Below are 57,671 nucleotides of genomic sequence, written 5' to 3' on the forward strand. Positions count from 1 at the left end.
GAATTTATTTAACAAGTTAGGGCGCATCCAATCCGGATGCGCCCTTTTTCTTTGTCGTCATATTTCTTTCATTCAACATTCAACACTCAACACTCAACATTCAACTATCCCAATACAACATTGGCAGGAACGCCGAGGTTGTGGTATATGTTTCTTGCAACATCAAAATTAATTGCTCGACGTCCATGAAGAATATCACTTAATGCGGTTGTTGACACGCCTATAGCTTTTGCAGCCTCCTTTTGCTTGTAGCCTTTTTGGCGAAAAGCAACTTTGATGGCAGCTATGAGTGAAGGCTTAACTCGCCATGGATGGGGATCAACTTCGCATTCCCAATCGTAAGCAGCTTCGCTGAGGACCTTTAATTCTTCCTTTTCTACTTCGCTGAGAAAGTCCATGCCGCCCAATTGGGTGCCCTTTGCAAGCAGAGCCTCCATTCGCTCTTCAATTTCATTATATGTTTTTTCGTCTTTAATAGTCATAATTATATATTTTTGATATCCTTAATCTTGTCATATTCAGCATGAGTTCCAACAAATCTAATATGTAGAAATCCTTGAAAGAACACAACGATAGTTACAAGCCTAAATTTATTGCCTGATATGTTGAAGACATATCTGTCATTCCCGACATAATCTGCCGAAGGAAATGCTTGCTTTAATTCTGCATGGCTTTTCCATTCTGTCTTTTCAACAAACTCTGCCCAGCGCATGAGCGAATCTGCTGCATCAGGATGTTTCCTTGCAAAATCTTTCAGCAATTTGAACTTTAATATCTTCATAATCGTTTATTTTTGCTGCAAAAATAGCGAAAAGTTCTCAATACAGAGAACTTTTCGCAAGAAAAGAAATAAATGTTAGCAATATTTAACTTATACGTACAGAAATCTCTTGCGGGTTTGAAAATAAAGTCGTAACTTTGCGCTATAGAATTTTAAAACAGATGGTTATGAAGTACTTAGATCCTAAGGCAGACCTCACGTTCAAGAAGATATTCGGCAATCATCCCGATCGATTGAAAAACCTTCTGAATAGCCTTCAGTCACTCAATGAAGATGAACTGATACAACAGAATTTCTGCCGAACAGGTTTCCAAAGCTACTCAGCTACCTTTGGAAATCATTAAGAATCTGAGCAATTCCTAAAAAATATAATAGCGGAGATGTAGATTACGAATATCACCATATAATCAAGGGTCTATACGCCACCTGTTCATCGTGGCATATAGATCCTTGTCGTTTTTTATTCATTTTATCCATCGTATTGAATAAAATCAGTACTTTTTTATTCAATACGAATGATATATTGAATATTTTTTGTATCTTTGCCCCGGTTTAATCAATTCATCTGAAGAGAAATGAGAACAATTATCAATAACCAGAAAAAGGAACGGGATATTCTGCTTTCCCGTCCTTATCTTACACGTCATACCCAATATGATGTGGATGAACTGTTGGCAAGCAAGCAAATCAAGTTGATAACGGGGCCTAGAAGAACCGGCAAATCGACAGAGGCTTTGCTGATGCTGAAAGGCAGGAACTTTGCCTATCTGAATTTTGATGACGGCAAACTCCTGAGTGCATGGGACGATGATCTGGTTTGGGAAACGCTACGTGCCGTTTATCCCGACTTCGAGTATCTTCTGCTCGATGAGGTTCAAAATCTGGATGGTTGGGATTTGTGGGTCTCCAAGCTTTACCGCATGGGAATCAACATGGTCATTACGGGAAGCAACGCCAAATTGCTGAGTAGCGAAATGGCAACATTGCTTACAGGCAGATATATACAGATAGAGATGCTGCCTTTCAGTCTTTCTGAATTCTTTATCTGGAACCACAGGAATCTTTCGGAAGTATCAGAGATGAAAGATAGCGTATCCGACCTCTCGCTTATAGCTGACTATCTGCACCATGGTGGTTATCCTGAGACTGTAGCAGCAAGAAGCCTGACCCAAAACTATCTCTCCACACTCTTCGATTCCATCATTTGGAAAGACATTGCCAAGCGCCATAAAGTACGCAATGTGGAGGATTTGAACAACCTGGCCATGTATCTGGTTTCTAACTTCTGCAATCCTTTCAGTGCCAACGAACTGGCAGAAGCGCTGGGATTTTCGAGCGTAGCAACCACCAAGAAGTTCATGGGATTTTTAAGAGAACCCTATCTCCTGTATTATCTGCCACGTTACAACAACAAGTTGAAAATGATGAAGAAAGCTCCACAGAAAGTATATGTGGTTGACAATGGTTTTGTAGAAGCCAAGGCTTTTAGTGTGAGTGAGAACTTAGGCAGGTTATTGGAGAATCAGGTTTTTATAGAGTTGGTTCGCAGGGGATATCATGCAGAAACATCGCTTTTCTATTATCGCTCCCGTAATGACAAGGAGACTGATTTTGTTACAAGGCAGGGTGCTCATGTAGAAAGTCTTATACAAGTATGTTATGACCTCTCTTCCGAACGAACGCTCAAGCGGGAAGTAGATAGCATCATAGAATGTGCGGGAGAACTCAAATGCTCCAATCTGATCATTGTCACGATGAATGAGGAAAGGGTAATTGAGAAAAATGGATATAAGGTCAAGGTTTTGCCTATATATAAGTTTTAAGGAGCGTCTGATCTTTGTATATATGCAACAAGGCGCAACCTTCTCACGAAGACTGCGCCTCTAATAGTTTTCTTTTTTTGTTTAATTTTTAAGAGAGTATTAACATATATATTCTTTGTAAGTGTAAGTTTCTTACTTCTTTATTTCTTTTGCTCTGAACTTTATGGCTCGAAGAACTTAATCTGTGTTCCATTTGACAACTGGGTTCCTGCCATATTAAAGTTGAATGCAGTAGGATTTGGTTTCTTCTCATCCTTTGGATCAACTTCGTAACCATAAACAACCAAATAAGCTTCAACCTTGCTGGTAGTTTGGGTAACTTGTCCGAAAGTATATCGGCTGTTTCCGCTAGAATAGCAATAGAACTTAACCTTATGTGTAGCACCACCATACTCCAGATTTACAGAAATAGCATCTGGGAAGAGCATGAACTGGATAACTGGTGTAACTGAATAGTAGTATACAATACTCTTGAAGTTTACCGGCAGCACATATTTCTTCAATGCTTCCTTCAGGTCTTTCGTTTCAGCAGTTTCAGGAATGTAACGTGCGAAGATCTTTACAGGGAAGTTGTTAACAGTCATTACAGTATCTTTGCCTTCTCCGTGGATAGATGTAACGACATCTAATGTGTCGTAATATTCCTTTTTTCCGTCTTTTGCTGTAACATGTTCATCGCTCATATAAGCGAGTTGGCGCATGCGGCTACCTGCTGTCTTGGAATAGCAGTTCTGCTTTTCTGCTTTTGTGAGCGGCTGATAATTGCTGTTGTTATCATCGCCTGTATTACAAGAAGTGAATGCGAAAGCTGCAACGAAGGCAGCTACAATTGAGAATAATTTGATTTTTTTCATTTTGCTATTATGTTTTGATTCTTATTTTCTCATATTTCTCAGCCTAAATGTACCCCGATATGGTTGCCCGAGGCTCTTCAGTCCTTGTATAAAACAAGAAAAGGCGGAAAACTTGCATCACTTTTTGTTAATCTCTGTTAATGCTCTTCACTTGTCCATTTCATAGAGCACTTTTGCCAATGTATTGTAACCTTTGACTTTCAGTTCTTAGACGTTTGAGCTTTTTACTGTGTTAAGTCTTAAGTTTGTCCTACATAGCGATGCAAAGTTAGTGTTTTATTTTGAAATGCGCAAGAAATTTATGATTTTCTTTCTCTTTTTCGCATAAAAATACTACTTTTGTGGAGATTTTAGGGATTATTCACCTAAAAGCTGAATGAATAGTGTAGACTCTGAGTCTCATGGAAAATGAATTAATGATGAATCTGATATGAAAAAGAAAGTAGGTACATTTAAGATTTGGCTGTTGGCGATAGCCGCAGTAGTGGCGTTTTCTGTCTTGCCGAAGGTTTCTTCGCTGGCAACAGAAGATCAGGCACTTGTTGTAAAGGAGAATATACAGGAGGCTGCTGATGCTGCGGGCGATGAACCGTCTGCAGAGAATAAGCTGGAAACAGCTGGAGAGAACAAGCAGGAAACTGCTGGAGAGGGTGCGAATCTGGAGGCGCAGGGGCTGGAGATTCCAGTATCTAAGGTTAAGGTATCTGAGACCATCAAGCATCGGTTGGCTTATACGGTATCTTATAATCATGATACGCGACAGCCGAATTGGGTAGCCTGGGTGCTGACGGGGGAGCATGCATCTGGTAAGTTGCCGCGCGGTAAGTTTGCTGATGATGAGGAGATGCCGGCACCCGTGGGTACTTTGGCGGATTATTACAACAGTGGATTGGACAGGGGACACATGTGTCCGGCTGGTGACAACAAATGGAGTCAGCAGGCGATGGATGAATGTTTCCTGATGACCAATATGTGTCCGCAGAACCATAGTCTGAATGCGGGTGTATGGAACACGATAGAGCAGCAGTGCCGCAATTGGGCGAAGCAGTATGGCAAGGTTTATATTGTCTGCGGACCGATATTTCTGAATAAGGAGCATCGCAAGTTGGGTAAGAACAAGGTGGTAGTGCCTGATGCCTTTTTCAAGGTGGTTCTTCATACGGGCAAGAATCCGCAAGCCATCGGCTTTATCTGCCGTAACCAGTCGCAGAAAGGCAGAAAGAAGACGGAATTCGTAAATTCAGTAGATGAAGTGGAGCGTATCACCGGCTATGATTTCTTCCCTCAGCTTCCGGATGATGTAGAGAAGAGGGTAGAGGCTAAGGCTGAAATGTTTTAGAAACGAAAAAAGGCTTTCCATTACGGAAAGCCTTTTTCTTGAAGATCTGTGACTCGCATGGGGCTCGAACCCATGACCCCAACATTAAAAGTGTTGTGCTCTACCAGCTGAGCTAGCGAGTCAATCTTCTGCTTTATGTTTCAAAAGCGAGTGCAAAGGTACGGCAAAAATCTGAAATAACCAAATATTTTGCCATATTTTTACTGATTTTCTTCATTTTTATCCGAAATCGGGACATTTTTGCCCATTTCTTCATGATATTGCGGCTTCTCTTTCGTTACATACCGCTGCCAGTAGGCTATGATGAGCGTTGTGAGCGGAAGGGCTACAATCAATCCCAGGAAGCCCAGAAGTGCACCCCAAACCGAGAGACTCAAGAGAAGAATGGCTGGGTTCAATCCCATCGCCTTACCCATAATCTTCGGGGTAACTACCATGTCGGTGATGACCTGCACCACACAGAACACCAGAACAGCCAGACCGAATACCAGCCAGAAGTTCTGACCTGTGTCGGCAGCCTTCAGCATGGCAAGGAATGCGGTAGGGATGAGGGCGAAGGTATGGAGATACGGAACCAGGTCCATGATGCCGATGAGAATGCCCAGACCTATCGCCATCGGGAAACCGATGATGGTAAAACCGATGCAGAACATGATGCCCATGCAGAGCGCTACCAGTCCCTGACCACGGATATAGTTGTTGAGCTCGCGCTCCACATCCTTCATCAGCGCACTCCAGAACGGACGGTTCTTCTTCGGGAAGATTCTCACCCAGTTGGCTGTCAGCGTCTCATAATCGAGCAGGATAAAGAACATATATAATAAGGTAATCATCGATGCCACGATACTCATCAGTACCGTTGCCGTCTGGCTGACTACCGAGAAGACCTTAGGCATGGTGGTCTTGATGGCATCGCTGAAGTCCTTGCTTTTCAGGAAATGCTCTATCTGCTCCTGGTTCGCCTGCAGCCAGTCTTTGATCAGCGCCGTCAGGTTGTTGGTATGAGTCGTCTGATGCAGCCATCGTGTCAACACCTCACCGAGTTTGTCAAACTGGTCAATCATCGGAGGGATGATGAGCCACAGCACGCCTCCTATAACAGCGATAGCCGTTCCCATGGCGATGAGGATAGACAGCGCACGGATTCTGACGTGGAGTTTGTTTTCGATAAACTTCACGACCGGATAGAGCAGGTAAGCGAAAAACCATGCAATGAAGAATGGCAGCAGCACACTGCTCAGATAATTGGTCATGTAGAGCACGGCCAGAACGATGAGGGTAACACCCGCCCATCTTATAAATTTATCAAATGTAATCTCCTTTCCCATAACTAATCCTTTTGTTATAATTTTTCGTTAAGAATAGCCTTCTGGTAGCATTCTCTGCAGAGCGGTTCGTATTCATCTTTTTCGCCCAGGAGCACCCGCTTGTCGTTATTGACCAACCGGTGGCTCACGTAGGCAACCGAACCGCACTTCACGCAGATGGCATGAACCTTGGTCACCTCGTCGGCGATGGCACAGAGGGCAGGAATCGGACCGAAGGGAACTCCCTTGTAGTCCATATCCAGTCCAGCCACGATAACTCTCACGCCACGGTTGGCAAGTTCGTTGCATACCTCCACAAGACCATTGTCCAGGAACTGGGCTTCATCGATACCCACCACGTCGATATCAGAAGCCAATAGCAGTATCGATCCAGAGGACTCAATAGGAGTAGACCGGATAGAGTTCTGATCATGGCTCACTACATCTTCCTCGGAGTAACGGGTGTCAAGCGCAGGCTTAAAGATTTCCACCTTCTGCCTGGCGAACTTCGCACGCTTCATTCTTCGGATCAATTCCTCGGTTTTTCCAGAGAACATCGATCCGCACACCACTTCAATTCTTCCGGGACGGTGTGCCTCCCCAATTAGATTTTCTGTCATTTCGGGGGCAAAATTAATAATAAGGTTTTAAAAAATGCAAAGAAACGCAGTTTTTTTTTGCTATGAAAGATTAATTAACTACATTTGCGGTCAGTATGGGCACATTATACATCGTTCCGACTCCAGTTGGTAACATGGAGGACATGACAATGCGAGCCATTCGCATACTGAAAGAAGCGGATTTGGTACTCGCTGAGGACACTCGAACATCGAGTGTCCTGCTGAAGCATTTCGATATCAGAAATCGATTAGTGGCTCACCATAAGTTTAACGAACATGGCACATCATCTGCCATCGTAGAGCGACTGAAGGGTGGCGAAACCATCGCCTTGATCAGCGATGCCGGAACACCGGGTATCAGCGATCCCGGTTTTTACCTCGCCCGCGAGGCAGCCAAGGCAGGCATCACGGTGCAGACTTTGCCTGGACCTACGGCATGCATTCCGGCCATCGTTTCATCGGGCTTGCCATGCGACCGTTTCTGTTTCGAAGGATTCATTCCGCAGAAAAAGGGCAGACAGACCTATCTTGAATCATTGAAGGATGAGGTGCGCACCATGATTTTCTATGAGTCACCTTATCGCGTGGTGAAAACCTTGCAGCAGTTTGCCGAGGTTTTCGGGGATGACAGACAGGTGAGCTGTTGTCGTGAAATATCCAAACTCCACGAGGAGAGTGTGAGGGGTACGCTTGCCGAGGTTATCGCTCATTTTGAGGAGACAGAACCAAGGGGCGAATTTGTCATCGTATTGGCAGGAAAAGATCCCAAACAGCTCAAGGAGGAGATGAAGGAAAAGAAGCGTGAAGAGCGCCGGCAGAAGAAAAACGGGGCTCGCAGGGATGAAGACAGTAATGAATAAAATATTGGAAGCGACGCGTTTTACGCGAAAAGATAATTTTTTAAATCAAACATTAAAAAGGAAAATGATTATGAAAAAGCTATTATTTGCGGCATGTTTAGCTGCTTTTTGCTTGACCAGTTGCAACAACGGCAAGAACAACACCCAGGATTTGGCAAATCAGCAGAATGATTCGCTAAACAGTATCATCGCTCAGAAAGATAGCGAAATTAACGATATGATGGGTACATTGAATGAAATCCAGGATGGTCTGAACCAGATCAGTGAGGCTGAACACAGAGTAACTCTCCTGAAGAACGGTGAGGGTGCCAGCAAGAGACAGCAGCTCAAGGAGAACGTGCAGTTCATCGCTACCCGTATGCAGCAGAACCGCGAACTCCTGGCTAAACTGCAGAAGCAGTTGGCTAACAGCTCTTTGCAGGCTGACCAGTTGAAGAAGACTATCGCAAACCTTCAGGAGCAGATTGCACAGAAGGATAAGGAACTCCAGGTGCTTCGCGAGGAGTTGGATAAGAAGGATATTCATATTGCAGCGCTCGACGAGACTATCAACAATCTGAATACAAAGACCTCTCGTCTTACTACTGAAAGCAACCAGAAGACAGAGACTATCAATGCACAGGACAAGCAGATCAACACTGCCTGGTATGTATTCGGTACCAAGAAGGAGTTGAAGGAGCAGCATATCATGGAAAATGGTAAGGTAATGACCGGCAATTTCAACAAGAGTTATTTCACCAAGGTTGATATCCGCAACATTTCTGAAATCAAGTTGATGTCAAAGTCGGCTAAGTTGCTCACTACCCACCCATCAAGCTCTTATGCATTGGTACGTGATGCTAACAAGCAGTATACACTCCGCATCACCAATCCACAGATCTTCTGGAGCACCAGCAAGTATCTTGTAGTGCTCGTTAAGTAATTATCTCTTTCTCTGAAAGAAATCCTGCATGAGTGCGCGGCACTCATCTTCCAATACGCCCGATGTAACTGTCGTCTTAGGATGCAGTGCATCGGGCGCATATTTTGTATACCCCCTTTTCTCGTCGCTGGCACCATATACCACGCGGCTGATCTGTGCCCATCCCAGTGCTCCGGCGCACATCACACAGGGTTCTACCGTAACGTAGAGGGTACAGTCTTTCAGGTATTTTCCTCCCAGCATGTTGGCTCCCGAAGTGATGGCCTGCATTTCGGCATGAGCCGTAACATCGGTCAGCATCTCCGTAAGATTGTGGGCACGCGATATGATCCGGTCTTTACAAACGATGACGGCGCCTACCGGAATCTCGTCTTCATCGAATGCAGCCTGAGCCTCCATCAGGGCACGGCGCATGTATACTTCGTCTTTATTCTTAATATCTTCCATTGTTTTTCGTGCAAAATTACATAAAAAAGTTTGAAGTGTGGACTTTTTTTGTTATTTTTGCAAGGTAAAAGCATCTTTTGGTGCAAAATAAAGGAAATAGACTATGGCAGAGCATAATGAATTAGGCAAATGGGGAGAAGACGAGGCTACGCTCTATCTCGAAAATGAAGGCTATGTCGTCATCGACAGAGACTGGAGAGACGGCAAGCGCGATCTGGATATCCTTGCCGTTTCGCCGGATGGAAAGACTTTGGTTGTGGTAGAGGTAAAGACCCGCTCGGGTGAAGAATACCAGCAGCCCGAGGAAGCCGTTGATGCCAGGAAGATGCGTAATCTGGCATTGGCCGCCAATACTTATGTCAAGGAGAAGCAGGTGGACAGGGAGCTTCGCTTTGATATTATTACCGTGGTAGGGGTAGGCCATCAGGTGAAACGCATCGAACATCTTGTGGATGCCTTCAATCCGTTGCTGATTTGATAATCCGTTGTGTATCGCTATACATTATTATATAGACATGGAAAAGAAGATTATACGATTAAAGGAAGTGGATTCCACGAATGCCTTCCTGAAGAATTTGGGAACTTACGATGAAGATGCGCTGACCATTGCTGTTGCTGACTATCAGACGGCGGGCAGGGGACAGGGCGTGCATACCTGGGAAAGTGAGCCGGGCAAGAACCTCCTCTTCAGTATGATGATGTGTCCTAAGTGGGTGCCTTTGCGCCAGCAGTTCCTCCTTTCTGAGGCTGGTGCGCTCGCCGTGAAGGATGCTCTTGATTTCTATACGGACGGCATTACGCTGAAATGGCCGAATGATGTGTACTGGTATGACAAGAAAATCAGTGGCACGCTGATAGAGACTGCCATCGACTCCAAGGGCATCAAGCGCTGCATCTTCGGCATCGGCATTGATGTCAATCAGACTGAGTTCCACAGCGATGCGCCCAACCCTGTATCTCTGGCTCAGATTCTGGGTCATGAGGTGGATAGGGAAGAGGTGCTGCAGAAGGTGATTGAGGCTTTCTGCAAATACTACGAACTTCTGCGTCGTGCCGACTATATGGATGTGTCGGGCATCTATCATCTTTCTCTCTACCGTCGCAAGGGCTATCACTGGTATGAGGATAAGGACGGTAAGTTCGAGGGTGCCTTCGTAGAGGTGGAGGACGATGGTCATCTCATCCTTCATGACAAGAAGGGAGTAATACGCTCGTATGCGTTCGGAGAAATCAAGTTTCTAATCCCTTCAGTAAACATTAAACAATAAACATTAAACACTATATTATGGCAAAGTTTAAAAGAATTCTTTTGAAATTGAGCGGCGAGAGTCTGATGGGCAAGCAGAGCTTCGGCATCGACCCAGAGCGCCTGAGTGATTATGCTAAGCAGATAAAGGAGGTCCATGAGATGGGCGTTCAGATAGGCATTGTGATTGGTGGTGGTAACATCTTCCGCGGTTTGAGTGGAAGCCAGAAGGGTTTCGACCGTGTCAAGGGCGACCAGATGGGTATGTGTGCTACCGTTATCAATTCCCTGGCATTGAGCAGCGCACTCGGAGCCTTGGGCGTTAAGAACAAGGTGCTTACTGCCATCCGCATGGAGCCTATCGGCGAATTCTACACCAAGTGGAAGGCGATTGAGGCGATGGAGGCAGGCTATATCTGCATCTTCTCTGCAGGTACAGGCAGTCCATACTTCACTACCGATACCGGTTCTTCTCTCCGCGGTATCGAAATCGAGGCTGACGTGATGCTCAAGGGTACCCGTGTAGACGGCATCTATACCGCCGACCCAGAGAAGGATCCTACAGCTACCAAGTTCAAGGACATCACCTATGATGAGATTTATACCAAGGGCTTGAAGGTAATGGATTTGACTGCTACCACCATGTGTAAGGAAAACAACCTTCCTATCTACGTGTTCAATATGGATGTTGTAGGTAACCTCAAGAAGGTGATGGATGGTGAGGAGATTGGTACGCTCGTACACAACTAAACTTCTCTCAACAGGAAGAAAAAACAAATGCGACTGGATTCACATCTAGCCGCATTTTTCAGTTATAATCTACCTAAATACCTAAATATCCCAATAAAGGGGATTTCTTCTATTTCGTCTTCTTCAGAATAATCGCCGAGATGATGACGTATGCCACGATGACAAGCCACCAGCCGGTGAGGAAACCGGTCAGACCATCGAGTGCTACCGAAGTAGCGAGGATGATGAGGGTGAGCGCGGCAAAGCCATATTTCACCTCATTGCCCTTGAAACTCCACTGTTTGAACTTCAAGGCGAAAAGAGGCATCTCGCAAACCAGCAGATAGCTGGTGATGAGAATCAGAGCCAGAATGATGAATACCGACCAGGCGTTACCTTCGAGCCAGCTTGGATTGAACACAATCAGCGAACCCCAGAACAGGGCGTTGGCTGGTGTAGGAACACCGATGAAAGAGGTAGTCTGGCGCTCATCAAGATTAAACTTAGCCAGGCGCAATGCCGAGAAGGCTGCGATGATGAAGGCTGCGTAAGGCAGCCATGGGCGCAAAGGCTCCAGAAACCCCGGATATTCCATCACAAAGAGTTGTGAGAATACGATGGTGGCAGGAGCCACACCGAAGGTTACGTCATCAGCCAGCGAATCCAGCTCCTTGCCTATTGGCGATGAAACGTGCAGCAGGCGGGCGCTCATGCCGTCAAAGAAGTCGAATACGGCTCCGATGATAATCCATAACAATGCCATCTTTGGGTTCCCGCCGAAGGCAAACGATGTTGCGATGCAGCCCGAAACCAGGTTGCAGCAGGTTATCGTGTTTGGAATATGTTTCTTGATACTCATTTCTTTACAGTATATTATGATAGAGTGAAAGCCGGAAGTATGTTCCGGCTTGCCCTCTATCTGTCAATATGTTATTTCAATTTAGCGATGACGGTCTGGTCGCCAGTAGTTGACTGTCCCATCTTTACGCATACTTCTGTACCTACAGGCAGGTAGACATCCACGCGTGAACCCAGCTTGATGAATCCCAGGTGCTCGTCGATGAAGCATTCTTCCCCTTCCTTGGCATAGGTTACGATGCGGCGTGCCACTGCACCGGCAATCTGGCGGCAGAGTACATCCACTCCCTCAGGTGTGGTAATCATCACGTCGGCATGCTCGTTTTCCTCGCTAGCCTTAGGCAGCCATGCCTTGTGGTAGTTGCCGTCCACATGCTTCACGAATTTCACCTTACCATCCACCGGGAACCAGTTGGCATGAACATTCCAGAGGCTCATGAAGATGGAAATCATCAGGCGGCGGTCACCGAAGTAGGGAGCATTCTCCACCTCTTCTATCACCACAATCTTTCCGTCGGCTGGTGCTACTACCAGTTTCGAAGTATCCTCAACGTTGAGGTATCTGACAGGACAACGGTAGAAGTTGAGCACGATACCATATACCGTACCGAACACAACAACAAAAGCCCAGAACGGAATCTTGTTGTCTAAGGTTGTCCACAATATAGCCGCAATGGCTACTAACGCTATCGCTCCGGTTACCAGCTGATCGGTACCTTCGCGGTGCAATCTTATCTTCTTTAATTTCTTTATTTTCTGTCCCATACAGTAGGATTAAGTTTTTATTGGTGCAAAGGTACGTCATTTTTATCACTTTTGCAAATTTTTTGGGGGTTTCTTTTACCTTTTTCAATATTTTCGCATATTTCTTTTGGCTTTTTCAATATTTCGCCGTAACTTTGTTGTCAAAATTCGAATTTTAAACAGATAATGGAAGATTTTGTTCATTTGCATGTACACACCCAATACTCCATCCTCGACGGCCAGTCGAAGATACCGCATCTGGTAGATAAGGCCATCAAGGACGGCATGAAGGGTATGGCGGTAACCGACCACGGTGTGATGTTCGGTATCAAGGAACTCACCGACTATTGCGGCAAGGTTAATAAAGACCGCAAGAAGGAGGGACTCGAACCTTTCAAGCCTATCATAGGCTGCGAGATGTATGTGGCACGCCGAACCAAAGCCGACCGAGAGAAGGATAAGGGCGATATGAGCGGTTATCACCTCATTGTACTTGCCAAGAATTATAATGGATACAAGAACCTCATCAAGCTGGTGAGCAATTCGTGGGTGGATGGTTACTACATGCGCCCACGAACCGACCGTGCCGATCTGGAGAAGTATCACGAAGACCTCATCGTCTGTTCGGCATGTATTGCAGGCGAGGTGCCATCCAAGATTCTGCATGGTGACCTGGAAGGAGCCCGCGAGGCTTGCCAGTGGTACCACAACCTCTTTGGCGATGATTACTATCTCGAGCTCCAGCGACATAAAGTGCCCGATGATCCAAGTCTGCTTGCCAACCGCGAGGCTTACGAGTTGCAGCAGCGTGCCAACAAGGAACTTATCAAGATGGCAAGGGAGTTTAACATCAAACTGGTGTGCACCAACGACTGCCACTTCGAGGATAAGGAAACTGCCGAGGCCCACGACCATCTGCTCTGTATCGCTACCGGAAAGGATCTCGACGACCCTAACCGTATGCGCTATTCCAAGCAGGAGTGGTTCAAGACCCGCCAGGAGATGAACGATGTGTTCTCGGATATTCCCGAAGCACTTTCCAATACCCTCGAAGTATTAGATAAGGTGGAGATTTACAGCATCGACCATGGTCCTATCATGCCTTTCTTCCCGATTCCAGAGAGTTTCGGTACCGAGGAGCAGTTGCGCCAGAAGGTATCAGAAGAAGACCTCTACAAGGAATTTACCTCTGATGAGAACGGCAAGAACCCGCTGCCACCAGAGGAAGGACAGAAGGTTGTCGACCGATTGGGCGGCTACGACAAGATATACCGTATCAAGTTTGAGGCAGAATATCTGCGCCACCTTGCCTACGAGGGAGCCAAAAAGCTTTATGGCGACCCGCTGCCCGAGAATGTAGACGAGCATGTAAACTTTGAGCTCCACGTGATGAAGACCATGGGTTTCCCGGGCTACTTCCTTATCGTGTCTGACTTCATCAGGGCGGCGCGCGAGGAACTCGGCGTGATGGTGGGCCCGGGACGTGGATCTGCGGCAGGTTCGGTGGTGGCATACTGTCTGGGCATTACCAAGATTGACCCGTTGAAGTACGACCTCCTGTTTGAGCGTTTCCTGAACCCAGACCGTGTGAACCTTCCGGATATTGATACCGACTTTGATGATGACGGCCGAGGCAAGGTGCTGAGATGGGTAATGGATAAGTACGGTCATGAGAACTGTGCCCATATCATTACCTACGGTTCCATGGCAACGAAGAACTCCATCAAGGACGTGGCGCGAGTAGAGAAGTTGCCGTTGGATAAGGCGAATGCACTCTGCAAGGCTATCCCAGACCGTTTGCCTGACGGTGCCAAGATGAACCTGACCAATGCCATCAAATATACCCCAGAGCTGCGCGAGGCTGAGTTCTCCAACGATCCCCGCGAGAGCAATACCATCAAGTATGCCAAGATGCTCGAAGGAACCATCCGAGGCACGGGTATCCATGCCTGCGGATTCATCATCTGCCGCGACCCTATCAGCAACTGGGTGCCTGTATCTACTGCCGATGACCCTGATTTCCCGGGACTGAAGACGGCGGTAACGCAGTACGACGGCCATGTCATCGAGACCACCGGTCTGATCAAGATGGACTTCCTGGGCTTGAAGACCCTCTCCGAGATGAAGGAGGCATGCAAGGTTATCAAGCAGACTACGGGCGATGTCGTTGACCTCGATACCATCCCTATCGATGACGAGCTGACCTATCAGCTCTATCAGCGCGGTCAGACCATCGGAACCTTCCAGTTCGAGTCACCGGGTATGCAGAAGTATCTCCGTGAGCTGAAGCCTACGGTATTCGAGGACCTCATCGCCATGAACGCCCTCTACCGTCCGGGACCTATGGATTACATCCCTGACTTCATTGCCCGCAAGAACGGCAAGCAGGCGATTACCTACGATATTCCGTGTATGGAGAAGTATCTGAAGGATACCTACGGCATCACGGTCTATCAGGAGCAGGTGATGCTTCTTTCCCGTCAGCTGGCAAGCTTCACCCGAGGCGAGTCAGATGCCCTGCGTAAGGCGATGGGTAAGAAGAAAAAGGCAATCGTAGATGCGATGAAGCCTAAGTTTATCAAGCAGGGACAGGAGAACGGCCACGACCCGAAGGTGCTGGAGAAGATTTGGGGCGACTGGGAGAAGTTTGCTTCCTACGCCTTCAACAAGTCTCATGCCACCTGTTATTCGTGGGTAGCCTATCAGACCGCCTATCTCAAGGCGCACTATCCTGCCGAATACATGGCGGCGCTGATGACCCGACGCTTTGCACAGATTACCGAAATCACCAAGCTGATGGAGGAGTGCCAGTCGATGGGCATCAAGACCTTGGGACCGGATGTGAACGAGAGTTACCGCGTGTTCGGTGTGAACGAGCATGGAGAGATACGTTTCGGTCTTTCAGCCATCAAGGGTATGGGTGCTCCGGCAGCCGATGCCATCGTGGCAGAGCGACTGAAGAACGGACCTTATAAGAGCATCTTCGATTTTGCCGAGCGTGTAGATTACTCCAGCGTGAACCGCAAGGCTTTCGAAACCTTGGCGCTGAGTGGCGGTTTCGACAGCTTCGGCATCCGCCGCGAGCAGTTCTTCGGCAAGAACAACAAGGGCGAAACCTTCCTCGATACGCTGGTGCGCTACGGTCAGCTCTTCCAGCAGGAACAGCACGAGGCAGCCAACTCACTCTTTGGCGGTACCGAGGCGATAGAGATAGCTACGCCGCCTATTCCTGATGCAGAGAGCTGGAGCACCATCGAACGTCTGAACCGTGAGCGCGAGCTTGTGGGCATCTATCTTTCTGCCCATCCGCTCGATGAGTACAGCATCATCCTCAACTCCCTCTGCAATACCCATTGCTCTGAACTGGGCGACAAGCAGGAGCTGGCAAAGAAGGAAGATGTGGTGCTGGGCGGCATCATCACGGGTGTGAAGTCGAAGTTTACCAAGACGGGCAAGCCGTGCGGTTTCGTTACGCTCGAAGACTTTGAGGGCTCAGGCGAGCTGGCTCTCTTCGGCGAAGACTGGGGCAAGTGGCGCGGCATCATGGTTGAAGGCAGCACCATCTACATCACAGCCAAGTGCGTTTCCCGTTACGGCAATGCCAACTATCTCGATTTCCAGATAGGCAATGTAGAGTATCTGCAGACGGTCAAGGAGAACCGCATCGACCGCTTTACCATCAATGTGGAGAGCGATGCGATAGACGAAACGATGGTTAGCGACCTGCAGACTATTCTGGAGAATGACGAGGGCAAGGCGCAGCTCTTTTTCCAGATACATGATGTTGACAGCAATACCTATCTGCTGATGCGTGCCCGTGAGCATACGGTAGGCGTGGGCCATGCCCTCATCCAGTATATCGAGCAGCATCCTAAGATGAGCTATCAGATCAATTAGAGATAATTTTAGTTTTAATATATAAAAGTATAGAAAAATGGAAGTAACAATTACAACCGAGAATTTCGAGAGCTACAAGAATGGCGAACTGCCATTGGTAGTAGATTTGTGGGCAACATGGTGCGGTCCTTGCCGCGTGGTTGCTCCTATCGTATCACAGCTTGCTGAGGAGTTTGACGGCAAGGTGGTAGTAGGTAAGTGTGATGTAGAGGAGAACGACGACATCGCTATGGAGTTTGGTGTTCGTAATATCCCTACCATCCTCTTCTTCAAGGGTGGCCAGCTGGTAGACAAGTTTGTTGGCGCAGCCTCTAAGGCAACCCTTACCGAGAAGATCCAGGCCCTCCTGTAATCAGCCCGGATAGGAAATGATAAAAGCATCTGGCTTGAGAAAACATGTTCTCAGCCAGATGCTTTTTTTGTTCGGGGCTGTCGGTGACTTACCATTCTACGCTTCTTGTTCCGTCTTCTTCTACGGTGATAGTCACTTTGGTGCAGTCTTCCGGCAGCAGTTCTTCTATCAGTTCCGGCCACTCCAGGAAGCAGAGGTTGCCGCTGTAGAAATAATCTTCGTAGCCCATATCGTATACCTCATCGAGCTTCTTGATGCGGTAGAAATCGAAGTGGTAGACAGGAGAGCCGTCGCCCGCTGTATATTCGTTTACGAGGGCGAAGGTAGGAGATGTGATGACATCTTCTACGCCCAGTTCTTCGCAAATAGCTTTTACAAATGTTGTCTTTCCGGCTCCCATCTTGCCATAGAAGGCAAAGACCTTGCCGTCGCCCATGTTCTGCAGAAATTCCTTGGCTGCTTCATGGATCGTGTCTAATGAGTCAATTTTTATCTTCATATATTTATTTTGAATTATTTTATTCTAGCTAGGAGTTAAGGAGTTAACTCCTTTAATTCCTTTTTCTCGCTGTCAGCGTGATGAGCGGTATGAGCATTTCTTCCATCGAGATGCCGCCGTGCTGGAAGGTATCCTTGTAGTATTGCACATAATAGTTGTAATTATTCGGATAGGCGAAGAAACTGTCGCCCGTGGCAAATACATACGAGGTACTCAGGTTAGGTGCCGGCAACTGGGCACGGTGAGGCTCCTTGATGGTGAAAACTTCCTTGCTCTGGTAAGCCAGATTCTTGCCCAGCTTGTAGCGCAGGTTGGTGTTCGTATTGCGGTCGCCTACAATCTTGATTGGTTTCGATGCCCTGATGCTGCCGTGGTCGGTGGTGAGCACTACCTGGTAATCGCTCTGCGAAAGGAGCTTGAAGAGCTCGGAGAGAACCGAATGGCGGAGCCAGCTCTGCGTGATGCTGCGGTAGGCACTCTCGTTGTTGGCAAGCTCGCGCACCATCTTAGATTCGGTACGCGCGTGAGAGAGCATGTCGATGAAGTTAATCACCAGCACGTTCAAGTCGTAGTTGCGGCACTCGTTGTAGTGCTCCAGGAAACGGTCGGCACCCTGCGAATCGTTCACCTTGTGATAACTGAAGGTATAGTGCTTTCTGAATCGCTCTATCTGGGTCTGTATCAGCGGCGCCTCGTTCAGGTTCTTGCCTTCCTCCTCGTCCTCATCTACCCAGAGGTCTGGAAACATTTCGGCTATCTTGTTCGGCATCAGACCGCTGAAGATGGCGTTGCGCGCATATTGCGTGGCGGTAGGAAGGATGCTCATGTAGAGCTGCTCATCGATGTCGAACAGGTCGCCGATGTCTTCAGCCAGCATGCGCCACTGGTCATAGCGGAAGTTATCTATCACAATCAGGAACACCTTCTTGCCCTCATCGAGCAGCGGGAATATCTTGCGCTTGAAGATGTCGGGACTCATCAGATGGCGGTCTCTGTTGTCGGGACTCACCCAGTCGAGATAGTTCTTGGCTATGTATTTGGCGAAACCCTGGTTAGCCTCTTCCTTCTGCATGCCCAGCATCTCAGCCATCGGACTAGCCGTATCGCTCAGCTTCAGTTCCCAGCTTACCAGTCGCTTGTAAATCTCCATCCAGTCTTCCGCCGTTCTGCATTCCATCATCTGCATGGCTATCTGCTGGTAGTCCTGCTGGTATCCGCTCTGCGTCACCTCCGCCACGATGTCTTTGCGGTGGATGTTCTTCTTGAGCGAGAGCAGAATCTGGTTCGGGTTTACGGGTTTGATCAGATAGTCGGCTATCTTTGAACCTATTGCCTGGTCCATGATGTTTTCTTCTTCGCTCTTGGTACACATCACTACCGGTGTGGCAGGTTGGATGTCCTTGATGTGTAGCAGGGTTTCCAGTCCGCTGAGTCCCGGCATCATCTCATCTAGCAGGATGAGGTCGAAGGTCTGCTGGCGGCAAAGTTCAATGGCATCAGGGCCGTTGCTTACCGTCTGCACCTCGTATCCTTTCTTTTCCAGAAAGATGATGTGCGCCTTGAGAAGTTCTATCTCGTCGTCTATCCAAAGTAATAATCCGTTGCTCATATTTTATATCCTTTTTCTTTTCGGGGTGCTAAAGTACAAAGAAAAATGGAATGAGGAATACGACTTCGTGTTAAAGAGAGTTAATGATGAAGATTCTTTGGTACTTTTTATGAAAACGTTTGTATTACCTTGTGACAAAACCTGAAAACATAGGTTATTTGAAACTTATTTGTATAACTAAACGTAAGCATTATGATCAGACGCAATTACTTGAAAAGTTTGATGATCTTCATCCTGACGTGCCTTCCTCTCTTGGGAGCATCGGCACAGCAGAAAGTAACAGTCAATGTTGTGAATGCCTCCTTGAAGCAGGTGTTCAGTACAATCGAAAACCAGACATCTTACAGGTTTTCTTACAAGAGTGATATCATTGACCATCGCAAGGATATCACTATCAGGAAGAGTGGCGTTCCTGTAACAGCTGTACTCGATGCGGCTTTTGTGGGACGCAACTTGAAATACTCTGTGGTTTCGCAGAAATCTATCGTTGTTTCTGAGAAGCATGCAAATGTTGCCGCTCCTCAGCTGAACAACAAGCGCAAGATGCAGGGTGTTGTGAAGGACGACAACGGTGAGCCTGTGATTGGTGCTACTGTTTCTGTTGTTGGTACCGACGAACTCGCAGTAACCGATATGGACGGCCGATTCACCATCAATGCAGCCAAGGGCGCTAAGGTGAAGGTTTCTTATCTCGGTTTCGTAGACCGCGAGGTGAAGGCTTCAGAAAACATGAACATCGCCATGAGCGAGGACACACAGGCTTTGAGCGAAGTGGTTGTAGTAGGTTATGGTACCATGAAGCGTAGCGATATGACCGGAGCTCTTTCTTCTGTCAATACCAAGGAGATGGCTAAGCGCACTACTACCAACCCAGCTGAGGCTTTGCAGGGTAAGGTTGCCGGTGTGAACATCCTGAAGAGTGGTGGTAACGCCGGTGCCGGTGTGAGCATCAAGATCCGTGGTATCAAGACCTTCGGCGACAACGAACCTCTTTATATCGTGGATGGTTTCCCTGGCGATATCAACAGCATAAACCCTCAGGACATCGAGTCTATGGAGATACTGAAGGATGGTGCTGCCGCTGCCATCTACGGTTCTGTAGCTGCCAACGGTGTGGTTCTGATTACAACCAAGAACGGTAAGAAGGGCGATGTAAAGGTGGATTTCAGTACCTATTTGAGCTTCACTCACGTTGCTAAGGACCTCGATATGCTTGATGCTGATGGCTATAAGGCTGTACATAAGATGATGTATGAGAACTATAAGACCCAGTATGGTGAATATCCTGGTGCCGGCTTACCTGCCTATATTACCCATGAAACTGGTGTGAATACCGATTGGCAGGATGCTATCCAGCGCAACGGATTGGCACAGAACTATATGGTCAGCCTCCGCGGAGGTGGTGATAAGGCACAGTATTCTGTATCTTATAACCATGCCGACGAGAAGGGTATCTTTATCGGCAACGAGCATCGTCATGATATCGCACGTATGAAACTCCATGCAACCAAGGGCATCATAGATCTGGATGCCAATATGGATTTCAAATATACCAACAGCCGTCAGCCTCAGTATTCTCTCAAGGAAACTTATATGATTTCTCCTCTCGTACCTATTTATAATGAGAATGAAAAGTATGGTTTCGGTTTGACTAACTTTGATGGTCTGCCAAACAACCGTAACGTTGTTGCAGATAACTACTATAAGAACGAAGTAGATAAGAAGTATCATACTTCTGCCAATGTAGCATTAACCTTCAAGTTCTTCCCTTGGCTCAACTTCAAGACCAGCTATGGTTATCGTGGTGAGCATGAGATAGATTCTTATCATGCACCTGATTATATAGCAGATACTAAGAGTCCTAACAATTATCCGAATAGCAGTGAGACCCGTGCCTACTGGGAAGAGCAGGTGTTCGAGAATGTGCTCTCCTTCAACAAGGAAATCAAGAAGCACAGCATCAATGCCATGCTCGGTACTTCGCTCACCAGCCGCAAGTATAACTGGAGTTCGGTAGGCGTAGAAGGTAAGACCATCGTCTATAAGGTAGAAAACGGACAGCTGCAGCAGAGTGAGAAGGCTGCAGGATTTCTGGATTCCAGCTTTGCTATCATCGGTGCCGGAGCAGGTGGTACCTTCAGTGGTGACGGTTCCTGCTGGAAGTATAACCGTGCTTCTTTCTTCGGCCGTCTGAATTATAATTTCAACGACCGCTATCTCTTCCAGTTCACCTTCCGTGAGGATGGATCTTCTAAGTTCGGTGCCGATAGCCGTTGGGGTTTCTTCCCATCTGTTGCTGTAGGTTGGAGAATCAGCGAGGAACCATTCTTCCCTAAGAATACAGTAATCAGCAACTTGAAGTTCCGTGCCAGCTGGGGACAGCTCGGTAACGAGAATGCTTTGGGCTACTACGATTTCCTGGCGCTCATTTCTACATACAATGACCTCTATCAGGGTTATGTTCAGGGTTCTGGCTCTTCTGCATGGCCAGGCAGTATTGCCCGTGGATTGGAAAACCGCTCTTTGAAATGGGAAACTACTGATACCAAGAACATCGGTTTCGATTTCGGCTTCTTCAATAACCATCTGAGTGGTAATGTAAACTATTATATCAACGAGACACGCGACCTGCTGATTACCCGTAAGCTGGCTCCATCTGCCGGTCTTGCCAACCCAACGCTGAACGTAGGTAAGATGCGCAACCAGGGTTTTGAGCTGGAGTTGAACTGGAACGACAAGGTAAGTGATTTCGAGTATAATGTAGGTTTCAACCTCAGTACGGTATCTAATAAGGTGGTTTCTCTTGCTAATGAAGATCAGACCATTTACGGTATGGGTTTGAAGTATGGCTCAGAGCACTTCCCTACCCAGACCAAGGTAGGCAAGCCAATCGGTGCTTTCTACCTCTATCAGGCAGACGGTATCTTCCAGAATATGGATGAGGTAAATGCTTATAAAAACAAGGATGGCAAACTCCTTCAGCCAAATGCTCAGCCTGGTGATGTACGTTTCAAGGATATGAATGGTGATGGTGTGATTGACGAGGATGATAAGACCTATTCTGGTACAGGTATCGCTAAGGTTGAGGCTAACCTTAACTTGAGCGCCAGTTACAAGGGTTTCGACTTCTCTGCAGTCATCGGTAGTGCATTCGGCAACAAGATTTACAATGGTATCCGCTACTACTATGAGGGAATGAACTCAGCTTCCAACTTCCTCAGCAGCACTCTGGATGCCTGGACTCCTACCCATACCAATACCAGCGTACCACGTGCCATCTATGGTGACCCTAACGACAATACTCGCGAGTCAACCCGCTTCCTGGAGAATGGAGATTTCGTACGCTTGCGTCAGGTGCAGTTGGGTTATACCTTGCCAACATCGCTGGTTAAGAAGATTTATTGCGACCGCATCCGTTTCTACGTGAGTGCAGAAAACGTGTTCACCATCACAGGCTATTCTGGTGCTAACCCAGAATTCTCTATGGGCGTATTGAATAGTGGTATCGACCGCTTTACCTATCCGTTCTCTCGCTCTTACACAGTAGGTGCACAGGTATCATTCTAGTATTAACATAAAAAGGAAAATCTTATGAAAGCATTAAAATATATAGCAGGCATTTGCCTTGCTCTGTCACTCACATCATGTGATGACTATTTGACGCAGACTTCGCCAGATAAACTGACTTCCGATTCTTACTGGCGTGATAAAGCAGACGTAGAGTCGGCAATGTCATCAGCTTATTCCCAACTGTATTTTGCAGAATATTCCGGAGACCAATGGGACTTCTCTGAGGTGAAATGGCCAGTGGAGGCTTATCGTCAGGATGACGTAGATTTGGGTAAGGATGTACAGAACTATCCAAACTGGGTGCAGCTACGTAACTTCAGCTACAACAACGGAAACTCTCAGTTCTCTATCTACTGGAAGAGTTACTATCGCGGAATCAGTTTCTGTAACCAGATTATTGATAAGGTGGCTACCATGAGTGAAGGTCAGCTTGCTGCAGCAGACAGAAAGCAGCTCCTGGCTGAGGCTCATTTCCTTCGTGGCTTCTATCATATGCAACTCTTGCTCAACTGGGAGAAAATCATTATCCGTGATACATATATCACTTCTACCAGCCAGTTGGATAAGGCTCTTTCTGACCGTCCTGAGACTTGGCAGTTTATCGTAGATGACCTGAAAGCCGGTACGGAGATGAGTAACTCTCGCAGCAATGAAGAAGTGGGACGTGTTACCTCAGGCACAGCTTATGCCTACTTAGGCTATGCTTATCTTACGATGGCTTCTGAGCAGGCTGATAAGAAAGCAGAATATCTGAATGCTGCTGTAGAGGCATTCAATAATGTAAAGGGATATAGTCTGGAAAGCAATTATGCCAGCATGTTTAATGGTACAAACAAGAACTGTAAGGAGAGTCTTTTCGAGGTGCAGTTCTCTCTGAGTAGTGCCAATGGTGCCAACTATGCTACCCAGCTGCATCGCTGGATAGGTACAGAGGAGTTTGAAGGATGGGATGAGATTACCCCTTCAGAGACCTTGATGAACGAGTTTAAGAAGGAAGGTAAACTGAACAATGGCTTGTATGATGCCCGTCTTTATGCTTCAGTCTTCTTCCAGGATCCTTACTTTAACGATGGAACCGGAAAGGTATATGGTTACGACTGGGATGCTTGGGTCAAGAGGAATCCGGAGGTAGAAGAGGCTTACGACCGTCCTTCTTTCCGCAAGTTCATGCCTGCAACCTATGAAGCCCTGGCACAGTCAACTACCGACGTGAACATTCCTCTGATGCGTTATGCCAACGTTCTTCTGATGAAGGCTGAGGCTCTCAATGATTTGGGACGTACAGGAGAGGCTATTCCGCTGATCAACGATGTGAGAAGAGTTCACGGCAATATGCCAGCCATGACCGGTACAACACAGGCTGAGGTTCAGGCTCAGATTGAGCACGAGCGTATGATTGAGTTCCCATTGGAGAACTTGCGCTGGTATGACCTGCGCCGCTGGGGCAAGACTGCTGAGGCGCTGACTGCTGCCGGCCGTACAGGTTTCGACAAGAGCAAGCTGTTCTACCCAACTCCTCTGACAGAGTTGAACTCAAACAGTCTGGCTAAGTAATAGGGGCGAGTAACCATTGAAGATTACTTATAAATATCATCAGGATTCTCGGTCTATTAAGCAATAATACGATCGGGAATCCGTTTTTTATGGTAAAGTAATTCATAAAAACGAACAATAAAATAAAGAAGAAAAACAAGAAACAATGCTCAAGATAGTAATGATTATGTTATGCGGAATAGGTACCGGCTATCTGCTCCGCAACAAGAAAATGAGTTTTATCGGCCGTATCATCACGGCGCTGATATGGGTACTCCTGTTCCTGCTCGGTATCGAGGTAGGTTCTAACCCTCGTATCATCAGCGGTCTTCAGACCCTGGGACTTGAGGCGATAGCCCTGACCTTGGGAGGCAGTCTGGGTAGTGCACTCTTTGCTTGGGCATTGTGGAAGTATGTTACAGCAAAGCAGGCTAAATCGTCGGCTCACGCTGAAACCGGGAAAGGAGGCAAGGCATGAAAGGCAGTTTGATTATCGTAAGCTTCTTTGTTCTGGGTATCATCGTAGGCTTGTGTGATGTGATTCCGGCAGGTCTTCTGGATAGCGACGTGAGCTATTATGCACTCTGCTGCCTGATGTTCTGCGTAGGTATCAGCATCGGTTGCGACACCTCAGTGCTGAAGAGTTTCAAGAAGGTGAATCCCCGTCTGATGATGCTCCCTGTGATGACCATTCTGGGTACGTTGGCAGGTTGTGCCGCCGTATCTCTCATCTTGAGCCACCGCCAGCTTACCGATTGTCTGGCTATCGGTTCAGGATTCGGATATTACTCTCTTTCTAGTATCTTCATCACCGAATACAGGGGCGCCGAACTGGGAACCATCGCCCTTCTTGCCAACATCTTCCGCGAGATTCTCACCCTGTTGTGTGCTCCGCTGCTGGCAAAATACTTCGGCAAACTGGCACCTATCAGTGTAGGTGGAGCTACGACCATGGATACAACGTTGCCAATCATCACCCGATATTCGGGCGAGAGTTTCATCATCGTTTCCATCTTCCATGGCTTCTGTGTCGACTTTTCTGTACCCTTCCTGGTTACCTTCTTCTGTTCTTTGTAGAAAATAACTAAAAGCAGTTTAAAACCAAACCCGTATGAGACATATTTTCAGTTCATTCATGATATGTCTGAGCCTGTGCTGTGCCCATACCTCAGTAGCCCTTGCGGCTCAGGATGGCAAGCAGCCTGCAGCTTCAGACCCTTGGCAGGACGCCACCGTAACCCATATCAACCGCATGCCGATGACCGCTCATTACTTGCCTTTTACAAGTGAGAACGGAGCCTTGGCACAGTTGAAGATGGACGACGCCCGCCGTTTCCTGTTGAACACCCAGAATGAGCGCCGCCGCTCGTTGGATGGTGTATGGAAATTCAAACTGGTGAAGAATCCGAGTCTTGCCTTGACCGATTTCTTCAAGACATCCTATAACGTAAGCGATTGGCAGAATATCAATGTGCCTGGCAGCTGGGAGTTGCAGGGCTTCGATGCGCCAATCTACACCGATGTAACCTATCCTTTCAAGGCAAATCCTCCTTTCGTACCACAGGATTACAACCCTGTAGGACATTATGTACACGAATTTACCGTGCCTGAAAACTGGAAGGGCATGGATGTGATTATGGATTTCGAAGGCGTAGAATCTGCCTTCTATCTCTGGATCAACGGCAAGATGGTGGGCTATAGTGAAGATAGCCGTCTGCCTGCCCACTTCAATATCTCCAAGTTCCTGAAGAAGGGCAAGAACCGCCTTGCCATGAAGGTGTTCCGCTTCAGCGACGGCAGTTATCTGGAAGATCAGGACTACTGGAAGTATAGCGGCATAGAGCGCAATGTGTTCATCCTGGCTCGTCCTAAGAGCAGAATGAACGACTACGTATTGGGAAATAAACTGATCAATCAATATAAGGATGGCAATTTCACACTCGATGTGAATATGCTCAATCCACAAAAGGGTCAGAAGGTTGAGGTGAAAGTGCTTTCGGCAACAGGCAAATCTCTCTTCAAACAAATCCAGAGCATCACCTCACCTGCTGATACCTTGATTCATTTCGAAAAACTGCTGAAAAACGTGCAGCCTTGGAGTGCCGAGAGTCCTTATCTCTACACCCTCGTCATCAATACTACCGACAGGAATGGTAGAGTAGAGGAGAGTGTGGCACAGCCTTTCGGTTTCCGTACCATCGAAATGAAGAACGGACAGCTTCTGGTAAACGGTGTAGCCATCACCATCAAGGGTGTGAACCGACAGGAGCACAATGCAGTACACGGCAGAACCCTCAGCATCGGTGAGATGGTGAAGGATGTGAAGATGATGAAGCAGTTCAACATCAATGCTGTGCGTACCTCTCACTATCCTAACTATTCGGAGTGGTATCAGCTCTGCGATAAGTACGGTCTCTACATGGTAGGCGAGGCAAACATCGAATGTCATGGTATCCTGGATACGGAATACAAGCAGCTGGCAGACAGAGAAGACTGGTATCCTGCTTTCCACGACCGCATGTACCGCATGATCAAGCGCGACCGCAACCATACCGCCATCATCATCTGGTCTATGGGTAACGAGAGCGGATATGGCAAGAGTTTCGAGAAACTCTATGACATGAGCAAGGCGATGGATCCGTCCCGTCCGGTACAGTATGAGGGCGGCGGTTACTACGCTAAGTCAGATATCTACTGTCCGATGTATGCCCGCATCTGGTCTTTGCGCCGCCATGTCAACCAGCGTGATGAGCGCCCGCTGATTCTCTGCGAATACGCCCATGCCATGGGTAACAGCGAGGGTAACCTCAAGGATTACTGGGATCTGATTTACAAATACGACCAGTTGCAGGGTGGTTTCATCTGGGACTGGGTAGACCAGACCATCGCCAAGACCGATGACAAGGGTCACAAATACTGGGCTTATGGCGGTGATATGGGATTCGTAGGCGTAGTGAACGATTCCAACTTCTGTGCCAACGGACTTGTAGCAGCCGACCGTTCGCTCCATCCACATATCTGGGAGGTAAAGAAGGTTTACCAGAACATCGCCTTCGAGCCAGTAGCCTTCATGCAGAACCGCATCAAGGTAACCAACCGATTCGACTATACCACGCTTGACAATTATCAACTCGTCTGGGCAGTAGAAGCCAACGGCGAAACCATCAGAAGCGGCAAGATGAACTTCCCGACTCTCCTGCCTCATCAGACTAAGGAGATGGAGATTCCGATGGGCACACTTCCAGCATCCGACAGCAAGGAATACTTCCTCACCCTGCGCGCCTACAGCAAGCAGGCTACCGGAGCCGTTCCTGCAGGTCACGAGGTTGCCATCGAGCAGATGCAGCTGCCTGTAAGACTGGAAAAGGTTCAGGAACAGGTTAGCGGACAGATAGAGAAGACCGAGACAGAAGAGGCCATCACCATCCAGGGAAAGACCCAGGATTTCAGTATCAGCTTCTCTAAGAAGACCGGCGAGATGACCTCTTTGAAATATGACGGCAAGGAAATGCTGCTGGCTGGTTTGCAGCCAAACTTCTGGCGCGGTATCACCGACAATGATGTGGCTAACGGCACTCAGGAGCGCTGCGCTACCTGGCGTGAGGCTGGAAAGAAGATGGTACTGAAGGGCATCAAGACCCAGGCAGACAACCAGAAGGCTACCGTCATCGCAGACTTCGATATGCCTGAGCAGGAATCTCAGATGCAGATTACCTATCAGATGCTTGCCAATGGAAATGTAGAGGTGAACATGCACTTCATTCCTGGCAACAAGGCGCTGCCGGAGATGCCACGTCTCGGTATGCGCATGATTCTGAAGGGCGACTACGACCAGATGACCTGGTTGGGTAGAGGTCCGCAGGAGAACTATGCCGACCGTAAGAGCGGTTACCTCATCGGTAAGTATTCTGCCAGCGTATGGGAGCAGTATCATCCATACGTAAGAGCACAGGAAACCGCCAACAAGTGTGATGTACGCTGGTTCACCCTCGCATCGAAGGCTGGAGCCGGTATCAAGGTGGAAGGTGCTGAGCCATTGAGCGTAGGTGCCTGGAACTTCCCACAGGATGATCTCCTCTATGTTCCTTCTACCATCGAGCACCGTCATGGCGGCTGTGTAGACAAGAAGGACATGGTATGGGTGAACATCGACCATTTGCAGATGGGTGTTGGTGGCGATAATACCTGGGGCGCTATGGTGCATCCGGAATATACCATCACACCAAAGGAGTGGAGCTATAGCTTTACTATTAAGAACTTAAAATAAACGATATGAAGACTAAGTCTATAGCTATATTGACTATGGGGCTTGCCATGCTGTCTATGGACGGCTTGGCACAGACCACCCGTCAGGAGTATAAGGATATTCTTGACATCCAGCTGACACCGGGTGCTCCCCGCCGTCAGAACGGATGCTTCACGGATGTGGGTTCGTGGATGGGTTTCACCCTCTCTGAGAAGGAGAAGCCTACCGCAGGTTTCTGCGGACCTTTCAGCATCTATTACCGCAACTGGTATGCCCGTTCGCTGGTATCTCTCATTGATGGTACCATGCAGGAACAGAGCTATTATCCGGGCGAAATCAGGATGAGTCTGAAGAAGGATGGTGCCGATATCCATGAGAGTCTGCAGTTTGTAGATGCCCGTACGGCACTCCTCACCGTTACCAATCCATCCAAGGTTCCGTTCACGTTTACTGCCGACAGCATCAGTACTCGTGCCAACGTATCACGTTGCAAGAACCGTGTAACCATCGGAGACTTCTATGGTGAACGTGTCATCATCGACTTCCCTCAGAAGGTTCAGGTGACTGATACCGACCACAACTATCTGGCTACCGTGCCAAGAGGTGTAGAGCAGCTCACCATCGCCATTTCGCTGGTAGAGCAGGATACCGAGTTTTCGGTTCAGTATGTGCATACAGCCAGTCTGCTTGCCAATCCATCAGCCGCTCTCCAGGCAAATGATGACCGCTGGAACGGTTATCTGAAGAAGGTGATACGTGATGATATGCCTGCAGAATATAACCGGGTGGCTGCGAAATCCATCGTCACCCTGCTTTCCAACTGGCGTGCCAAGCGAGGTGCCCTGTATCATGACGGCATCGTGCCAAGTCATGCTGTTGGCTATTTCGTAGGTTGCTGGGCATGGGACTGCTGGCGTTTCTCAGCCGGTATGGCTTCCTTCTTCCCAGAGTTGGCGAAGGATAACATCCGCGTGATGTTCGACTACCAGCAGCCAGACGGTATGATTATCGACTGCATCTATCCGGATGCTTCTGAGAACAACTACCGCGACAGCAAGCCTCCTCTGGCAGCTTGGGCGGTGAACGAGATTTATGAACATACCCAGGATCTGGCTTTCGTGAAGGAGATGTATCCGAAACTCCTGAAATATCATAAGTGGTGGTATGAGAAGAGAGATCACGACAAGAACCATATCTGTGAGTTCGGCTCGGTTGATGGCACGCTGGAGGCAGCTGCCTGGGAGAGCGGTATGGATAATGCCATCCGTTTCGACGGCACCAAGATGTTGCAGAACGGCAAGGATGCATGGAGTACTGATCAGGAGAGCGTTGACCTGAATGCTTATCTCTCGCTGGAGTATACCTTGCTCAAGAAGTTTGCCGGATTGCTGGGCGAGCCTTTCGACTTGCCAGACTATCGTGGACTGGTTGCCGATTATTTCTTTGATAAGAAGGATGGCTTCTTCTACGACCGCCGTCTGGATGGCGACAGAACATTTGTACGTGAGGCTGGTTGTGAGGGCTATATTCCTTTTTGGGCGAACATAGCAACGCCTAAGCAGTTTGCCAAGGCAAGAAAGTTGCTCGACAATAAGAAGAAGTTCTCTACCTTCATCCCATTCCCGACGATAGCTGCCGATAATCCGAAGTACAATCCACAGGGTTACTGGCGCGGTCCTATCTGGCTCGACCAGACCTATTATGGCATTAAGGGTTATCGCAACTATGGTGAAAAGAAGAAGGCAGATGCCTATACCGACCAGGTGTTCCGCAATTTGCAGGGCATTTCGGCAGGTACCCCAATCTATGAGAATTATGACACGCATACCGGCAAGCCTATGCAGGCTTCTCACTTCAGCTGGAGTGCCGCATGCCTGATCATGATGTACAATGATTATGGAAAATAAACGATAATCTCATATGCTAAACGTCATGCCAAAGTGATTTGGCACATCTTGAGACCTAAATAAAAAAAGCCCCCGATGCGTTCTGGCATCAGGGGCTTTTTAACTTTACGGGGGACCAGCGATGGAATCGCTGGGGACGGGGGCGCGAAGGGGCTAAGGCTCTTTGCGCCTTTTTACCTTTAAAAGCCTTTTTACCTTTTTACTTTTTTACTTTTTTACTTTTTCCAAAGCGTGTGGTGTATATTATCTCAAAACATACTTTCCGGCTGGTGTCTTGATGAACTTCACCTGATAGGCTTCAGAGACAATCTGCAGCGCCTCGGTAAGGCTGTTGTTCGGCAGGGTTCCTGTGAAAGGTTCGATGGTATCCATTTTCACAGCAATCTCTACCCCGTAATTCTTCTCCAGACTTCTGATGACTTTACCCAGCGATGCATCGCGGAATACCAGCTGTTTCTTCTGCCATGCACAGGCATCCTCGATATGCGATACTTCGCGGACATCCATCTTTCCGGTCTGTTTGTTCACCACCACGATTTCGTTTGGCTTCATCGTATAGGTGCTGCCGTTGGCAAGGGAAGTGAGCATCACGCTACCGTTGAGCAGCGCAACTTCTGCTGTCTGTTCTTTCTTTCGGTTGATGACGTTAAACTCGGTACCCAATACCTTGATTTCCATTCCCTGCATGTGGATGATGAACGGATGTCGGGCGTCTTTGGCTACCTTGTAGTGAGCCTCGCCTTCAAATTCAATCTCGCGATTGTCCTTGCAGAAATCCTGTGGCGCATATTTGATGCTGGAGAGCGAATTGAGCGCTACCACACTCTTGTCGGGCAGGGTGATGCTCACCTGTTCGCCTTCCTGGGTGGTGATTTCTGTCAGCGGAATCGCGGCATATTGCCTGTTTTCCTTATACATCATTCCCATAATCACCATGCAGACAGGCAGGGCAATAGCTGCCGCTATCTGGGTCCACTTGAGGACGCGCTTCAGGGTGAATTGCTTACGGGTTCCTATCTGTTCATGAATTTCGGCCTTGATACGTGCCAAATCTTCGTCAGAGATACCGCTATCCGGGATGATGCCGTGCAGCCATTCCTCTTCCATGGCTGCTGCTAATTCTTCATCTGAACAGTTGTTGATCCGTTCCTTCAGATTAGCTAAGTCTGTACTATTCTTGATGTCGTCTAACATAAAACAATCCTTTTTTAGGTTATACATGGTTCGGTAGAGAATGTACCGTTAAATTATACTAAAAACAAGAGCCACATCAGGTTGGTGCGGTTGCTGATAAGCTGTCGGAGCTGTTTCAACCCCATGGACAGCTGGTTCTTAACGGTCTGTTCACTATAGTTGAGTTTCTCGGCAATCTCCTGATTGTTGAGCATCTCCAACTTGGAGAGTCGGATGATTTCCTGCTGTGTCTTGGGCAGTTTGGCAAGCATCAGGTTGAGCTGTCTGACGAAATCATCATACTCCAACTGACTGTCAGCAGTGGTGCTGTTGTGATGGTCAAGATAGTCCATGTAGTCTTCGTACACGGGCGAATTGATGACCTTCCTGTAGGCGTTGATGAGATAATGCTTGGCTCTGAGGAAGAGCAGCGGCTTTACGCTGTCTGCCTCTTCCAGCGTGCTTCTGTTGTTCCAGAGCCATACGAAGGTATCTTCCATGATTTCTTCGGCATTCTCCTTCGACTTGGTATATTTCAGGCAAAAGGCAAAGAGTCTGCGGGCATATAGCCCGTAGATTTCATCGAATGCCTTCATAGATCCTTTTTTGAGTTGAAGGATAAGTTCTGTTTCTGTCTTTTTAAACATGATAACTATTCACTAAAATCCATCTAAATCATATTCTTCGCTGTCCAAATCCAGACTGTCGTCGTTGTCGAAAGTTGTCTTTGGCGCTTTTTCTTCCTTTATATCCGCATCGGTTCCCTGGGTTCCGGTTGTTCCGTTTTCGGATGTTCCGGTACCTGTGGTTCCGTTATTTGTTGTACCATTATCGAATGTTCCGGTAGTTCCGGTTTCTATTTCACCGGTTGTTCCGCTTTCGGCAGTTCCGGTTTCTTCTTCATTTTCTTCTGTATCATCCGTCTTTTCCTGCTGGATGATTTCCTCCGGTTCTTCAAGCAGTGGGTCCTTGCTGATTTTCAGCGGTGCCAGATGCTGGGTATAGAAGAGGGTATAATCGTCGTAGCTCAGACTGGTGCCCAGCAGCAGGAGGTTTGGTTCGCTGATGACGATGCCTCGGGCTCCCTTTGAGAGAAGCTGGGTGATGGCCTGATGCTGGTAGATGTCGTTGGCATACTGGCGTGCTTCGTCGTAATTGCGGAAGCCCTTTACCTGCATGCGGTGCAGACCATTCTGCTCGTCAATGACGAGGTCGAAATTGCGAACGAGATAGGAAGTGAAATTATATTTCGCCATCTCGAAGAGCAACTGGTTCTCGTTTACAGAATCGGGAACGTAGGCGAGCATGAAGACGAACGGCTCGTTGCGCTCAATGCTGAATACCTTTGCTTTGGATTTGACATCATCATTGAGTACGGCGTTGCGGCGCGACCATACATTGCTCAGGTCGAATGTGCCGCCCTTGAGCTGTCTGCCGGCTTTCACTCCGTTGAGAATCATTCCCGCCATTTCGCTGAGTCGACTGTTCGGATATTTCTCTACCACCTGCTGCATATCATCGAGACAAGCCTGGATATTACCCTCGTGGAGCTGGGTGAGTCCGCCGATAAAGAGGAATTTGTCGCGGTTGGCTCCTTCAGGATAGCGCTTGTCAGAGATAGCCCTGTTGTGTACCACCTTATTATATAGGTTAGCCTTGAAGGCATCGTAGGTGGCAGCATAGAGCGAATCTTCGAGATGAATGCCCATCTTCGCATCTTCCTCATAATAAGGAGAGGTGAGCAGGGCGGTCCATTGGCTCTCCGGATAATTCGCTTTCAACAGGTCGAGATAGCGGCTGGCGATGGCTGGCTGCTTCCGGATGTTGTAGAGCAGGTAGAGGTGATAGTAGGCATCATCGAGATGTTCATATGCTGCGTTCTTCTTTACCAGTCGCTGCAGCATATGTTCGCTTTCGTCCAGATCATTGAGTTTGTCTTTCAGAATGATGCCGGCATGCAGCAGTCCGTCGTCCAGAATCTGATTGCTTTCTGCCATCTTCTCTTCGGTAAGCGGAATCTGAGCGAGATAGTAGGCACGCTGATGCGGATCTTCTTCTGCACTCAGGTTCTTCTCTTTCTCCTTCTCAAGGTCTTTCTTCTGTGCCTCGTTGAGGAGTGAATCGCGCTGCTCGTCGGTCATTTCTTCTACACCTTTAGCATCGGCTACTACGGTCTGGTTGCTCCGTCGCCAGTTGTCTATGTTCTTTCGTTTGCCCCAGAGGCGCTCAAACTGCTGTTTGCCTTGGGCTACGGCAGATTGGGAGTAGAAATACCAGGTATTGGTGTTGCCGAAACCGCCGTTGCCCATGGCTCCGTTTCCGAAGCCGGATGAGGCATTGCTGTTTCCCTGATTCCTGTTGTTTCTGCTGTTATTACCATAGCCGTTGTTTCTTCCGAAGTCAGAGTTGCCCTGCTGTTCTGCCAATTCCTGGTCGGCAAGTCTTCTCTTTTCTTCCTTTTCCTGCTTTTTCAGGGCATCTATTACCTTGTCAATGGCGACATTCCGTTCTGTTTCGCTCATGCGGGCAAGCGATTGCAGGGAGTCCTGCAGATGGATGGCGTCGGTATAAGGCACCAGTTCATCGAGAACCTTCGAACGGTCGGAGAGCTGTTTGTAGTCTTTGCGGTCCTGGTCCAGGAGTCCGATGGCAGCATCATAGCATCGCTTGGCATCGCCATATCGGTGGCATTGCCAGTATACATTGCCCAGATGCAGCAGCAATACACCTTTCTCTACTCCGTTGCGGCTTGATTTCGCAGCACCTTTTTCGTATGCAGCAATAGCCTGAAGGGTATCGCCCTGGTTGAGATGTATGTTACCGATGGCATAATAAACCTGGTCGAGATATTCCTGATTCTTGTCGCTCGCAGCCATTCGCTTCAATTTGGATACCATCTTCCGGGAGTTGTTGGTTGCCAGTACCTCGGTCATGGAGATGCGGGCATTGAACTCCAGTTCGTAAGGCGGATTGAGACGGATGACATGCTTGAAGGCACGGTAGGCATTCTGGGCATGTCCCTGTTGTGCTTCTACCTGTCCCATCAGATACCAGAGGCGGGCTTTCTGCTTGCGTCGCATCTCATAGCCGATGGCTTTGCGGAGATACGGAACGGCCTCCTGATAGCGTCCGGTCTTCAGATAGTAGAGGGCATAGGTCTTGTCCCATTCCTTCTGGGCACGCCAGTGGATGGAATCGCGCTCGATATTACGGATTACATCTTCGGCATCGTATATCCATCCCGATTCGAGATAACTCTTGGCGAGCCAGGCACGTGCCTTGCCGTAAATGCCGGGTTGGGTAGCGTAGAGACGGCTCATATAGGCGAAAGTGGCTGCTGCCGACTGGAAATCGCCTTCAAAAAACTGGGAACGGCCCATCAGCATCCATGCCTTCCAGAGGAACGGATTATATTCACGGCGATGCAGCCATTCCAGGTCTTTGGCTGTCTTGCGGCGTTTCTTGTCCCATACCGGGCGGCGCTTGATGCTATGCTGGTGAATGGCTTTCTCGCATTTCTCGATGGCGCGGTCGTAGTTCGACTTGCCCAGTTCGCGGCTGTTCTTGTTGCCAACCGTATAATAAGGAATCATTTCAGAGTAATTGTCCTTATTCCCATTTTCCTTTTCAAGCGAGCCTTCGATATAGGCTACGGTACCATTATAATAGGTGTTGTATCGGGCGTTGAAGGCATGCCACCATCTGCTCTTCGCCGTATTCTTCTGCGTAGAGCATCCTGCTATGGTCATTGCAAAGGCAAGGATAACCATAGCTGGCAAGAAGTTTCTGAATGGGAAATGCTTCAACATAAGTTTCTTCTTTATTTAAAATTTTTCTTTCGGAGCGTGTGAAAGCCTTAGTGCTTTCTGACTGCCAGTATCTTTGCTGCTGCAAACAGGATGATGCTGACGAAGATGATGGTTGCACCTGATGGCACATTGAGCAGATAACTGGCATAGAGGCCTACGATGCAGTCGATGCAGCCTATCACGATGCTGGCTCCTATCATGCGCTTGTAGCTGTAGGTGAAGAGGTTGGCAGTCATCTGTGGTATGGTGAGCAGACTGATGGCAAGTACGATGCCCACCATCTTGATGGTTGCTACGATGGTCATGGCGATGAGCGTCATCATCATATATTCTATCGCTGTAACCGGCAGATGTTGCGATTTGGCAAAGGTGCTGTCGAATGCGATGGTCTGGATAGGACGCAGCAGAAAGGTGAACAGTATTGCAACAAACAGGGTAAGACCAGCCAGAAGCCAGAGGTCTGTGCTGTCGATGGCAAGTATACTTCCGAAGAGGAAAGAGGGCAGGTCGGGCATGAATCCCGGAGTAAGGAAGCAGCAGATGATGCCCACGCTCATGCCAAGGGTCCAGAACATGGCGATGGCAGAGTCTTTGCGCACATCTTTCTTCCGTGATACCCATTGCACGCCAAAGGCACTCAAAATGGCGAATACCATGGCAGAGAGTATAGGGTTGATGCCTGCAAATACGCCGATACCGATGCCGCCAAAAGAGGCATGCGTAATGCCACCGCTGATGAAAACCAGCCGGCGGGTGACGATGTAGGTGCCTACAAAGCCGCACAGAATGCTTGCCAGTAGGGCGCCAATCAGCGCATTCTGAAAAAATGTATATTGCAGTATATCCATGTCTTTACTTTGAACTTAAAACTTTGAACTTTGCGCATTGCATGTTACGTATTGCGCATTGCATGTTTAACTTAAAAAACTGATGACTTCGTCCTTAATCTGGTTAGGCAGGTTGATGCCTCTCAGTATCAGACTTCGGTTCCATCCCGCCACCTCTTCCGGCTGCATCGTATAAAGCACTTCCGAGAATTCCTCTACCTCCTCATCGGTATAGTCGTCGGCAGCTCTTCCTGCAAACCGGTCGAGTTCCTCGTCATCGTAGTATTCTATTTCCTTGGTGGCGGCTTCCATCATGCATTCCTGTTCGCATTTGGAGTTCTCTCCGTTGCAGGTATTGCATGAAACTCCTTCCTGCAGCGGTTCTTCATCCTCTCCCTTGCGATGAGAGATGATGCCAAAGACTGCGGAAATCACTCCTAGTGCCACCAGGGCTAAAACTAAATATAGCATAAACTGTTAACTATTAACTTTCAACTATTTCAAATCCCACTTTCTTCAGGTCTTCCCAATAATGAGGATAGGATTTGCTCACCACCTCAGGATTATTGATTTCAATCTGAGGGAACTTGAAGGCAAGAGGGGCGAAGGCAAGTGCCATGCGATGGTCCTCGTAGGTGTCGATAGGCTCGAAACTAGGCTCGCAGGTCTCGCCATCCCAAATCAGCGTGTTATCGTTCTCGTCATAAATCACGTAACCCACCTTCTTCAGCTCCTTCTTCAATGCCTCGATGCGGTCGGTCTCCTTGATCTTGAGACTGGCAAGACCGGTGAACTTAAACTTTACGCCCAGGGCACAGCAGGCTACAACGATGGTCTGTGCAAGGTCTGGCGAACCGCTGAAATCGTAGTCGAAACGAGGCAAGAGACAACGCTGGACTTTCAACTTGACAGGAGAAAGAACATCACGGTTCTCAAATTCTGATTTCACGCCCAACAGACTGAAGATGTATTTCACGACAGAATCGCCCTGCTTGGAACTGTCGAACAGACCTTCGAGTCTTACCTCAGAATCAGGGTTTCCGTTCAGTGCCATCATTTCATACCAGTAAGAAGAAGCGCTCCAGTCATTCTCGATGGTGTAGTCGGCTACGCAGCTGTAAGGTTGTGGCTTTACGGTGATGGTATCCACATCGGTCCATTCTGCGCTGGCTCCGAAGTTCTGCATCGTCCACAGCGTGAGGTCGATGTAAGGACGTGATGCTATCTCGCCCGTCAGTTTCAGTTCCAGACCGTTTTTCAGAATAGGACCAATCATCAGCAGCGCCGAGATATACTGCGAACTGATGTTTCCCACCACTTCGAGATGTCCGCCTTCCAGTGGCTTACCAACGATGTGGAGTGGAGGATAGCCCTCTTTCTTTTCATACTGTATATCAGCTCCGAGGTAGCGCAGGGCATCTACCAGGATAGCAATAGGGCGGTTCTGCATGCGCTCGGTACCTGTGATGGTATGCTCGCCCGGTGTAGCAGAAAGATAGGCGGTCATAAAGCGCATGGCGGTACCGGCAGCCTTGATGTTGATGACATCAGGCATATCGCGCAGTGCCGCAATGATGACTTCTGTATCATCGCAATCGCTCAGGTTGCGGGGCTGCAACTTGCATCCCGCCATGGCATTGATTACCAATGCACGGTTGCTGATACTCTTGGAAGCTGGCAAGTTGATACTTGCGTTAAGTTGGCGTGGAGCCTTGATTGTATATTTCATTTTCTTCTTGTTTCTATTTCTTTTAATACTCTTTTTTCTGATTTTGCTATTTCTCAGCCTTCAGTATCCGGATGTCCTTGATGCAGACAGCCTTTTCCTTGGCATATCGGATTGGGAGGTCATCTTCTGTTTCCGGCATCTCATCCCATGCACGGGTTCTCGGACGAATCTTCTTCGGACCCGGTATCAGGGGCGAATAATACAGAACCTGGCGGATGCGGTTTGCCTGTTCTGGGGTGAATCGCATGCTGTAACAGATGCTGTAGTCCATCAGATTGTCTGACTGCCATTCCTCATCCTTGCTGTTGGTGCGTTTGGCAAGCTCTCGCATGCTGAGCGTGGTATCCTTCTTGATGGCTTGTGCTTTACTGACATATTCTGTCAGCCATTTGCCGTATGCTATTCGGTTGTAGCTCGGTGTATCATCGCAATGGTCTGAGTCGTCATCATCATTGGCAGCCTCTGATTTGTCTTTCACAGTCTTTTCTGAGAAACTGTGGAAGAGCCCCAGATAATGCCCCAGTTCGTGGGCCAGCGTAGCATTCGGGTCGGTTGTATTATAGGTATATCCCTTATGATTCTTATCTGTAGTATACCGGGTTCCTTCATTCTCCTTTCCCACATAGATTGAATTGAGCGAAACGCAATACGGAAATTTGCCCGGTTTGCTCAGCGGATAGTTCTTGCCATTGCTTAAACCATCTATCTGTGGATAGCCGCCTACCTGGTAAGGCAGATGACTGATGCCCAGCGTTGTGCTGTTTTCATCGGTCTTCTTGAAGGCATATACCATCACATTGATGTAGTTGTTCTGGTCCCAGCAGTACTGTACATACTTCTTGTCCTTCATGAAACTCTCGCAGTCGAACTCCGGTTCTGAAACCTTGATATATTCCACACCTGGTGTACTGAGTCTCTTGCCGCTCTCATTCTTCTCAGCCAGTTCGAACAGGATATGCAGGTTCTCGCTCGGGATGGTATCCATCTGATAGTTGTAAACATCACCCTGATAAAGTTCGTTCACGTTGGAGAGAATCTCCTTGAGGCGGGTATATTTGATGTATTGCGTGGTGTTATTGTAGAAGACATGGAAGATGACAGGCAGATGATAGACATAATCATCGCCTGTAATGATATCTGTGTCACGGTCTTGTCCGTGGGATATGATAGGGTCGCCGATAGAGCCTTCGGTATCCTTGCATGATGCAAAGCTGAGGACGGTGAGGGCGATCATGAAATAAAGAATTTTTCTCATGCGCGTACCTTATATTATATATTTTCGTGCAAAAATACAAAAATAAAAGAAGATAGGCGAGAAATATCCTGAAAAAGTTTCTCAAAATGCCAAAAAACTTGTGCTTTTATCTTCTTGATGTATGTCAATTCAGTAACATTTTGTAAACTTGACCCCATGAAAATAGCGTTTTGTAAGGTATGTCTTCGTGCAATATGCTAAATTTTAGGCTATGAAATTGCAAATTGTAAGCTTGTGTGCGTTCAAAAACAAAAAGTATTACTTGCTCAAAAAATAAGATAAAATAGCGTTAAGGAATTATGAATTTTTCGGAAATCGTTGTATCTTTGCACCAGAAAAAGAAACAAAGACAATTACAATAACATCCTAAAAATAAACGATATGAAACGAATGATATTATTCTCATTGATGGCTTTGATGACCATAGCAGCTTTCGGTCGTAAGCACGTAGAGAATGCAACAGTTGTAGCTGACACTATTTTCTATGCAGAAAATATGAGCAATGTAACCAGTGCAGATCAGGCTAGTTATTACAGACTGCTGATGACTACTGGTTCAGGCCTTAACAAGAAGGACGTTTTCCAGGACTTCTATATGAACGGTAATCTCCGTGCTGAAGGTGGTTATAGTTTTATCGACCTCGGCAACGATCGCAATACTATCTTTAATGGTGAGGTTACTACCTATTATAAGAATGGTAAGGAGAAGTGGCATGGCAACTATGTCAATGGTAAGCGCGAAGGCTACTTCACACTCCAGCTCCGTGAAGGCGGTGTAGCTGTCGTTCAGTTCAAGAATGGCAAGTCTGTTCACGATTACTTCATGGTAACTTACAAGGACGGTTCTTCTGAGAAGAGAAATCTCTCTGAGTTGAAGCAGTTCATGTAATCAGAAATAAGCAACTATAGTTTTGTTACTTCATTGAATTAGAAGAAAATCTCTCTTATATAAATTAAAATTTTATGTTGATATGACCAATATGGGGATGGCTTCCGTGAGGAAGGTGCATCCCCTTTTTTTATGACCTATATTTACCAACAACAAGAAGAGGGTGAATCATAAACTTATGATTCACCCTCTTCTGATTATTCTTATTGATGTTGGCTGAAAGGTAGGATTAGAACGTTAAATCTACTTCTACCGGACAATGGTCGCTGCCCATGATTTCAGTATGGATCTTAGCTTCTGTAATCTGTTCCTTGATACGGTCGGAGACAAGGAAGTAGTCGATACGCCAACCGGCATTCTTTTCGCGCGCCTTGAACCGGTATGACCACCACGAATAGGTTACCTCATCCGGGTGGAGATAACGGAAACTGTCGGTAAAGCCATCGTTCAGAAGAACGGTCATCTTTTCGCGCTCCTCATCGGTGAAACCGGCATTGCGGCGGTTGGTCTTCGGATTCTTGATATCTATCTCTTCGTGTGCTACATTCAGATCGCCGCAGATGACGACTGGTTTCTTGGCATCAAGAGATTTCAGAAACTTGCGGAAATCGTCTTCCCAAGTCATGCGATAATCCAGGCGCTTGAGTTCTGTCTGAGAATTTGGTGTGTAGCAGGTAACGAGATAGAACTGGTCATATTCCAGCGTGATGATTCTGCCTTCATGATCATGTTCCTCTACGCCCATGCCATAATTTACGTTTAATGGCTTGTGCTTGGTATAAATGGCTGTACCGGAGTATCCTTTTTTCTCAGCATAGTTCCAATAACTCTCGTAGCCCTCAAACTGAAGGTCGAGCTGTCCCTCCTGCATCTTTGTTTCCTGCAGGCAGAAGAAGTCGGCGTCGAGTTCCTTAAACTGGTTCTCGAAGTCCTTGCCTACGCAAGCGCGCAGGCCATTTACATTCCAGGATATAAACTTCATTTTTTGTAATAATGTTGAATGTTGAATGTTGAATGTTGAATGGGGGAGGAGTGTTGAGTGTTGAATGTTGAATGTTGAATTGCCAGTTGCTATGGCGTATGCCTAATTCAACATTCAACATTCAACATTCAACATTCAAAAATTAAATTCTTTTACTTTCTCCTCTCAGCAGACTCATAAACTCCTGGCGGGTGTTCAGTGAATTGAAGACTCCGCTGTAGTCGCTGGTGGTGGTTATGGAATTCTGTTTCTCCACGCCTCGCATCTGCATGCACATGTGCTTGGCTTCTATCACTACCATCACGCCCTGCGGATTCAATGTTTCCTGAATACAGTCTTTAATCTGCTGGGTAAGACGCTCCTGTACCTGGAGACGATGGCTGTAGATATCTACCACACGGGCTATCTTGCTCAGACCGGTAATCTTGCCGTTCGGGATATAGGCAACATGCACCTTGCCATAGAAAGGAAGCATGTGGTGCTCGCACATCGAGAAGAAATCAATATCTTTCACGATGACCATCTGGTTGTATTTCTCTTCGAAGAGGGCATCGGTCAATACCTTGTGTGCATCCTGTGTATAGCCACGAGTCAGTATCTGCATAGCCTTGGCTACTCGCATCGGTGTTTTTATAAGTCCTTCACGCTCAGGGTCTTCTCCCAAGAGCTTTAATACTTCTGTATAGTGTTCTGCGAGTTCGTCCAATCCCTCGCGAAATTCTGTTTCTGGATTCATCTTATTTAATTTATAATTCTTAATTAATAGTTAATAATTTACAATTAATAGTTTATAGTTAGGTCTACGGCATCAATGCTGTAAACTGTTAACTATCAACTATCAACTATTAACTAGTACTGTACCGTAATCTGTCCCTTTACAAGGCATGCCTGTCTGTATCCCAGGGAACGAACCTTGGCAAGCATCTTCTGGGCTTCAGCTAAGCTGCGGAAGTTGCCCATTCGGCAAATCCATCTTGGAGAGTAGAAATGAACATAAACCGGCTGTTCAGGGAAATGAACTTTCAGCTGATTGCCAGTCTGTTCTGCTTTCAGACGGTCGTTACGCGAATTGCCGCCAGCGAAAGCCTGTACTCTATATCCTGTAACCTTATAGCTCTTGCGCATCACTTTCTTGCGCATATCCACTACAGGTGTCTCTGTTTCTTCTTTTTTGTTCTCTGCCTTTTGGGCATTGTTCACGTGGGCATTCTCTCGGGTTGCCTCATGATGCTGTGGCTCAGTCTTCTTCAGGGAATCAGGCCCCTGCTTGTGCTGAGTTTCAGGCTCTTTTTCTTTTTTCTGTGGGGTAGTCTTAGTCTTGTCGTCTTGTGGAATCACTTGTTTGCCGTTTACCAGTTCATCAATCGCCTTACTTTGGTTCACGGTTACAACACCCTTTCCCGGTTCCTTCTTTTTGAGATGGTCCAGGTAGTTCTGCGCATTAGCTGTGAATGTTGAGCAGAGGATCATAATCAATAATGTGACGAATTGTTTCATGACTATTCCTTTTATGTTTGTCGTCTTGTTTTAAAACAGCACCTTATTCTTGGATCTCTATATATAATAAGGTGTAATGAAGAATGAAGGGATGCGCTTCACGAAGAAGGCATCCCTTCGGGAAATGTAATATCCTTATGAGATTACTTCTTCCAAGCGTCGATGATACCCTTGAAGTCAGCAGCCTTCAAAGAAGCACCACCGATCAAACCACCGTCGATGTTTGGCTTAGCGAAGAGCTCAGGAGCGTTGCTAGCCTTGCAGCTACCACCGTAGAGGATTGATGTATCCTCAGCAGCCTCGTTGCCATACTTCTCTGCTACGATAGAGCGGATGTATGCCAACATCTCTTCAGCCTGGTCAGAAGTAGCAGTCTTACCTGTACCGATAGCCCAGATTGGCTCGTAAGCGAGGATGATGTTCTTCCAAGCGTCAGCGCTCAAGTGGAATACTGAACCTTCCAACTCAGCCTTTACTACCTCGTTCTGCTTCTCAGCCTCACGCTCCTCGAGAGTCTCACCGCAGCAGAAGATAACCTTCAAACCGTTAGCCAAAGCCAACTCTACCTTCTCCTTCAAGATCTCAGCTGTCTCGCCATAGTACTGACGACGCTCTGAGTGACCGAGGATAACATACTGAGCACCTGTGCTCTTTACCATCTCAGCTGAAACCTCACCTGTGAAAGCACCCTTAGCCTTGTCTGCGCAGTTCTCTGCACCGAGACCTACTACCTTTGAATCCAAAACCTGAGCTACAGAAGCCAAGTGGATGAATGGAGTACAGATGATTACGTCACAGTTTGGTTTGTCAGCTACCAATGCCTCGTTAATCTCCTTAGCGAGAGCAACACCGTCCTGCAGGTTCATGTTCATTTTCCAGTTACCTGCTACAATTTTCTTTCTCATTTTTCTTTTCTTTTTAAAAGTTGATAATATTCTGTTCGAATTCTCTTTCTTTCTGATCCAGGCGCCCCAAGCCCAGAGCCGGTCGGCAATGGTGAGGAGTACCAGTGGAATGATGAACCAGGAGATGATGCCGGCTATCTTCTTGGCGGCACTTACTTCCGGCATCTTGCCTATCTCGGTCTTCTCCAGTGGCTTGTCACCAATCTCTGCCATGTCAGGCAAATCGTTGTGGCTCCATTTCTGGATGATGGTTCCGTTCTTCAGCAGAAGAAGCCCCGGGTTGCTGCGGATTACCGTCTTCAGTGTAGTCTCGTCTGTGACATAGAAGGGATATTCCGCTCCTGTTATGTCCTGCCAGTGCTTGATGGCTTTTTCCGTACTTGCCGTGAGGCAGATAAACCGGTAGCCGTGGTCGTTGGCATATTCGTAAATCTCATCGATATTGCCGAAGTTGCTGTCATCGGCAAATTCCAGATGTGGCGAAACCAGGAGGAAGGTGTAGCCTTTATCGTGAATCACTTCCTGGGTGATGTCTTCTCCCGTCTTGGCATCAGCTATGCTGAAGTCGTGGATTGGAGGTACGTAACCTTCTTCGGTCTGAACCGTCTTACTGTCGATGAAGGTCCAGGTGGAGTCGGGATAGTTGTCTATCGTAAACTCCTTCCGCTCTCCGTTCTTCTCCAGGATGAAGGTGGTATCAAACTTGGGTTGCTTGGCTCCCTTCGGAATCTCCATGCCCTTGGCGATGTTGACACCTATATGATAAGGACGGAAGTCGAATTGCGGAAGATACCACAGACTCCAGATGCTCATCACGATGGAGAAGAGGAAGGTGTAGTTGATCACCACCCACTGGGTCTGTCTCGAGATGAGTCTCTGCATCTCCAGCGGCTTTCTCCAAAGCAGGACGGCGAATATCAGGAGGATGATGTTCTTGATGAATGTCTCCATATTGGTGAGCACTACGGCATCACCGAAGCATCCGCAATCCTTTACTGGGTCTGCGATAACGATCCACAGGGTAATCAGCGTCATCACGCTCATCACGGCAAGGGTGATCTTGCTCATCAGTCTCCGTCGGATGGCGAAGAGGAGGAAGATACCGATGGCAAACTCTGCAGTGGCTAGTAATACCGACATTACCAGGGTGCTCCATGAAGGGAACATCCAGTCGATGTGCAGCGCCTCCAGATAGTCGGTTATCTTGTATTGCGTGCCTAATGGGTCAATTCCCTTCACAAATCCTGAGAAAATGAAGGTTGCTGCCATCAGCAGTCGTCCGATATTGACCGCTATCTTTGTTAATATGTGAGTTGCCTTATTCTTCATCATTGAAAATTTACTTCTCGCTCATCTTGATGGCACCGAAGACGGCATAGTTGATGATGTCCATATAGTTGGCATCAATACCTTCAGAAACGAGGGTAGCGCCTGCGATGTCTTCAATTTCCTTTACGCGCTGAATCTTGGTCAGTATGAAGTCGGTATAACTGCTTACTCTCATCGAGCGCCATGCCTCATCATAGTCATGGTTTTTCTTGAGCATCAGTTCCAGTGCCTCCTTTGCATGGAGGTCGTATAGTTTCATAGCCTCTTCGGGTGTCATATCCACCTCATCCACGAAAGGCTTTTCTAGCTGGATGAGTCCTATGATACCATAATTGATAAGGGCAATGAACTCCGGACGGATACCTTCGCCAACCAAAGATTCTTTCTTGATTTCGAGCGAGCGGATGCGCTTCGCCTTGATATAGAGTTGGTCTGTCAGAGAAGAAGGGCGCAAGATTCTCCAAGAGGCTCCATAATCATGAAGCTTCTTCTCAAATAATGTCCTGCATTCACTCATGACATCCTTAAACTGCTGTTCTGTTTTCAATAAATCTGCCATAATAATTTCGAAATTCGGTGCAAATTTACGCATTTATTATGAAATAGCCAAATAATTATTTTGTTTTTCGCTTAAATTGCAGTAACTTTTGATAAGTTACGCGGCATCTCAACAATTAAAACAAAAAAAATCTTTTTTTATTTTGTATTGTCTTCGATTTGCTGTAACTTTGCACCCCGAAAGTAAAAAGAGTATGAGAAATTTGACCAATGCCGAACTGGCACAGATACTGGATAAGGATATATTTCATAAGATTTCAGAGGCAGCAGATGGGCTGTCTGTGGAGTGTTATGTAGTAGGTGGATATGTGCGTGACCTCTTCCTGGAGCGACCTTCCAATGATATTGATGTCGTTGTGGTTGGTAGCGGTATAGAGGTAGCTTCTGCCTTGAAGAAGATGCTCGGAAGAAAGGCGCATCTCTCTGTGTTCCGTAATTTCGGAACAGCACAAGTGAAGTATCAGGATACTGAAGTGGAGTTTGTCGGCGCCCGTAAGGAGAGCTATCAGCGCGATTCCAGAAAGCCTATTGTGGAAGATGGAACGCTGGAGGATGACCAGAACCGCCGCGACTTCACCATCAATGCGATGGCTATCTGCCTGAACAAAGACCGTTTTGGAGAACTCGTAGATCCTTTTGATGGTGTCTACGATATGGAAGATGGCATTATTGCCACTCCGCTCGACCCGGATATCACTTTTTCTGATGACCCGCTGCGTATGATGCGTTGCGTGCGTTTCGCTACCCAACTCAATTTCCAGATTGAGGAGGAGACCTATGATGCGCTCTCACGTAATGCCGAGCGCCTGAAGATTATCAGTGCTGAGCGCATCTGCGACGAGATGAACAAGATTATGCTCTCCAAGCACCCGAGCAGCGGTTTCTATTACCTGAAAGATACAGGTCTGCTCGATCTCATTCTGCCAGAACTGGTGGCGATGGACAAGGTAGAAACGCGAAACGGCAGGGCTCATAAGAATAATTACGACCATACGATGGAGGTGCTCGAGAATGTCTGCAAGCATTCTGATAACCTCTGGCTCCGCTGGGCTGCTCTCTTCCACGACATCGGTAAACCGAAGAGCAAGCGCTGGGACAACAATATCGGCTGGACATTCCACAGTCATAATATAATAGGTGCAAAGATGATTCCGGGTATCTTCCGCCGTATGAAACTTCCGATGGATGCGAAGATGAAGTATGTGCAGAAGCTGGTAGAACTCCACATGCGTCCGATTGTGATTGCTGATGAGGAGGTTACCGACAGTGCCGTACGCCGCCTGCTGAATGATGCCGGCGATGACATCAACGACCTGATGACGCTCTGCGAGGCTGATATCACCAGCAAGAACCAGGTACGCAAGCAGCGTTTTCTGGATAATTTCAAGATGGTGCGCGAGAAACTGGTCGATCTGCAGGAACGTGATTATAAGCGACTTCTTCAGCCATGCATCGATGGTAATGAGATTATGGAGATGTTCCATCTTACCCCTTGCCGTGAGGTAGGCACCCTGAAGCAGTATCTCAAGGATGCTGTATTGGATAATAAGGTGGCTAATGAGCGTGAACCGTTGATGGAACTTCTGATGAAGAAGGCTCAGGAGATGGGATTGGTAAATGCAGAAAACTCAAAATAGAGAATAATTTTTGTTAAATAACGGCTCCTAGCGAGCCGTTATTCATTTATTATTAGTACTTTTGCAGCGCTTTTAAAACTTAAAGGCGCATAAAAGTTTTCGTTAGAGGACGGAAAGAACTTTTGAATAAGAGAAGATAAAAGATTAAATAATAAATTATAATATAAAAATAGGTATGAAAATTAAAAGCGTTTTGTTTGTTGCAGCAGTTTGTGTTCTTGCTGCGTTGACATCATGTGGTGGAAGTAAGAAGGGCGGTCTGCCTGACTTCAGCGATGATGAGTTCGCTGTGGCTACTATCGGTACTTCCAGCGCCGCATTGCAGACTACCTATCCTGCTACCATCAAGGGTATCCAGGATGTTGAGGTACGTCCTAAGGTTTCTGGTTTTATCACTAAGGTTTTTGTACACGAGGGACAGACTGTATCAGCAGGTCAGGCTTTGTTCTCTATTGATAGCGAGACCTATCAGGCAGCTGTCCGTTCTGCAGCTGCTGCTGTAAATACAGCTAAGGCACAGGCTAATACAGCCAAGTTGACCTATCAGAACAATAAGAAATTGTATGATAGCAAGATTATCGGTGAATTTGAACTCTCTACAGCAGCTAACAGCTATGCAACAGCTAAGGCTCAGGTAGCTCAGGCAGAGGCAGCATTGGCTTCAGCCCGCGAGCAGTTGGCTTGGTGTACCGTTACCAGTCCTTCTGCTGGTGTAGTAGGTAGTCTTCCTTTCAAGGTTGGTGCTCTGGTAAGCGCTTCAGGTCAGGCTCTTACTACTGTTTCCAACATCAGCACCATGGAGGTGTTCTTCTCACTCTCTGAGTCTCAGATCTTGAGCATGTCTAAGACCAATGGTAGCGTTCAGGCTGCTATTGCTTCTTTCCCAGCTGTTAAGTTGCAGTTGGCAGATGGTTCTATCTATAATCACCCAGGTAAGGTTGTCAAGATGAGTGGTGTCATCGATGCTACTTCTGGTTCTATCTCTCTCATCGCTCACTTCGCTAACCCAGAGAAGTTGCTGAAGAGTGGTGGTGCAGGTTCTATCGTGGTTCCTAACGATCAGAACAGTGCTATCGTCATTCCTCAGGAGGCTTGCTCTCAGGTTCAGGATAAGATCTTCGTTTACGTTGTAACCAAGGATAACAAGGTGAAGTATTCTGAGATCAAGGTAAATCCACAGGATGATGGAAAGAACTATATCGTAACTGCAGGTCTTCATGTAGGCGATCGTATTGTTTTGAAGGGTATTACCAAGTTGACCGATGGTCAGCAGATCAAGCCTATCACTCTGGAGCGTTACAATCAGAAGATTGCTGAGGCTGCCAAGTTGGCTGAGTCTCAGGATAACGCTCATGCCTTCGCTACTGCTATGGGCGGAAAGAAGTAATATATAATAAGGTATAAAGAAAAATAGTAAATTATGTCATTTACAAACTTTATAAAGCGCCCGGTACTTTCGACGGTGGTTTCCATCTTCTTCGTCTTGCTGGGTATTATCGGCTTGGTATCGCTGCCTATCGAGCAGTATCCGAATATCGCGCCGCCTACCATCACGGTAACTGCTACCTATACGGGTGCAGATGCCCAGACGGTGTTGAACTCTGTCGTTGCTCCGCTGGAGGAGAGTATCAACGGTGTGGAGAACATGACTTATATGACCTCTTCTGCGTCTAACTCTGGTTTTGCTCAGATCACCGTTTACTTCAAGCAGGGTTCTGACCCTGATATGGCTGCGGTCAACGTACAGAACCGTGTGTCTCAGGCGCAGTCTCTGTTGCCTGCCGAGGTTACCAGGGTGGGTGTCACTGTAACCAAGCGTCAGAGTTCCAACGTTATCATGTTCGCTCTGACTACAGACGATGGCCGTTACGACGACCAGTTTGTTACCAACTACGCCCTGATCAACGTTATTCCTCAGTTGAAGCGTATCAGTGGTGTGGGTGATGTGCAGAGTCCTTCTACCCGTAACTACTCTATGCGTATCTGGTTGAAGCCAGAGAAGATGAAGGAGTTCGGACTGGTTCCTTCTGATGTTTCTCAGGCTTTGGCAGAGCAGAATATCGAGGCTGCCCCTGGTAGCTTTGGTGAAAGCTCTGATATGCAGTATGAATATACTTTGCGTTACAAGGGTCGTTTGAAGACTCCAATGGAGTATGAGAACATCCTCATCAAGAGTAATACTTCCGGTCAGACGCTCCGTCTGGGCGAAATTGCCAAGGTTGAGTTGGGTGGTTTGCAGTATAATGTAAACCTGCTCAATGATGGTCAGCCTGCCGTGCTGGGTATGGTTCAGCAGATTGCCGGTTCCAACGCTACCCAGATTGCCAGCGACGTAAAGAAATCGCTTGATGAACTGGAGAAGAGTTATCCTCCTGGGTTGAAGAATGTCATCCTGATGGATGTTACTGAGTTCTTGTTCGCATCTATCGAGGAAGTTATCTTCACCTTGATCATTACCCTGGTACTGGTGTTCATCGTAGTGTATATCTTCTTGCAGGACTTCCGTTCTACGCTGATTCCTATGATTGCCGTGCCTGTGGCTTTGGTCGGTACCTTCCTCTTCCTTTGGATCTTCGGATTCTCCATCAACCTGCTTACGCTGTCAGCCCTGCTGCTGGCTATCGCGATTGTGGTCGATGATGCCATTGTGGTGGTCGAGGCGGTTCACGCCAAGCTCGACCAGGGTTACAAGAGTGCCCTTACTGCAGCTATCGATGCGATGAACGAAATTTCCAGCGCCATCATCTCTATTACATTGGTGATGTCTGCCGTGTTCGTTCCTGTATCGTTCATCGGTGGTACTTCCGGTTACTTCTACCGTGAGTTCGGTGTAACCATGGCGGTATCTATCGTTATTTCGGCTATCAATGCGTTGACTTTGTCTCCTGCACTCTGTGCCGTGTTGCTGAAGCCACACGAGGAGGGTCACGAGAAGAAGATGTCTTTCATCGACCGATTCCACGCAGGATTCAACTATCAGTTTGAGAAGATTACCAATAAATATAAAGGTGGTGTCAAGTGGGTTATCAACCACGGCATCATCGCTGGTAGCCTCGTGGCTGTCAGTATCGTAGGTCTGGTTGCCCTGATGGGTACTACCAAGACAGGTCTGGTGCCTGATGAGGATACCGGTACTATCTTCGCTTGTATCTCTACAGCTCCTGGTACTTCTCAGGAACGTACAGCAGAGGTCGTTAAGCAGGTAGATAAGATGCTGGCTAGCAACCCAGCCATCGCAACCCGTAACGCCATCATGGGTTATAGCTTTATCGGTGGTGCCGGTTCTAACCAGGGTACCATCATCGTGAAGCTGAAGCCATTCGAGGAGCGTCCGGGTGGATTCTTCCACCGTATCAAGGAGGCTTGTACAGGTGGCGGTATCGAGGCGCTGTTTGTCAACCCAATGGAATATACTTCTGTATTGGGTATGATCTACAAGCAGACTGCTACGATCAAGGATGCACAGGTTCTTGCCTTTGCTCCACCTATGATTTCCGGTTTCTCTATGCAGAATGGTATTACCATGACTATGCAGGATAAGACCGGTGGCGACTTGAATAAGTTCTTTGATAATGTGAAGAAGTTCCTGGCTGAGTTGAACAAGCGTCCTGAGATTCAGACCGCCCAGACTCAGTATAACCCTAACTATCCACAGTATATGGTAGATGTAGATGTTGCCAAGACCAAGCAGGCTGGCATCTCTCCATCAACAGTATTGTCTGTCATGCAGGGTTATCTCGGTGGTCTCTACGCATCTAACTTCAATGCCTACGGTAAGCTCTACCGTGTCATGATTCAGGCTGGACCTGAGAGTCGTATGCGTCCAGACGATCTGAGCAAGATTTATGTACGTTGTGCTGATGGCACCATGTCTCCTGTAAGCGAGTTCGTGAACTTGAAGAAGGTTTATGGTCCAGCAAACATCACCCGATTCAACCTGTTTACCTCTATGGATGTATCTGTAACTCCTAACAGCGGTTACTCTACCGGTGACGGTATGAAGGCGATTGCTGAGGTTGCCAAGGAGACATTGCCAGAGGGTTACGGCTATGAGTACTCTGGTTTGACCCGTTCTGAGGCTGAGTCCAGCAACTCTACAGGTTTGATCTTCGCACTCTGTATCGTATTCGTTTACCTTATCTTGAGTGCCCAGTACGAGAGTTACATCTTGCCTCTGTCAGTAGTATTGTCTATCCCATTCGGTTTGGCAGGTGCATTCATCTTCACCAACCTCTTCGGTCACTCTAACGATATCTACATGCAGATTTCGTTGATTATGTTGATCGGTCTGTTGGCTAAGAACGCCATCCTTATCGTACAGTTCGCCCTCGAGCGTCGTCGTACGGGTATGGCTATCAAGTACTCAGCTATCCTGGGTGCCGGTGCCCGTCTCCGTCCTATCCTGATGACCTCTCTGGCTATGGTTATCGGTCTGTTGCCTCTGATGTTCGCATCAGGTGTAGGTAAGAATGGTAACCAGACCCTGGGTGCTGCCGCCGTAGGTGGTATGTTGCTCGGTACAATCTGCCAGATCTTCGTGGTTCCTGCTCTCTTCGCAGTCTTCCAGTGGTTGCAGGAGAAGTTGACCCCAATGAAGTTCGAGGATGAGTTGAACGAGGAGGTAGCTGCCGAGTTGGAGCAGTATGCCAACGCAGCTCACCACAAGAAGGGTATCGAGAAGAAGTAATAACGCAATGTAACTTCAAAGGAAACAATGAAAAAGAATTTAAATATCATCATATTGGGTCTCGCAGCGCTCTCCCTGAGCAGCTGCAAGACTCTCTACGGAAAGTATGAGCGTCCGGATGTGAAGACCAGCGGTATCGTTCGCGATGTAGCTTCTGATACAGATACATTGGCTGTAAAGGATACTACTACCTTCGCCAATATCCCTTGGCGTAGTGTCTTTACCGATCCTCAGCTCCAGTCAATCATTGAGAAGGGATTGAACAACAATGTCAACCTCCTCAATGCGGCTTTGAACGTGAAGATGGCAGAGGAGCAGTTGAAGTGTGCTAAGTTGGCATTCGTGCCTGCCTTGTCTTTCACTCCTCAGGGAACTATCGCTTCCTGGGATGGTAACGCTGCCACCAAGACTTACACGATGCCTGTTACAGCCAGCTGGATGGTAGACCTCTTCGGCAACCTGCTCTCTCAGAAGCGTGGTGCCCAGATGGCGCTGCTCCAGTTGCAGGATTATCAGGTATCTGTCAAGACCAACCTCATCGCCAACATCGCCAACATGTATTATACTCTGTTGATGCTCGACAAGCAGGTGGAGTTGGTTAACAATATGGAAGGATTGACCAAGGATACTTGGGAGACTATGCAGAAGATGCACGATCTCAGATTGGGTTACCGTACACCAGCCATTCAGTCAGCTGAGTCTAACTACTATTCTGTGTTGACCCAGAAGACCGATCTGTTGCGCCAGATTCGTGAGACAGAGAACTCTCTGAGTCTGCTCATCGGCGACCAGGCACATAGCATCGCCCGTGGCAAGTTGGATAACCAGAGTCTTCCATCTAATTTCTCAACAGGTGTAGGCATCCAGTTGCTCAACAACCGTGCTGATGTCCACGCAGCCGAGATGAATCTTGCCCAGTGCTTCTATGGTGTAGAGACCGCCCGCAGCAAGTTCTATCCATCTATCACCATTTCCGGTACAGGTGCCTTCACCAATTCAGGTGGTGCAGGTATCGTGAACCCAGGTAAGTGGTTGCTCTCTGCAGTAGGTTCTCTTACCCAGCCAATTTTCCAGAACGGCCGTATCATTGCCGGTTTGAAGGTGGCTAAGATGCAGTATGAGCAGGCTTACAACACCTGGCAGAATACCGTGCTGAAGGCTGGTAGCGAGGTGAGCAATGCGCTGGTTCTCTACAACTACTCTGATGAGAAGAGCAAGATAGAGCAGAAGCGAATAGAAGTACTCGAGAAGAATGTAGAATCTACCAAGGAATTGATGGGTATTGCAGGCAGCTCTTACCTTGAAATCATCCAGGCACAGTCTTCACTCCTCAACGTACAGCTTTCTAAGGTAGCTGATGACTTCAACAAGATGCAGGCAGTAGTAAATCTCTACTATGCATTGGGTGGAGGAGCTAAGTAGTTTATAGTTAATAATTAATAGTTTATAGTTATGGCTAGTATAATAAGTCCAAAGGCAGAGGTTTCTCCAAAGGCTAAGATTGGAGACAATTGCAAGATATATCCATTCGTCTATATCGAGGACGATGTGGTCATCGGCGACAACTGTACCATCTATCCATTCGTGAGCATCATGAACGGTACTCGCATGGGTAATAATAATAAGGTGTTCCAGGCAGCCGTTATCGCTGCCCTCCCACAGGACTTCCACTTTACAGGTGAGGAGAGTGAGGTAGTAATCGGCGATAACAATACCATCCGTGAGAACGTGGTTATCAACCGTGGTACCCATAAGGGCGGCAAGACCGTTCTGGGCAACAACAACTTCCTGATGGAAGGTGCCCATATCTCTCACGATACCGTAATCGGCAACGGTTGCGTATTCGGTTATGGTACCAAGATTGCAGGCGACTGCGTGATTGGTAACGGTGTCATCTACTCAACATCTGTAGTAGAGAACGCCAAGACCCGAGTAGGCGACCTGGCGATGATTCAGGCAGGTACTACCTTCTCTAAGGATATTCCTCCTTATATCATTGCCGGTGGAAAGCCTGTGAAGTATGCAGGTCCTAACACCATCATCATGGAAGCAGCCGAGCTTACCGAGAAGGTTCGCAAGCATATTGCGAATGCCTACCGACTGGTATTCCATGGTCAGACATCCCTCTTCGATGCCATTAACCAGATCAAGGATCAGGTGCCAGATGGACCGGAGATTCAGAACATCATCCAGTTCCTGGAGAGTTCAGAGAAGGGTGTCATCACTAAGATGTAATGAATGTACATAAAGGGATTTACCATCCCGAATAGTAAATTTTCATTTAGTAAATTCAAGTCATACCTATTTGAATTTTACTCAGTATGTGAAGGGCTGGCCGTGAGGTTAGCCCTTTTTGCTTCTCTACTTAATTGGATAATGGAGATAATCTGATAAGAACAGTTGCTTTATCTGGTTGAAATCTCTGTTCATAGACTTTGAATGTCCGTTCATAGACTTTGAATGTCCGTTCATAAGTTTTGAATGTCCGTTCAATGTCTATGAACGAAGATTTCTGCTAGTTCAATCAACAAATACATTTAGGTTTTCATAGTTTTTATCTCGGGTTTATCAGATTCTTTCTCTTGTTCTTTCATTTGCTTTCTCCCATTAATTAATTGAATAAATGTAAATAAATGCAATTTTATTTTGTAATCTCTTCGTTTATGCGTATCTTTGCAGACAATTTGGGTCATTGTGCCCTTTTAGATTTAAGTTAGTAAAGGTTTTTAAAATGAGAAAGAAACAATATAAGCCTAGCAATCATCGTGGATTGCAGGTCATTACTTTGTGTATCAGTACCGCTATGGTGCTCATTTTGTTGGGATTGGTTATCTTCTCTGTCCTCATGGGACGCAATCTCTCTTCCTATGTGAAGGAGAATCTCGTGGTGCAGGTGATGCTCGAACAGGATATGACTAATCCGGAGGGATTGCAGATGTGCAAGCGTCTGAATGCAAGACCTTACGTCAATACGCTGACTTATATCACCAAGGAAGAGGCACTGAAAGAGGCTACCCGTGATTTGGGCACCAACCCGAGCGAGTTTGCCGGTGTCAACCCTTTCCAGCCTTCCATAGAGATTACGACGAAGGCTGATTACGCGAATAATGATTCTCTGAAGTGGATTGCCAAGGAACTGAAGGCATACCCACGTGTTACTGAGGTTACTTATCAGCACGACCTGATAGAGCAGGTGAACAATTCGTTGGCAAAGATCAGTATCGGATTGCTGATTGTTGCCGCCTTGCTTACCTTTATCTCGTTCTCGCTGATCAATAATACGGTTCGTCTGGGCATCTATGCCCGCCGCTTCTCCATCCATACGATGAAGCTGGTAGGTGCATCCTGGGGCTTTATCCGCCGTCCGTTCCTTCGCAAGGCAATGCTTGTGGGCGTTGTTTCAGCCCTGCTGGCAGATGGTTTCCTGGGCGGTTGTCTCTATGCATGGTCGCTCCACGAACCGGAACTGATGAATGTTTTGGGCTGGCAGGAACTTGCCATCACCGGCGGCTCCGTCTTCCTCTTCGGTATCATCATCACCGCCTTCTGCGCCTGCATCTCAGTCAATAAGTTCCTGAAGATGAAGGCGGGAGACCTTTATAAGATTTAGTTAATAGTTAAAAGTTAATAGTTTATAGCAATCTTGCTATCAACATTCAACACTCAACATTCAACATTAAATAAAATGGATAAGAAGAATTTAGCATTCGACAAGATGAACTTTATCTTGTTAGGCATCGGAATGGCGATTATCATCATCGGTTTTCTGCTGATGAGTGGCGCCGGTTCTAACGAGCATACCTTCGATACTGATATTTTCAGTACCCGTCGCATCGTTGTAGCACCAACCGTAACATTGATAGGTTTCCTTTCAATCATCTATGCGGTGATACATAAACCGAAAGACAATGAATAATTTATAATTAATATACATATTATTATTAGATGGATTTTATTCAGACTATCATTATCTCTATCGTAGAGGGACTGACCGAGTTCTTGCCTGTATCCAGTACGGGCCACATGATTATAGCAGAAAATTTGCTGGGTGTAGATATCCAGGATAAGTTTGTCAACGCCTTTACTGTCATCATCCAGTTTGGCGCCATCCTTTCTGTCATCTGTCTGTATTGGAAGAGATTCTTCTATCCAGAGGCTGTGAAGACCGGTGAGAAGACCTATTTGAAGGCGATGTTCGATTTCTATGCCCGTTTGGTTGTAGGTACCGTGCCTGCCGTGGTGTTGGGTCTTGCCTTCAATGATTTCATCGAGTCAAATCTTGGCAATGTACAGCTGGTGGGCTGGATGCTTGTCATCGGCGGTATTTTCATGCTCTTCTGCGATAAGATATTCAATAAAGGCAGCGAACAGACCAAGCTTACTTACAAGCGTGCCCTGATTATCGGTTTCATCCAGTGTATAGCGATGATTCCTGGTGTATCGCGCTCCATGTCAACCATCGTGGGTGGTATGTCCCAGCGTCTTACCCGCAAGGCAGCAGCCGAGTTCTCATTCTTCCTGGCAGTGCCAACCATGTTTGGCGCCACCTGTCTCGAGGTTTATAAGCTCATCAGCCATGGCGGCGGCTCATTGCTCACCCAGGGCAACAACCTGTTCACATTGATATTAGGCTCAGTGGTAGCATTCATCGTTGCCATTCTCGCCATCAAGTTTTTCATCAATTATGTCACCAAGTACGGTTTTGCAGCTTTCGGCTGGTACCGTATCGTAGTAGGACTTATCATTATCATCTGCGGCCTTTGCGGTGTAGATATGCAGATGGTTGACTAAACATAAACTATGGATTTCAGAAAAGGAGAAATTATTGCCATCGACAAGCCTTATCGCATGTCGAGTTTCGGAGCCCTGGCACATGTTCGCTATCTGCTCAGCAAGAAGCTCGGTTTTAAGGTGAAGATAGGACATGCCGGTACGCTCGATCCCCTTGCCACTGGCGTGCTGGTGCTCTGCACCGGTAAATGTACCAAGCAGATAGAACAGCTGCAGACCCATACTAAGGAGTATACAGCTACCCTGCAGCTCGGTGCTACTACCGCCAGCTACGATAAGGAACACAGCGTGAATCACACCTATCCTACGGAGCATATCACCCGCCAGCTAGTGGAGGAAACGCTCAAACAGTTTGTGGGCGAGATTCAGCAGGTTCCGCCTACCTACAGCGCTGTAAAGGTGAATGGCGACCGCTCTTATGCCTTGCGCCGAGCAGGCGAAGAGGTTCAGCTCAAGCCGAAGACCGTGCGTGTAGACGAGATAGAACTTACCGATTATAACGATGAGGAGAAGACCGCCAGCATCCGCGTGGTTTGCGGCAAAGGTACTTACATCCGTTCCCTCGCCCGAGATATCGGCAGGGCTCTCGATAGTGGCGCCTTCCTTACCGCCCTCCGCCGTACCAAGGCAGGAAGTTTCGCAGTAGAAAACTGCATCGATTTTGATCATTTCCAGGAATGGCTTGATGAGCAGCCTCTCGAAGACAGCCTTCAGCCATCCAAGTAATAAAAAATATAACATGAAGCTATCACAATTTAACTTTAAGTTGCCAAAAGATCAGGTGGCACTTTATCCACATAAGGCAAAGCACGTGGTAAAAACGGCTAGTGGTGAACGTACATTCGAGATTACTCGCCGCGATGAGTCCCGACTCATGGTTCTCCACAAGAAGTCAGAAACCATCGAGATGTACAAGAAAGATGAAAACGGTAAGGATATGGTTGATGCCGATGGCAATCCAGTATTCCTGCAGTTCAAGGATATCGTGAATTTCTTCGAAGAGGGCGATACCTTCATCTTCAACAATACCAAGGTTTTCCCAGCCCGTCTTTATGGTACCAAGGAGAAGACCGATGCCAAGATAGAGGTGTTCCTGCTCCGTGAGCTCAATCCTGAGATGCGCCTTTGGGACGTATTGGTAGAGCCTGCCCGCAAGATCCGTATCGGCAACAAGCTTTTCTTCGATGATGTCAACGAGATGGTTGCCGAGGTTATCGACAATACCACCAGCCGTGGCCGTACCCTCCGTTTCCTCTATGATGAGGATGGCAATCATGATGTCTTCAAGCGTTCGCTCTTCGCTCTGGGCGAGGCTCCGCTTCCTCGCTACGTTATCGATGCACGTGAGGATCATCACGCTACAGAGGATGATATGGACGATTTCCAGTGTGTTTTCGCTGAGGTAGAGGGTGCTGTTACTGCTCCTGCTACCGGTCTTCACTTCTCACGTGAGCTGATGAA

General features: G+C 47.4%; 48 protein-coding genes, 1 tRNA gene and 1 pseudogene (1 of these 50 running past the window's edge). 27 read left to right on the forward strand and 23 right to left on the reverse strand.

What is annotated here, in order from left to right:
• Positions 1-104: 104 nt before the first annotated feature.
• Both F7D47_RS01315 and F7D47_RS01320 read right to left on the reverse strand, forming a co-directional pair.
• Entirely contained in the window at positions 105-482 is a 378-nt protein-coding gene (locus F7D47_RS01315) for a helix-turn-helix domain-containing protein (protein ID WP_106812019.1), read from the reverse strand.
• Between the two features lie 2 nt (positions 483-484).
• Positions 485-781: a type II toxin-antitoxin system HigB family toxin gene (locus F7D47_RS01320; RefSeq protein WP_153085437.1), complete on the reverse strand. Its 297-nt coding sequence runs from the start codon at positions 779-781 to the stop codon at positions 485-487.
• A gap of 167 nt (positions 782-948) precedes the next feature.
• Between F7D47_RS01320 and F7D47_RS01325 the strand changes: the two are divergent.
• Together F7D47_RS01325 and F7D47_RS01330 are read left to right on the forward strand one after the other, a co-directional pair.
• A pseudogene (locus F7D47_RS01325) lies at positions 949-1,071 on the forward strand (Rpn family recombination-promoting nuclease/putative transposase); the annotation flags it as partial.
• Between the two features lie 285 nt (positions 1,072-1,356).
• The gene (locus tag F7D47_RS01330; RefSeq protein WP_153085435.1) at positions 1,357-2,604 is read left to right on the forward strand and encodes an ATP-binding protein; all 1,248 of its coding nucleotides are present in this window, start codon (positions 1,357-1,359) and stop codon (positions 2,602-2,604) included.
• A gap of 161 nt (positions 2,605-2,765) precedes the next feature.
• Here F7D47_RS01330 and F7D47_RS01335 read toward each other — a convergent pair whose 3' ends face one another.
• Positions 2,766-3,458 (reverse strand): DUF4840 domain-containing protein, encoded by a 693-nt coding sequence (locus F7D47_RS01335; protein ID WP_153085434.1) that lies wholly within the window; start codon positions 3,456-3,458, stop codon positions 2,766-2,768.
• A 430-nt stretch (positions 3,459-3,888) separates the two neighbouring features.
• Here F7D47_RS01335 and F7D47_RS01340 point away from each other — a divergent pair, with 430 nt between their 5' ends.
• The gene (locus F7D47_RS01340) at positions 3,889-4,797 is read left to right on the forward strand and encodes a DNA/RNA non-specific endonuclease (RefSeq protein ID WP_153085433.1); all 909 of its coding nucleotides are present in this window, start codon (positions 3,889-3,891) and stop codon (positions 4,795-4,797) included.
• A gap of 49 nt (positions 4,798-4,846) precedes the next feature.
• Here F7D47_RS01340 and F7D47_RS01345 read toward each other — a convergent pair.
• From F7D47_RS01345 to F7D47_RS01355, 3 genes are all read right to left on the reverse strand, one after another.
• Positions 4,847-4,919, reverse strand: a tRNA-Lys gene (locus tag F7D47_RS01345).
• A 78-nt stretch (positions 4,920-4,997) separates the two neighbouring features.
• Positions 4,998-6,125 (reverse strand): AI-2E family transporter, encoded by a 1,128-nt coding sequence (locus tag F7D47_RS01350; RefSeq protein ID WP_118081201.1) that lies wholly within the window; start codon positions 6,123-6,125, stop codon positions 4,998-5,000.
• A 14-nt stretch (positions 6,126-6,139) separates the two neighbouring features.
• Positions 6,140-6,724: a thymidine kinase gene (locus F7D47_RS01355; RefSeq protein ID WP_153085432.1), complete on the reverse strand. Its 585-nt coding sequence runs from the start codon at positions 6,722-6,724 to the stop codon at positions 6,140-6,142.
• 95 nt (positions 6,725-6,819) lie between these two features.
• On the opposite strand from F7D47_RS01355, the gene rsmI reads away from it, so the two are divergent.
• Together rsmI and F7D47_RS01365 are read left to right on the forward strand one after the other, a co-directional pair.
• Positions 6,820-7,584 (forward strand): 16S rRNA (cytidine(1402)-2'-O)-methyltransferase, encoded by a 765-nt coding sequence (gene rsmI, locus F7D47_RS01360; protein WP_117587406.1) that lies wholly within the window; start codon positions 6,820-6,822, stop codon positions 7,582-7,584.
• A gap of 70 nt (positions 7,585-7,654) precedes the next feature.
• Positions 7,655-8,506 (forward strand): hypothetical protein, encoded by an 852-nt coding sequence (locus F7D47_RS01365; RefSeq protein WP_153083011.1) that lies wholly within the window; start codon positions 7,655-7,657, stop codon positions 8,504-8,506.
• Here F7D47_RS01365 and F7D47_RS01370 read toward each other — a convergent pair whose 3' ends face one another.
• Positions 8,507-8,953, reverse strand: a complete 447-nt coding sequence (locus F7D47_RS01370; protein WP_153085431.1) for a nucleoside deaminase — start codon at positions 8,951-8,953, stop codon at positions 8,507-8,509.
• Positions 8,954-9,056: 103 nt separating this feature from the next.
• Between F7D47_RS01370 and F7D47_RS01375 the strand changes: the two genes are divergently transcribed.
• Genes F7D47_RS01375 through pyrH form a run of 3 tightly spaced genes read left to right on the forward strand, consistent with a single transcriptional unit; the run spans position 9,057 to position 10,949 of the window.
• The gene (locus tag F7D47_RS01375; RefSeq protein ID WP_153085430.1) at positions 9,057-9,431 is read left to right on the forward strand and encodes a YraN family protein; all 375 of its coding nucleotides are present in this window, start codon (positions 9,057-9,059) and stop codon (positions 9,429-9,431) included.
• Between the two features lie 37 nt (positions 9,432-9,468).
• Positions 9,469-10,221, forward strand: coding sequence for a biotin--[acetyl-CoA-carboxylase] ligase (locus F7D47_RS01380; protein ID WP_153085429.1), 753 nt, complete (start codon positions 9,469-9,471; stop codon positions 10,219-10,221).
• Positions 10,222-10,238: 17 nt separating this feature from the next.
• Positions 10,239-10,949 (forward strand): UMP kinase, encoded by a 711-nt coding sequence (gene pyrH, locus F7D47_RS01385; RefSeq protein ID WP_006847854.1) that lies wholly within the window; start codon positions 10,239-10,241, stop codon positions 10,947-10,949.
• A gap of 109 nt (positions 10,950-11,058) precedes the next feature.
• Here pyrH and F7D47_RS01390 read toward each other — a convergent pair whose 3' ends face one another.
• Both F7D47_RS01390 and F7D47_RS01395 read right to left on the reverse strand, forming a co-directional pair.
• Complete coding sequence (locus tag F7D47_RS01390) at positions 11,059-11,787, reverse strand: CDP-alcohol phosphatidyltransferase family protein (RefSeq protein ID WP_153085428.1); 729 nt, start codon at positions 11,785-11,787, stop codon at positions 11,059-11,061.
• A 71-nt stretch (positions 11,788-11,858) separates the two neighbouring features.
• Complete coding sequence (locus F7D47_RS01395; protein ID WP_022122098.1) at positions 11,859-12,551, reverse strand: phosphatidylserine decarboxylase family protein; 693 nt, start codon at positions 12,549-12,551, stop codon at positions 11,859-11,861.
• 165 nt (positions 12,552-12,716) lie between these two features.
• On the opposite strand from F7D47_RS01395, the gene dnaE reads away from it, so the two are divergent.
• A complete protein-coding gene (gene dnaE, locus F7D47_RS01400; protein ID WP_153085427.1) occupies positions 12,717-16,427 on the forward strand; it encodes a DNA polymerase III subunit alpha in 3,711 nt (1,236 codons plus the stop codon).
• A gap of 37 nt (positions 16,428-16,464) precedes the next feature.
• A complete protein-coding gene (gene trxA / locus F7D47_RS01405) occupies positions 16,465-16,779 on the forward strand; it encodes a thioredoxin (RefSeq protein ID WP_117727848.1) in 315 nt (104 codons plus the stop codon).
• An 88-nt stretch (positions 16,780-16,867) separates the two neighbouring features.
• Here trxA and tsaE read toward each other — a convergent pair whose 3' ends face one another.
• Both tsaE and F7D47_RS01415 read right to left on the reverse strand, forming a co-directional pair.
• Positions 16,868-17,278 carry a tRNA (adenosine(37)-N6)-threonylcarbamoyltransferase complex ATPase subunit type 1 TsaE gene (tsaE, locus tag F7D47_RS01410; RefSeq protein ID WP_022122095.1) on the reverse strand — a complete coding sequence of 137 codons (411 nt, stop codon included), beginning with the start codon at positions 17,276-17,278 and terminating at the stop codon, positions 16,868-16,870.
• A 52-nt stretch (positions 17,279-17,330) separates the two neighbouring features.
• Positions 17,331-18,887: a bifunctional response regulator/alkaline phosphatase family protein gene (locus tag F7D47_RS01415; protein ID WP_153085426.1), complete on the reverse strand. Its 1,557-nt coding sequence runs from the start codon at positions 18,885-18,887 to the stop codon at positions 17,331-17,333.
• A 192-nt stretch (positions 18,888-19,079) separates the two neighbouring features.
• Between F7D47_RS01415 and F7D47_RS01420 the strand changes: the two genes are divergently transcribed.
• The 6 genes from F7D47_RS01420 (at position 19,080) to F7D47_RS01445 (ending at position 30,143) form a co-directional block, all read left to right on the forward strand.
• Positions 19,080-22,454: a SusC/RagA family TonB-linked outer membrane protein gene (locus F7D47_RS01420; RefSeq protein ID WP_153085425.1), complete on the forward strand. Its 3,375-nt coding sequence runs from the start codon at positions 19,080-19,082 to the stop codon at positions 22,452-22,454.
• Between the two features lie 24 nt (positions 22,455-22,478).
• A complete protein-coding gene (locus F7D47_RS01425) occupies positions 22,479-24,011 on the forward strand; it encodes a RagB/SusD family nutrient uptake outer membrane protein (RefSeq protein ID WP_153085424.1) in 1,533 nt (510 codons plus the stop codon).
• A 145-nt stretch (positions 24,012-24,156) separates the two neighbouring features.
• Complete coding sequence (locus tag F7D47_RS01430; RefSeq protein WP_022122090.1) at positions 24,157-24,468, forward strand: LysO family transporter; 312 nt, start codon at positions 24,157-24,159, stop codon at positions 24,466-24,468.
• The gene (locus tag F7D47_RS01435; protein WP_153085423.1) at positions 24,465-25,067 is read left to right on the forward strand and encodes a lysine exporter LysO family protein; all 603 of its coding nucleotides are present in this window, start codon (positions 24,465-24,467) and stop codon (positions 25,065-25,067) included. Before F7D47_RS01430 ends, F7D47_RS01435 begins: the two co-directional genes overlap by 4 nt.
• A 34-nt stretch (positions 25,068-25,101) precedes the next feature.
• Positions 25,102-28,257, forward strand: a complete 3,156-nt coding sequence (locus F7D47_RS01440; RefSeq protein WP_153085422.1) for a glycoside hydrolase family 2 TIM barrel-domain containing protein — start codon at positions 25,102-25,104, stop codon at positions 28,255-28,257.
• 5 nt (positions 28,258-28,262) lie between these two features.
• The gene (locus F7D47_RS01445; RefSeq protein WP_153085421.1) at positions 28,263-30,143 is read left to right on the forward strand and encodes an MGH1-like glycoside hydrolase domain-containing protein; all 1,881 of its coding nucleotides are present in this window, start codon (positions 28,263-28,265) and stop codon (positions 30,141-30,143) included.
• 243 nt (positions 30,144-30,386) lie between these two features.
• Here F7D47_RS01445 and F7D47_RS01450 read toward each other — a convergent pair whose 3' ends face one another.
• From F7D47_RS01450 to F7D47_RS01480, 7 genes are all read right to left on the reverse strand, one after another.
• Positions 30,387-31,337 (reverse strand): FecR family protein, encoded by a 951-nt coding sequence (locus F7D47_RS01450; protein ID WP_194252594.1) that lies wholly within the window; start codon positions 31,335-31,337, stop codon positions 30,387-30,389.
• 53 nt (positions 31,338-31,390) lie between these two features.
• Positions 31,391-31,912, reverse strand: coding sequence for an RNA polymerase sigma-70 factor (locus F7D47_RS01455; protein ID WP_228112451.1), 522 nt, complete (start codon positions 31,910-31,912; stop codon positions 31,391-31,393).
• 63 nt (positions 31,913-31,975) lie between these two features.
• Positions 31,976-35,125, reverse strand: a complete 3,150-nt coding sequence (locus tag F7D47_RS01460) for a tetratricopeptide repeat protein (protein WP_153085419.1) — start codon at positions 35,123-35,125, stop codon at positions 31,976-31,978.
• A gap of 47 nt (positions 35,126-35,172) precedes the next feature.
• A complete protein-coding gene (locus F7D47_RS01465) occupies positions 35,173-35,973 on the reverse strand; it encodes a metal ABC transporter permease (protein ID WP_153085418.1) in 801 nt (266 codons plus the stop codon).
• Between the two features lie 66 nt (positions 35,974-36,039).
• Entirely contained in the window at positions 36,040-36,423 is a 384-nt protein-coding gene (locus F7D47_RS01470) for a hypothetical protein (RefSeq protein ID WP_118081230.1), read from the reverse strand.
• Between the two features lie 13 nt (positions 36,424-36,436).
• The gene (locus F7D47_RS01475) at positions 36,437-37,681 is read right to left on the reverse strand and encodes a 3-phosphoshikimate 1-carboxyvinyltransferase (RefSeq protein ID WP_006849052.1); all 1,245 of its coding nucleotides are present in this window, start codon (positions 37,679-37,681) and stop codon (positions 36,437-36,439) included.
• Positions 37,682-37,727: 46 nt separating this feature from the next.
• Positions 37,728-38,936 carry a zinc-dependent metalloproteinase lipoprotein gene (locus tag F7D47_RS01480; protein WP_153085417.1) on the reverse strand — a complete coding sequence of 403 codons (1,209 nt, stop codon included), beginning with the start codon at positions 38,934-38,936 and terminating at the stop codon, positions 37,728-37,730.
• Positions 38,937-39,317: 381 nt separating this feature from the next.
• On the opposite strand from F7D47_RS01480, the gene F7D47_RS01485 reads away from it, so the two are divergent.
• Positions 39,318-39,824 (forward strand): toxin-antitoxin system YwqK family antitoxin, encoded by a 507-nt coding sequence (locus F7D47_RS01485; protein WP_022122080.1) that lies wholly within the window; start codon positions 39,318-39,320, stop codon positions 39,822-39,824.
• Positions 39,825-40,053: 229 nt separating this feature from the next.
• On the opposite strand, the gene F7D47_RS01490 is transcribed toward F7D47_RS01485, so the two are convergent.
• The 5 genes from F7D47_RS01490 to F7D47_RS01510 form a co-directional block, all read right to left on the reverse strand.
• Entirely contained in the window at positions 40,054-40,806 is a 753-nt protein-coding gene (locus F7D47_RS01490; protein ID WP_153085416.1) for an exodeoxyribonuclease III, read from the reverse strand.
• Between the two features lie 142 nt (positions 40,807-40,948).
• Positions 40,949-41,542 carry a GTP cyclohydrolase I FolE gene (gene folE, locus F7D47_RS01495; RefSeq protein ID WP_153085415.1) on the reverse strand — a complete coding sequence of 198 codons (594 nt, stop codon included), beginning with the start codon at positions 41,540-41,542 and terminating at the stop codon, positions 40,949-40,951.
• A 113-nt stretch (positions 41,543-41,655) separates the two neighbouring features.
• Complete coding sequence (locus F7D47_RS01500) at positions 41,656-42,303, reverse strand: SPOR domain-containing protein (RefSeq protein ID WP_118080685.1); 648 nt, start codon at positions 42,301-42,303, stop codon at positions 41,656-41,658.
• Between the two features lie 143 nt (positions 42,304-42,446).
• Positions 42,447-44,540 (reverse strand): BT_3928 family protein, encoded by a 2,094-nt coding sequence (locus tag F7D47_RS01505; RefSeq protein WP_153085414.1) that lies wholly within the window; start codon positions 44,538-44,540, stop codon positions 42,447-42,449.
• Positions 44,541-44,547: 7 nt separating this feature from the next.
• Entirely contained in the window at positions 44,548-45,096 is a 549-nt protein-coding gene (locus F7D47_RS01510) for a DUF1599 domain-containing protein (RefSeq protein WP_228112452.1), read from the reverse strand.
• Between the two features lie 193 nt (positions 45,097-45,289).
• Here F7D47_RS01510 and F7D47_RS01515 point away from each other — a divergent pair, with 193 nt between their 5' ends.
• From F7D47_RS01515 to queA, 10 genes are all read left to right on the forward strand, one after another.
• Entirely contained in the window at positions 45,290-46,732 is a 1,443-nt protein-coding gene (locus F7D47_RS01515) for a CCA tRNA nucleotidyltransferase (protein ID WP_022122075.1), read from the forward strand.
• Positions 46,733-46,907: 175 nt separating this feature from the next.
• The gene (locus tag F7D47_RS01520; protein ID WP_153085413.1) at positions 46,908-48,119 is read left to right on the forward strand and encodes an efflux RND transporter periplasmic adaptor subunit; all 1,212 of its coding nucleotides are present in this window, start codon (positions 46,908-46,910) and stop codon (positions 48,117-48,119) included.
• 33 nt (positions 48,120-48,152) lie between these two features.
• On the forward strand, positions 48,153-51,419 hold the full coding sequence (locus F7D47_RS01525; protein WP_153085412.1) for an efflux RND transporter permease subunit: 3,267 nt from the start codon (positions 48,153-48,155) through the stop codon (positions 51,417-51,419).
• Between the two features lie 27 nt (positions 51,420-51,446).
• A complete protein-coding gene (locus tag F7D47_RS01530; protein WP_118190941.1) occupies positions 51,447-52,841 on the forward strand; it encodes an efflux transporter outer membrane subunit in 1,395 nt (464 codons plus the stop codon).
• 30 nt (positions 52,842-52,871) lie between these two features.
• A complete protein-coding gene (gene lpxA / locus F7D47_RS01535) occupies positions 52,872-53,654 on the forward strand; it encodes an acyl-ACP--UDP-N-acetylglucosamine O-acyltransferase (protein ID WP_118190939.1) in 783 nt (260 codons plus the stop codon).
• Positions 53,655-54,150: 496 nt separating this feature from the next.
• Positions 54,151-55,029 (forward strand): cell division protein FtsX, encoded by an 879-nt coding sequence (locus tag F7D47_RS01540; RefSeq protein WP_118063701.1) that lies wholly within the window; start codon positions 54,151-54,153, stop codon positions 55,027-55,029.
• Between the two features lie 75 nt (positions 55,030-55,104).
• The gene (locus F7D47_RS01545; protein ID WP_006849068.1) at positions 55,105-55,335 is read left to right on the forward strand and encodes a DUF3098 domain-containing protein; all 231 of its coding nucleotides are present in this window, start codon (positions 55,105-55,107) and stop codon (positions 55,333-55,335) included.
• A 29-nt stretch (positions 55,336-55,364) separates the two neighbouring features.
• Positions 55,365-56,210, forward strand: coding sequence for an undecaprenyl-diphosphate phosphatase (locus F7D47_RS01550; protein WP_118139305.1), 846 nt, complete (start codon positions 55,365-55,367; stop codon positions 56,208-56,210).
• A 9-nt stretch (positions 56,211-56,219) separates the two neighbouring features.
• Positions 56,220-56,936, forward strand: a complete 717-nt coding sequence (gene truB / locus F7D47_RS01555) for a tRNA pseudouridine(55) synthase TruB (RefSeq protein ID WP_153085411.1) — start codon at positions 56,220-56,222, stop codon at positions 56,934-56,936.
• Positions 56,937-56,949: 13 nt separating this feature from the next.
• Positions 56,950-57,671, forward strand: the 5' portion of a protein-coding gene (queA, locus tag F7D47_RS01560; RefSeq protein ID WP_153085410.1) for a tRNA preQ1(34) S-adenosylmethionine ribosyltransferase-isomerase QueA. 463 nt of this gene lie beyond the right edge of the window; the window shows 722 of its 1,185 coding nt (coding positions 1-722); its start codon is at positions 56,950-56,952; its stop codon lies off the right edge, out of view.

The sequence above is a fragment of the Segatella copri genome, from assembly GCF_009494835.1.
Lineage (GTDB): Bacteria > Bacteroidota > Bacteroidia > Bacteroidales > Bacteroidaceae > Prevotella > Prevotella copri_F.

Coding starts and splice junctions, on each gene's coding strand:
- F7D47_RS01315 (WP_106812019.1), bottom strand. CDS start 482: ATGACTATTAAAGACGAAAAAACATATAATGAAATTGAAGAGCGAATG.
- F7D47_RS01320 (WP_153085437.1), bottom strand. CDS start 781: ATGAAGATATTAAAGTTCAAATTGCTGAAAGATTTTGCAAGGAAACAT.
- F7D47_RS01330 (WP_153085435.1), top strand. CDS start 1,357: ATGAGAACAATTATCAATAACCAGAAAAAGGAACGGGATATTCTGCTT.
- F7D47_RS01335 (WP_153085434.1), bottom strand. CDS start 3,458: ATGAAAAAAATCAAATTATTCTCAATTGTAGCTGCCTTCGTTGCAGCT.
- F7D47_RS01340 (WP_153085433.1), top strand. CDS start 3,889: ATGAAAAAGAAAGTAGGTACATTTAAGATTTGGCTGTTGGCGATAGCC.
- F7D47_RS01350 (WP_118081201.1), bottom strand. CDS start 6,125: ATGGGAAAGGAGATTACATTTGATAAATTTATAAGATGGGCGGGTGTT.
- F7D47_RS01355 (WP_153085432.1), bottom strand. CDS start 6,724: ATGACAGAAAATCTAATTGGGGAGGCACACCGTCCCGGAAGAATTGAA.
- rsmI (WP_117587406.1), top strand. CDS start 6,820: ATGGGCACATTATACATCGTTCCGACTCCAGTTGGTAACATGGAGGAC.
- F7D47_RS01365 (WP_153083011.1), top strand. CDS start 7,655: ATGAAAAAGCTATTATTTGCGGCATGTTTAGCTGCTTTTTGCTTGACC.
- F7D47_RS01370 (WP_153085431.1), bottom strand. CDS start 8,953: ATGGAAGATATTAAGAATAAAGACGAAGTATACATGCGCCGTGCCCTG.
- F7D47_RS01375 (WP_153085430.1), top strand. CDS start 9,057: ATGGCAGAGCATAATGAATTAGGCAAATGGGGAGAAGACGAGGCTACG.
- F7D47_RS01380 (WP_153085429.1), top strand. CDS start 9,469: ATGGAAAAGAAGATTATACGATTAAAGGAAGTGGATTCCACGAATGCC.
- pyrH (WP_006847854.1), top strand. CDS start 10,239: ATGGCAAAGTTTAAAAGAATTCTTTTGAAATTGAGCGGCGAGAGTCTG.
- F7D47_RS01390 (WP_153085428.1), bottom strand. CDS start 11,787: ATGAGTATCAAGAAACATATTCCAAACACGATAACCTGCTGCAACCTG.
- F7D47_RS01395 (WP_022122098.1), bottom strand. CDS start 12,551: ATGGGACAGAAAATAAAGAAATTAAAGAAGATAAGATTGCACCGCGAA.
- dnaE (WP_153085427.1), top strand. CDS start 12,717: ATGGAAGATTTTGTTCATTTGCATGTACACACCCAATACTCCATCCTC.
- trxA (WP_117727848.1), top strand. CDS start 16,465: ATGGAAGTAACAATTACAACCGAGAATTTCGAGAGCTACAAGAATGGC.
- tsaE (WP_022122095.1), bottom strand. CDS start 17,278: ATGAAGATAAAAATTGACTCATTAGACACGATCCATGAAGCAGCCAAG.
- F7D47_RS01415 (WP_153085426.1), bottom strand. CDS start 18,887: ATGAGCAACGGATTATTACTTTGGATAGACGACGAGATAGAACTTCTC.
- F7D47_RS01420 (WP_153085425.1), top strand. CDS start 19,080: ATGATCAGACGCAATTACTTGAAAAGTTTGATGATCTTCATCCTGACG.
- F7D47_RS01425 (WP_153085424.1), top strand. CDS start 22,479: ATGAAAGCATTAAAATATATAGCAGGCATTTGCCTTGCTCTGTCACTC.
- F7D47_RS01430 (WP_022122090.1), top strand. CDS start 24,157: ATGCTCAAGATAGTAATGATTATGTTATGCGGAATAGGTACCGGCTAT.
- F7D47_RS01435 (WP_153085423.1), top strand. CDS start 24,465: ATGAAAGGCAGTTTGATTATCGTAAGCTTCTTTGTTCTGGGTATCATC.
- F7D47_RS01440 (WP_153085422.1), top strand. CDS start 25,102: ATGAGACATATTTTCAGTTCATTCATGATATGTCTGAGCCTGTGCTGT.
- F7D47_RS01445 (WP_153085421.1), top strand. CDS start 28,263: ATGAAGACTAAGTCTATAGCTATATTGACTATGGGGCTTGCCATGCTG.
- F7D47_RS01450 (WP_194252594.1), bottom strand. CDS start 31,337: ATGTTAGACGACATCAAGAATAGTACAGACTTAGCTAATCTGAAGGAA.
- F7D47_RS01455 (WP_228112451.1), bottom strand. CDS start 31,912: ATGAAGGCATTCGATGAAATCTACGGGCTATATGCCCGCAGACTCTTT.
- F7D47_RS01460 (WP_153085419.1), bottom strand. CDS start 35,125: ATGTTGAAGCATTTCCCATTCAGAAACTTCTTGCCAGCTATGGTTATC.
- F7D47_RS01465 (WP_153085418.1), bottom strand. CDS start 35,973: ATGGATATACTGCAATATACATTTTTTCAGAATGCGCTGATTGGCGCC.
- F7D47_RS01470 (WP_118081230.1), bottom strand. CDS start 36,423: ATGCTATATTTAGTTTTAGCCCTGGTGGCACTAGGAGTGATTTCCGCA.
- F7D47_RS01475 (WP_006849052.1), bottom strand. CDS start 37,681: ATGAAATATACAATCAAGGCTCCACGCCAACTTAACGCAAGTATCAAC.
- F7D47_RS01480 (WP_153085417.1), bottom strand. CDS start 38,936: ATGAGAAAAATTCTTTATTTCATGATCGCCCTCACCGTCCTCAGCTTT.
- F7D47_RS01485 (WP_022122080.1), top strand. CDS start 39,318: ATGAAACGAATGATATTATTCTCATTGATGGCTTTGATGACCATAGCA.
- F7D47_RS01490 (WP_153085416.1), bottom strand. CDS start 40,806: ATGAAGTTTATATCCTGGAATGTAAATGGCCTGCGCGCTTGCGTAGGC.
- folE (WP_153085415.1), bottom strand. CDS start 41,542: ATGAATCCAGAAACAGAATTTCGCGAGGGATTGGACGAACTCGCAGAA.
- F7D47_RS01500 (WP_118080685.1), bottom strand. CDS start 42,303: ATGAAACAATTCGTCACATTATTGATTATGATCCTCTGCTCAACATTC.
- F7D47_RS01505 (WP_153085414.1), bottom strand. CDS start 44,540: ATGATGAAGAATAAGGCAACTCACATATTAACAAAGATAGCGGTCAAT.
- F7D47_RS01510 (WP_228112452.1), bottom strand. CDS start 45,096: ATGGCAGATTTATTGAAAACAGAACAGCAGTTTAAGGATGTCATGAGT.
- F7D47_RS01515 (WP_022122075.1), top strand. CDS start 45,290: ATGAGAAATTTGACCAATGCCGAACTGGCACAGATACTGGATAAGGAT.
- F7D47_RS01520 (WP_153085413.1), top strand. CDS start 46,908: ATGAAAATTAAAAGCGTTTTGTTTGTTGCAGCAGTTTGTGTTCTTGCT.
- F7D47_RS01525 (WP_153085412.1), top strand. CDS start 48,153: ATGTCATTTACAAACTTTATAAAGCGCCCGGTACTTTCGACGGTGGTT.
- F7D47_RS01530 (WP_118190941.1), top strand. CDS start 51,447: ATGAAAAAGAATTTAAATATCATCATATTGGGTCTCGCAGCGCTCTCC.
- lpxA (WP_118190939.1), top strand. CDS start 52,872: ATGGCTAGTATAATAAGTCCAAAGGCAGAGGTTTCTCCAAAGGCTAAG.
- F7D47_RS01540 (WP_118063701.1), top strand. CDS start 54,151: ATGAGAAAGAAACAATATAAGCCTAGCAATCATCGTGGATTGCAGGTC.
- F7D47_RS01545 (WP_006849068.1), top strand. CDS start 55,105: ATGGATAAGAAGAATTTAGCATTCGACAAGATGAACTTTATCTTGTTA.
- F7D47_RS01550 (WP_118139305.1), top strand. CDS start 55,365: ATGGATTTTATTCAGACTATCATTATCTCTATCGTAGAGGGACTGACC.
- truB (WP_153085411.1), top strand. CDS start 56,220: ATGGATTTCAGAAAAGGAGAAATTATTGCCATCGACAAGCCTTATCGC.